Consider the following 56,649-nt stretch of genomic DNA (forward strand, 5'->3'; position numbering starts at 1 on the left):
CCCGGCGGGGAGAAGAAACCAGCCGCAACGTCTTCACAGGAACCACGCCCAATTCATGATCCCGGCTTTCGGCAAAATATGAGGTACGTACATCATTTTTCGGTTTACCTCGCCCTCAAAGCTGGATATTCAAAGGCGAGGGGAGGAACCATGAAGCCGACAGTTCACGACATCGCCGAGAGGGCGGGCGTCAGCCTCGCCACCATAGACCGGGTGCTGAACATGCGCCCCGGCGTGCATGCGGCCACCCGTGCGCGCGTGGAGGCGGCGATTGCAGAGCTTGGTTATGTGCGCGATATCGCCGCTGCCAATCTGGCCAAGGGCCGCAACTATTCGCTGGTCTTCATCCTGCCCGGCAACGACAATTCCTTCATGGCGACGCTGCGGGCCGAGGTACGGGCCGCAGCCAGCCGCGCCCATCTGGAACGCACGGCAATCCGCATCATCGAGGTGCCGCCCTTCAATGCTGCGGCGCTGACCGAAGCGCTGGAGGTTGCGCGGCGGGAAAAACCGTCGGGCGTCGCTTTCGTCGCCACTGATTCAGAAGATGTGGCCGAAGCGGCAGACCGGCTGGCGGATGACGGCATCGCCAGCGTCACGCTGGTTTCCGATCTGTCCGGCTCGCGGCGCGACCATTATGCCGGTGTGGACAATGTCGCGGCGGGCCGCACGGCGGCGAGCCTCATGGGGCGGTTCCTCTCCGGGCGTGGCGGCGATATCGCCGTTGTTGCCGGCTCCATGCTGGTGCGAGACCATCGTGAGCGTCTGGAAGGTTTTCGCACCGTCATCGAGTCGGAATTTCCGCAATTGCGGCTTCTGCCGGTACTGGAGGGCAAGGATGACCCTGCGGCCGTCGAGGCGCTGGTTGCCGCTGCGCTGGGCAACAACGCGCTATCAGGCATCTACAGTCTCGGCGCCGGCAATCGCGGCCTCATCCGGGCGCTCAGAGCTGCGGGTGGCGAGAGGCCGCTTTCTGTCATCGCCCATGAATTGACGGAAAACACCGCCAATGCACTGCGGGAAGGGGTGCTCGACGCTGTGCTCAACCAGGATGCCGGCCATGAGGTGCGCAGCGCCATCCGCGTGTTGAAGGCGCGCGCCGATGGCCAGTCCGTCATCGCGGCGCAGGAACGTATCCGTATCGACATATTCCTCAGGGACAATCTACCCTGAGAGCGCATTTCCAGGAAAAGTGTCCGCCGGCTTTCCGTCCGGAAACGCGGTGACTCTTAAAACCGCTGAAAGTGGCGCATGGAGCGCCGGAATGGAGAAATACATGTATCTCGGTCTCGATCTTGGAACATCCGGCATCAAAGCCCTGCTGATGGATGGCGATCAGAAGATCATCGGCTCGGCCAACGGCTCGCTGGATGTTTCGCGCCCGCATCACGGCTGGTCGGAACAGAACCCGGCCGACTGGATCGCCGCCGCCCAGACTGCGATCGCCGGGCTGAAGCAGAAGTTTCCGAAGGAGCTTGCCGCCGTCAAGGGCATCGGCCTTTCCGGGCAGATGCATGGCGCGACGCTGATCGATGCGGCCGGCAAGGTGCTGCGTCCCTGCATTCTGTGGAACGATACGCGTTCCTACGCCGAGGCGGCCGCACTCGATGCCGATCCGCGTTTCCGCAAGATCACCGGCAATATCGTTTTCCCCGGCTTCACCGCTCCGAAACTTGCCTGGGTGGCGAAAAACGAACCTGAAATCTTCGCGAAAGTGGCCAAGGTATTGTTGCCGAAGGATTATCTGCGGCTGTGGTTGACCGGCGAATATATCTCCGAAATGTCTGATTCCGCCGGAACCTCCTGGCTCGACACCGGCGCGCGCAAGTGGTCTGCCGAGCTTCTCTCCGCCACCGGGCTGGATGAAAAACACATGCCGTCGCTGGTGGAAGGCACCGATGAGGCGGGCGTTCTGCGGTCTGAACTCGCCTCCGAATGGGGCATTGCGGGCCGGGCCGTGGTTGCCGGTGGTGCTGGCGACAACGCGGCTTCCGCCTGCGGCATGGGCACTGTGAAGGAAGGCCACGCTTTCGTGTCGCTTGGCACCTCCGGCGTGCTGTTTGCCGCCAACGCTTCCTATCTGCCGAAGCCGGAAAGCGCCGTTCACGCCTTCTGCCATGCGCTGCCCAACACCTGGCACCAGATGGGCGTCATCCTGTCCGCCACCGATGCGCTCAACTGGTATTCGCGCCTCACCGGCAAGTCCGCCGCCGACCTGACGGGCGAACTGGGCGAGACGCTTCTGGCCCCGACCGGCGTGACCTTCGCGCCCTATCTTTCCGGTGAGCGCACGCCGCATAATGACGCCGCCATTCGCGGCTCCTTCATCGGCCTTTCCCATGAAAGCGACCGCAAGGCGCTGACCCAGGCGGTGCTGGAAGGGGTTACCTTCGCCATCCGCGACAATCTCGAAGCGCTGAAATCGGCCGGCACCACCATTTCCCGCGTCACCGCCATCGGCGGCGGCTCACGCTCGGCCTATTGGCTGGCCTCGATCGCCACATCGCTCGGTGTGCCCGTGGATATTCCGGCGGAGGGCGATTTCGGCGCTGCCTTTGGTGCCGCGCGTCTTGGTCTGATTGCGGCAACCGGGGCCAATCCGGTCGTGGTCTGCACCCAGCCGCAGACGGCGCGGACCATCGAGCCGGTGGCGGCGCTTGGCGGCGCCTATGAGGAGGCTTACCGGCGGTATCACTCGCTTTACCCGGCTATTCGGTCGCTCTCGCATTGAGACACGGAGTGTGCGGCTTCACCCCCTCTACCCTGCCGGGCATCTCCCCCACAAGGGGGGAGATCAGCAAGATGCTACCTCTCGCTCCATCCGCAGCCTCGCGTGAGTACGGGACGCGGCGGCAAGTCGATCTCCCCCCTTGTGGGGGAGATGTCCGGCAGGACAGAGGGGGGTAGGCCACGCGCAATGGCCTTGAAATTTTCGAACACCATCTAAACCAACCAAGGAGGATCCCCATGAGCACAGGTTTTTTCGGCGACATAACCAAGATAAAATATGAAGGCCCCGACAGCACCAATCCGCTGGCGTTTCGCCACTACAATCCCGATGAGATTGTCGCGGGCAAGCGCATGGAGGATCATCTTCGTTTCGCGGTGGCCTACTGGCATACCTTCACCTGGCCGGGCGGCGATCCCTTCGGCGGGCAGACGTTTCAGCGTCCCTGGTTCGAAGACACCATGCAGGCCGCCAAGCTGAAGGCCGATGTCGCTTTCGAATTTTTCTCGCTGCTCGGTTCGCCGTTTTATTGCTTCCACGACGCGGATGTGCGCCCGGAAGGCAAAAACTTCGCTGAAAACACGAAGAACCTTAACGAGATCGTTGATTATTTTGCCGAAAAGCAGGCTCAGACCGGCGTGAAGCTTCTCTGGGGAACGGCGAACCTCTTCTCCAACCGCCGTTTCATGTCGGGTGCCGCCACCAATCCGGACCCGGATGTTTTCGCTTTCTCGGCCGCCACGGTGAAAACCTGCCTCGACGCCACCAAGAAGCTTGGCGGCGCGAATTATGTTCTGTGGGGCGGCCGTGAGGGTTACGAAACCCTGCTCAACACCGATCTTTCCCGCGAGCTGGACCAGATGGGCCGTTTCCTCAATCTGGTGGTGGAATATAAATACAAGATCGGTTTCGAAGGCACGATCCTGATCGAGCCGAAGCCGCAGGAGCCGACCAAGCACCAGTATGACTATGACGTCGCCACCGTTTATGCCTTCCTGCAGAAGAACGGCCTCGAAAAGGAAGTGAAGCTCAATATCGAGCAGGGCCATGCCATCCTTGCCGGCCACTCCTTCGAGCATGAACTGGCCCTCGCCAATGCCTTCGGCATTTTCGGCTCCATCGACATGAACCGCAACGATTACCAGTCCGGCTGGGATACCGACCAGTTCCCCAACAATGTGCCGGAAATGGCGCTTGCCTATTACCACGTGCTGGCCGGTGGCGGCTTCAAGAATGGCGGCACCAATTTCGATGCCAAGCTGCGCCGCCAGTCGCTCGATCCGCAGGACCTGCTGATCGGCCATATCGGCGGCATGGATTGCTGCGCCCGCGGCCTGAAGGCGGCGGCGAAAATGGTCGAGGACGGCGCGCTGTCCAAGCCGCTTGCGGAACGTTACGCCGGGTGGGACGCCCCCGAGGCCCAGAAGATGCTGCGCGGCGAGCTGAAGCTCGAAGAGATCGCGGCACTGGTGGAGCGCGAGGATATCAATCCCGAGCCGAAATCCGGTCGTCAGGAATATCTGGAGAACGTGGTCAACCGTTACGTTTGACCGGGTCCTTGTTTCCAAAAAGAAGGCGGGGGAGCATCTCCCGCTTTCGTCGTTTCGGTTTGACGATCCCCGTCACGGCACACGCGACGTCATCCTCGGGCTCGACCCGAGGATCCATGGTGTGCCGAGTTGTGGATCCTCGGGTCAAGCCCGAGGATGACGTCGAGGCCGAGGGTCAAGTTGAGCCTCATCTCTGTCAGGCGCGGACAGTCTCGCTCAGCACATCCTTCCTCTCCAGTCACTTGCCGCAAAACATCTCCCCTTCCATCCCCACCCGCCCATTCCGTCGCATCATTCCCCTGCAACCGGAACGGAAGGGCGATACGCGCGGCGCCTTTTGCGGACCGGCGGCCGGCATCGACAAGCATGGTTCTGGCAGACCATGTTCCGGAAAGGCATCCCGCCGGGCCAGAGGCGGGCGGGGCTGAACCGGTAGGTGCCGTGAAAAGGCTGTAACCAAAGGGCCGGCGACGGTCCAAAGATGCGGCCCGGCAATTGCACGACTTTCACCACACTGACTTGCACCCGCATTTGCCGGGCCATTTCCCTTCTGCCGCCACGGCGGCGCCGTTGTGGCGCCCGTGCATCTAAAGCGCTTTGGATTGACGGCGACGCGCTGCTGAAACGTTGCAGATTTTGCTCATTCGCTTCTGTACCTATTTCCCCACATGGTCTAAACCGCTGCTGATCTTTTCCCGCTCGATGGATGATGAAAGGGCCTCTCCGATGACCGATCCCAAAGCGCTAGCAGCCCGTTTCCCCGGTGATTTCCTGTTCGGAGTCGCAACTGCCTCCTTTCAGATCGAAGGCTCGACCAGGGCAGACGGTCGCAAGCCCTCGATCTGGGATGCCTTCTGCAACATGCCGGGTCACGTCTTCGAGCGGCACAATGGCGATATAGCCTGCGATCACTATAATCGCTGGGAGCAGGATCTCGATCTCATCAAGGACATGGGCGTCGAGGCCTATCGTTTTTCCATCGCCTGGCCGCGCATCATTCCGGATGGCTTCGGCCCGATCAACGAGAAGGGGCTGGATTTTTACGACCGCCTCGTCGATGGCTGCAAGGCGCGCGGTATCAAGACCTATGCGACACTTTACCATTGGGACCTGCCGCTGACGCTGATGGGCGATGGCGGCTGGGCCTCGCGTTCCACCGCGCACGCCTTCCAGCGATACGCTAAGACCGTGATGGCCCGTCTGGGCGACCGGCTGGATGCGGTGGCGACCTTCAACGAGCCCTGGTGCGCGGTCTGGCTCAGCCATCTCTATGGCATTCACGCGCCGGGCGAGCGCAACATGGAGGCAGCCCTTGCCGCCATGCATCACATCAATCTCGCCCATGGTTTCGGTGTCGAGGCATCCCGCCATGTGGCGCCAAAGGTGCCGGTGGGGCTGGTGCTCAACGCCCATTCCGTCATTCCCGCCTCCGACAGCGAGGCCGATCTCAAGGCCGCTGAGCGGGCATTCCAGTTCCACAATGGCGCCTTCTTCGATCCGGTCTTCAAGGGTGAATATCCGGCCGAGATGATGGAAGCGCTGGGTGGCCGCATGCCGGTGGTGGAGGCGGAAGACCTTTCCATCATCAGCCAGAAGCTCGACTGGTGGGGCCTGAATTATTATACGCCGATGCGCGTCGCCGACGACGCTACCGAAGGTGCGGAATTCCCTGCCACCACACCGGCCCCCGCTATCAGCGACGTGAAGACCGATATCGGATGGGAGGTCTATGCCCCGGCGCTCAAGTCGCTGGTGGAAGACCTCTACAAGCGCTATGAGCTGCCGGATTGCTACATCACCGAAAACGGCGCCTGCTATAATATGGGTGTCGAAAATGGCGTGGTGGATGACCAGCCGCGGCTGGATTATTATGCCGAACACCTCGGCATCGTCGCCGATCTGGTGAAGGACGGCTACCCGATGCGCGGTTATTTCGCCTGGAGCCTGATGGACAATTTCGAATGGGCCGAGGGATATCGCATGCGCTTCGGCCTCGTGCATGTGGATTATGATACGCAGGTGCGGACGCTGAAGAACAGCGGCAAATGGTACAGCGCCTTGGCGTCCAGTTTCCCCAAGGGCAATCACGGTTTGGCGAAGGTATAAACCGACCAATGGCATGATCGCGTGAAAGCACCGATCTCTCGTTCGTCATCCTCGGACTTGATCCGAGGATCCATCAATACGAGCCGATCGTGGATCCTCGGGTCAAGCCCGAGGATGACGGAGAGGCATATTAGAATGTTCTTTCCCCTTATTATCAGTTTTCCAAACTTTTTTATCGGTTACCCCGCGGTGCCTGCTTGCGTCCGCCATCCCGCCTCCTATGTCAGACGGGCTACGAAGGCGTAGCACCCGTTCTGGCATCCAAGGGGCAGGGCGGGTTGGTCCTCCCAGGGAAAACGAACATGCTTATCGAAAAACTCAACTGGCGTTACGCCACCAAGAAAATGGACCCTTCCAAGACTGTTGCGGAAGACAAGGTCGAGCGCATCGTCGAGGCGGCGCGGCTTGCGCCCACGTCCAGCGGTCTGCAGCCGTTCGAAGTGATCGTCGTCACCGATCCGGAAGTGCGCGCAAAGATCCGCGAGATCGCCTGGAACCAGGCGCAGGTTACCGAGGGTTCGCATCTTCTGGTGTTTGCGGCGTGGGATAATTACACCGAAGAGCGCATCAACCACATGTTCGATCTGGTCAATGAGGAACGCGGTATCCGGAATGAGGGATGGGAATCCTATCGCCAGATGCTGCTCTCTTCCTATCCGCAGCGTGACGAACAGGTGAATTTCGAACATGCCGCCCGCCAGGCCTATATTGGTTTCGGCATGGCGGTGGCGCAGGCCGCTTTCGAGGGTGTCGATTCCACCCCGATGGAAGGTTTCGATCCGGCAAAGCTGGATGAAATCCTCGGTCTTCGTGAAAAGGGCCTGCGCTCCGTCACCATCCTGCCGCTCGGATATCGCCAGTCGGAAGGCGACTGGCTGGTGAACCTGAAGAAGGTCCGCCGCCCGATCGAGGAATTTGCGAGCCGCGTGTGATTTCCAAGGCACTCGCAAAGTCTTGACCGCCGCAAGGCCGCAATGACGGCTTTGCGGTAGATTTTTCCTCTGATTTCAGATAATTGAAAAATCATCCCTGTTAAAAGGTGGCGCCTGCGGGCAAGTATGCGCCATCGAAATGCCGATCCCCGGCATCTCTTGAGTGAAAGCCTGACGAAATGACCCGGACAGTCACCCGGAAAATCAGCTGTCATCGAATGTGCCATCCGGCCGCATGAAGAGAGCGGCTGTCTGCCGCAACAGGATTTTTTGAGACCCGATCCGTCACGCGTTTTCCCAGAGTTTTCAATGAGTTTTCAATCCAGCGCGGCATCGCCCGCGACCCCGCCGAAGGCGGTTTCAGAACTGGCGGTCAAGGACCCGATGGTCGCGTTCGAAGGCGTGACCAAGACATTTGGCGGCGCCGATGGCAAGCCGGGCTTCGCAGCCCTTGCCGGCATCGACTATGTTGTGCCGAAGGGCTCCATTACCGGCATCATCGGCCGTTCCGGTGCGGGTAAATCCACCCTTATCCGCCTTGCTAACGGCCTTGAAAAACCCTCCTCCGGCCGCGTCATCGTCGATGGCGTCGATGTTGCAGCCCTTGATGAGAAGAGCCTGCGGACGCTGCGCCGTTCCGTCGGCATGATCTTCCAGCATTTCAATCTCCTGTCGTCGCGCACCGCTTTCGACAATGTGGCGCTGCCGCTCGAAATCGCCGGTCTCGGCAAGAGGGAGATAGAAACCAGGGTTGCACCGCTGCTCGATCTCGTCGGCCTTTCCGACAAGGCCAAGCGTTATCCGGCGGAACTTTCCGGTGGTCAGAAGCAGCGTGTCGGCATCGCCCGCGCGCTTGCCACGCAACCCAAGCTGCTCCTGTCCGACGAGGCGACGTCGGCGCTCGACCCGGAGACGACCCAGTCCATCCTCGAGCTTCTGAAGCGCATCAATGCCGAACTGGGGCTCACCGTTCTGCTCATCACCCACGAGATGGAGGTGGTGAAGACTATCGCCTCGCAGGTGGCGGTCATCGACAGGGGCCTGATCGTCGAGCAAGGCCGTACCTTCGACATCTTCACCGCACCGAAACACGAGACGACCCGCAGCCTGCTGTCGTCCTCGGTCGGCGTGAAGCTGCCGCATTGGGTGACTTCGGGCTTAAAGCCGGAAGCTGCGGAAGGCGACCGCGTTCTCGTGCGGCTGGTGTTCTTCGGCGAAACGGCTTTCCAGCCGCTGACCGCCCGGCTTGTGGCCGAGATCGGCCCCGATGTGAACATCCTTGCCGGCACCATCGAGGAAATTTCCGGCGAACCCTTCGGTTCGCTGGTTGTCTCCTATCCGGCCACAGCGGAAATCACCGCCCGCGCCAGCCGCTTTTATACTGAGACCGGTCTTCACACGGAGGTGCTCGGTTATGTCGCCTGATATGATTTTCAACCTTCTATTGAAGGGCCTTCTGCAAACGCTGCACATGGTCGCGGTCGCCGGCATCGTCGGTTCGATCATCGGTGTGCCGATGGGCGTTTTCCTCGCCACCAGCGGCAAGGGCGAACTGTTCCCCGCGCCGATGACGAACCGCATTCTCGGCCTCGTCGTAAACGCGGCGCGCTCCACGCCCTTCATCATTCTGGTGGTGGCGATCATTCCTTTCACCCGTCTCGTGGCCGGCACTTCCATCGGCACCAGCGCCGCCATCGTGCCGCTCACGGTCGCCACCGTGCCCTTCATCGCAAGGCTGGTGGAGGCGGCGATCCGCGAGGTGGACAAGGGCCTGATCGAGGCCGCCCGCGCCATGGGCGCGACACCGTTGCAGATCGTCACGAAAGTCCTGCTGGCCGAAGCCAAGCCCGGCATCACGCTGGCGCTGACACTTACCCTCGTCAGCCTTATCGGTTATTCGGCGATGGTCGGCGCTGTCGGCGGCGGCGGGCTGGGAGACCTCGGCATTCGCTACGGTTACCAGCGTTTCATGCCTGACGTGATGCTGGCCGTGGTTCTGGTGCTCATCGTGCTGGTGCAGCTGGTGCAGAGCGCCGGTGACCGCCTTGCCCGCAGCTTCGACAAGCGGACCCGCAAAAACTGATAAAGCCGTTCAAGAACAACAATCCCAAGAATAACAAACCCAAGGAGACACCCATGAAGAAAATCATCCTCGCGGCTTCGCTCGCCGCTCTCTTCACCGCCGGTCAGGCGCTGGCCGAGACCATCAAGATCGGCGTAACCCCCGCCGAGCACGCGCAGATCATGGAGCAGGTCAAGAAGATCGCGGCGACCAAGGGTCTGGACATCGACATCGTCGAATTCTCCGACTATGTCGTGCCGAACCAGGCGCTGAACGATGGCGAACTTCAGGCCAACTCCTTCCAGCATCAGCCTTACCTCGATAACCAGATCGCCGACCGCAAGTTCGATCTCGTCAGCGTCGGCACCACCATCACCACCCCGATGGGCGTTTATTCGAAGAAGGTGAAGAACCTTGACGAGCTGAAGGACGGCGCGACCGTAGGCATTCCGAACGACCCGACCAATGGCGGCCGTGCGCTGCTGGTTCTCGCTTCCAAGGGCGTGCTCAAGGTCAAGGAAGAAGCCGGCCTGAAGGTGACGCCTGCCGACATCACCGAAAACCCGAAGAACATCCAGATCGTCGAGCTTGATGCTGCCCAGCTGCCGCGCTCGCTTGACGACACCGATGCTTCGGTTATCAACACCAACTATGCGACGGCTGCCGGCCTGAACCCGAAGAAGGACGCGATCGCCATCGAAAGCGAAAAGTCCCCTTACGCCAACATCATCGCCGTCCGCGCGCAGGACAAGGACAAGCCCTGGGTGAAGACGCTGGTGGAATCCTACCACAGCCCGGAAGTGAAGGCCTTCATTCTGGAGAAGTACAACGGCACGGTCATCCCGTCCTGGTAATATTGTCGGTTGCGGCAAAAATGACGACCTCTCCCGGTTACGGGGGAGGTTTTTTGTTTTTGGGCCCGTGTGCAACCACGTTTTCTGAAAACCCCCCATGATTTCGGGGAAGGATTTTTCAGGTTTTTACCCTGACTGTCGTTTTATACCCGTTGTTTTTTGGGGCTGCGTCACAATCCGGTTTAACGGCTTCTGAATGTTTCCTTCGCAAGATGATGCTTTCGAAGGGGATTTTATGCGGATTGCGCCGCGAAACATTGGGGAATACCTGCCGGTCGGGCGTAGAACGGCCGTGGGCGTCGTATTGTCCACATTCGCGCTCGTGCTTCTCATCGTCACCGCGCTCGTCCTGTCCGCCTTGAGCCAGGTCAGGGAAAAGGCGAATTTGCTCGACAACGCCCGTTCGCGCGAGACGACGGCCGGCGCGCTCGTCACCTTCCGTGAACAGCTCGGTGCGACCCTGAACGACTATGCCGCCTGGGACGACGCGGCGGAATATGTGTATGCCCCTGACCGCTTCGACTGGGTGGCCAGTAATTATGGCGACATGACGGTCAACAACGATCTTTTCGATACCGCCGTCGTTCTTGATGAAGACCGCAAGGTCCGTATGGCCTATCAGAACGGCAAGCCGGTTTCGTGGACGCCGGATGTCTATTTCGCAAGGGGCCTGAAGGAAATGATCGAGCGTGTGCAGTCCATGCGCGCCGATATCACCTCTCAGGTTACCGGTTTCGTGAAAACCAGCGATGGCATCGCCGCCGCGGGCGTGGCGCTGGTGCGGCTCAAATCCGGCGCATTGCCGCCGGTCGGGGCCGAGCGGCGCTATCTGATCTTCGCCCGCCATCTCAGGCAGGCGACCGTGGACAAGCTTGCCCGCAACTACGTCATTGACGGGCTGGAGCTGCAATATGGCGATGGGCCTGCCGAAAACCACGTGGACATCGTCAACCCGCTGGGCGATGTGCTTGCGCGGCTCACCTGGCGCTCGCATCTGCCGGGGGACGTCAGTTTTCACGATGCGCGGCCGGTCGTCTTCACCGCGCTCGGCATTGCCGGCACCTTCTTTCTTGTCCTTCTCATCATCGGCTCGGCCACACTTGACCGGCTGAAGGCCGACGAGGCGGCGGCAAGGGAAGAGGCTCTGCGTGATCGCCTGAGCGGGCTCAATAACCGCGCCGGCCTGTTTGCCAAGCTGAACCGCATGGTCGGCAAGGCCCGCCATGACAAGACGGATATCAAGCTGCTCTATCTCGATCTCGACGGTTTCAAGGAGATCAACGATTCCTACGGCCACGCCGCGGGCGACAGGCTGATCAAGGGTGTGGCGGCCGCGCTCAGGGTGCTGATGCCGGAAGGCGCCGTGCTGGCGCGGCTTGGCGGCGACGAATTCGCCATCGCCATTCAGGGCAATGACGTGTGGTCGGAAGGCCGCAAGCTCTGTCAGGCGCTGCTCGAACTTTTCACCGAGCCCTTCAGCATCGGGGAGCGGGTGGCGAGCATCGGTTGCAGTATCGGCACCTCCGTTTCCAGGTCTGGCGATATCAATGGCGAAGAACTGCTGCGCCGCGCCGACATGGCCATGTATCAGGCCAAGGAAAACGGCCGCGGCCGTTACGTGTCCTACGAGCTGAAAATGGATGCGCTGCGCGAGGAAAAGCTGCAGCTTGAGGCGGATCTGCGCCACGCCATTCTGAATGACGAAATAACGGTGGTCTACCAGCCGGTCGTCAGCGCCGCCACGCGCTGCATCACCGGGGTGGAGGCCCTTGCCCGCTGGCAGAGGCCGGGATACGGCTTCGTACCGCCGGATATCTTCATCGCTGCCGCCGAGACGAGCGGCCTTATCGACCGGCTCGGCCTTGTTGTCCTGCACAAGGCCTGCGAGACGGCTGCACAATGGCCCTCGATCAAGCTTTCGGTGAATATCTCACCCGTACAGTTCCGCAATCCTGCCTTCTCCCGTCACGTGGCGGATATTCTCGCGGCCACCCAGACGCCGACCGAGAGGTTGCGGCTGGAGATGACGGAAGGGTATTTCATCCAGCATCCGGAACGGGCAAGTGCCGCGATCGACAAGCTGAAACAGCTTGGCCTGCATATAGCGCTCGATGATTTCGGGGCCGGTTTCGCAAGTGTGGGATATCTGCGCCGCTTCGGTTTCGACCGGATGAAGATCGACCGGTCGCTGATCATGGCCCTTGATAAGGGCGGGCGTTCGCTGGAAATGCTGCAGGCGACGGTGGCGCTGGCGAAATCGCTCGATATTCCGGTCACGGCAGAAGGTGTCGAGACCGAAGAGCAGGCGGCCATCCTGCATCTGTGCGGCTGTGACGAATTGCAGGGTTACCTGTTCTCAAAACCTGTCGCTGCCGAGGTGATTACGGCCATGCTGGACGAGCAGACTGCACCGCTCTTCGCGCTTCGGGCCGGGGCCTGAGCGCCTCCGACGGTTATCAATCCCCAATACGGGTATCGACCACGGAAGACCGAGGAATGTGCCGGAAAATTGCCGGCCGTCGAAGGCAGGCGCGTTGCCGCGCCTGCCCTGTCGGTGATTAGCGGATGTCCTCAGGCAGAACGTCCGAAGGGATGTTCTGGTAGGAAACCGGGCGCATGAAGCGGCGGATCGACATGGTGCCGACCGAGGTTGCGCCGAAGTTGGTCGACGCCGGGTAGGGGCCGCCATGAACCATGGCCTCGGAGACTTCCACGCCGGTCGGGAAACCGTTGGCGAGAACGCGGCCGGCCTTGCGCTCCAGGATCGGCAGCAGCTTGCGGCCGAGTTCGGCGTCGCCGGCATCCAGATGCAGGGTGGCGGTCAGCTGGCCTTCGAAGCTCTTGGCCACTTCCAGCATTTCGTCTGCACTGTCGACCGTCACGATCAGGCCGAGCGGTCCGAAGACCTCTTCGGCGAGTGCGTGGTTCGCCACCCAGTCCTTGCCCGCAACGCGGAACAGGTAAGGCGTTGCGTTACGCAGATCGCAGGCGGTGGTCAGCACGTCGCGCACGCCATTGCCGGCGGCGATACGGTCGCGGCCGTCACGATAGGCAGAAGCGATACCGTCCGTCAGCATGACCTGCGGGCCGACTTCGGAAAGAGCGGCACGCGCGGTTTCCGCAACAGCATCCGCCTGCGAGGCGAGAATGACGGCAATGCCGGGATTGGTGCAGAACTGGCCCGCACCCATGGTGAGCGAGCCTGCCCAGCCCTTGGCAATGGCCTCGCCACGGGCAGCAACGGCTTCCGGCAGCAGGAACATCGGGTTGACGGAACCGAGTTCGCCAAAGAAGGGGATCGGCTCGGGGCGCTGGGCGCAGAGATCGAACAGCGCGCGGCCGCCGGCGAGCGAGCCGGTAAAACCGACCGCCTTGATGCGCGGATGCTGCACGAGCGCGGAGCCGACATCGCGGCGACCGCCCTGGATCAGCGAGAAGACGCCGGGATGCAGATTGTGCTTCTTGACGGCGGCGAGAACCGCTTCGGCGACGATTTCGCCGGTGCCGGGATGGGCGGAATGGCCCTTGACGACGACGGGGCAGCCGGCTGCCAGAGCGGCGGCGGTGTCACCACCGGCTGTCGAGAAGGCGAGCGGGAAGTTGGAGGCGCCGAAGACCGCAACGGGGCCGATCGGACGCTGCATCAGGCGGATATCCGGGCGCGGCAGCGGCTGGCGATCCGGCAGCGCTTCGTCGTGGCGGCGGTCGAGATAGTCGCCCTTGCGGATATGCGAGGCGAAAAGGCGCAGCTGGCCAACGGTGCGGCCGCGTTCCCCCTGCAGGCGTCCTGCGGGCAGGCCGGTTTCGGAGGAGCCGATTTCGGTGATGGCGTCGGCGCGGGCTTCGATCTCGTCGGCGATGGTGTCGAGGAACGCGGCGCGCTCTTCGCGGGTGGTGTAACCATAGCTCCAGAAGGCGTCTTCGGCTGCTTCACAGGCCGCATTCACCAGATCGACGGTGCCGACCGAAAAATCGAAAGCTTCGCCATGTGCAGGTTCGCTGCGGAATTTTGCTTCCGTGGCGACCCATTCTCCTGCAACCAGATGTTTGCCATGCGGCTTGAAACTCATTGTGCTCTTCCCTGAAAATCTGATCCTGTGTGGACAATCCACCCGACACCGTGACATTGCACCGAAAGGCGACAGCGCAAACGCCATCAGCCGCGATCCGCGCCCGGTTGCCCTCTGCCTTAGCCCGTGTGCGGCCTGAGCGAAAGCCGGTTTTTCAACTATCTGACCAAAAAGTGTGATTAATCGGGCGAGGCGTGAAAAAGACGCGCTTCCGTTTACATGCCGCACGCTCTATTGTGACGCCATGATGACAAATAGACTTCCGAAATACGTCGCCTGGTCGGTTTTTCTGCTGATCGTGATCGTTACAGTTTGCCCCATCGGCTTTCGTCCACACACGCTGACGACGGTGGGCATAGACCGCGCCGCCGCCTTCGCCTTCTGCTCGGCCGCCTTCGTGCTGGCCTATCCGCGTTATTGGCTCTTGGTCATCGTTGCCGGTGTTGTGGCAGCTTTCGGCATCGAGGCGCTGCAATTCCTGTCCCCCACGCGCCATCCGCATTTGACGGATGCCGTCGTGAAAGCCGCCGGCGCTATCACCGGCGGGCTTGTCGCTTTTTCTTATCTTCAGTTCAGGACGCGGTTGGCTGCAGCTTCTCTCATCCGTCAGTCCGGCTTAAGGTCGGAATGACGGAAACGGACGCGTAAAGGCCCAGGAAACTTCTTTACCTGCCATGCTACTTCCCCGCATGCCGCCACAAAAGGCCGACGATGCGGCTTTCCGTGCTGGCGGATTCGGAAAAGACCTCGTTGGCCAGTTGCAGGCCTTCTGCGCGCAGCGCCTGCTGCCGCTGGATAATGGCGTCGAGAAGCAGGGCCAGCCGTTCGCCATTGCCGAAACGGTCCGGCTCCCGGTCGGCGACGGCGGCAAGGACCGAAAGATCGTGCTCGTGACCGAGTATGTCGACCAACCGCTTGGTATCGGCCCTTTTGGCGCGCATGGCGGAGGGCCAGATGCGGCGCAGGAGACCGAGATGCATCCAGTAGGCTTGCCCGGCCTTGCGCAATTCGTGAAAATGTTCGACGTCGGCATGGTCGTGGCAGTCGGTGAGCGCCTGGCGCGCACGCTTCCGCTGCTTTGACCAGCCGGTTCTCACCAGCCGCGCTGTCTGTTTCAGGTCATCGGACAGCGACAGCGCCTCCAGCCTCTCGCGTGCCTCCTTGCAGCCGGCAATGGCTGCCGAAATGGCGTCGTTCAGACCTGCTTCGTGTTCAATGGCGTAATCGCGGCGTTCGCGCAGCATGGCCGCAATGGAGCGCAGCGCCTCGCCCTGAGCGTCGGAGAGCGCGAAAGGCTCGAGATAATCCGCCGTCTCCACCAGCGCCGTCGCATCGCGAGCGAAGGCAAGCGAGCGGGCAATGTCGCGGAAGCGGGCATTTTCACGATTGCTGAAATCGGGCGCGGCCTTCCTGATCAGGCGATAGAGCGCGCGCAGCCGCTTGAACCGCTTGCGGGCGTCGTGCACCGCTTCGTGCGGGCCGGACGGCTGGTCGCGAAGGATCGTTATCGCATCGTCAATCAGTTCCAGCCCGGCGCGACGAATTTCGTCGTCAAAGGGCTTTTTCGGATCAATTCTGAAAGGCATCCGACAATTCTCCATGCGGATTGTCCATGGCGAGTGACTGGTTGGAAAAGCGACGGTCGCCCGTGACCTCCCTGCCCAGCCAGGACGGCAGATCGGGATCGGCATTTTCGTCGTCCATCTCCACTTCCGCCACAACCAGTCCCTGATACCGGCCCTCGAAAACATCCACTTCCCAGGTGAAACCGTTGTGATCGACCGTATGACGCGTCTTTTCGATCACCACGCCCGGCGCGCTCGCCATCAGCTCTTCGGCGTCCTTGAGGGGTATGGAATATTCATATTCGTCGCGGACAAGCGCGCTTGCGCCGATCTTGATGGTCAAGGTCGCATCGCGCTGGTCGACGATCCTGACCCGGACCGAGCGGTTTTCCATCGAGGCGACATATGCCTGCCGGAAAGCCATGCTATGCGTGACCTCATTGCGCCATTCACCGCCTGCAACAAGAAACTTCCGTTCAATTTCCTTGGCCATGCTGTCTCCGCGAACTGGGGAGCCAGATTATCGCAAGAGGGCTCCATGAAGAAGCGAATTGATTGAAGTATCTGGATAAAAAATGGCCATGCCATGCCTCGACATGAAAGCCGGGGCAGGCTAATCGGTAAACGGGATTTAAATCGTTTCAATCGCGCAAGGGAGGCTCATCTTGGCCCAGGACTCCGAAAAACTTCTCTCCATCCTCAAACTCCAGCCGGTCGTGCCGGTGCTGATCGTGGATGACGCCGCTTCCGCCGTGCCGCTCGCACGCGCTTTGGTCGCAGGTGGCCTGAAGGCAATCGAGATCACCATGCGCACGCCGGCGGCGCTCGATGCCATCCGCGCGGTTGCAGCGGAAGTGGAAGGCGCCAATGTCGGCGCCGGCACCATTCTCAATGCCCGGGATTTCGAAGCGGCGGCGGAAGCCGGCTCCACCTTCATCGTCAGCCCCGGCATCAATAAAAGCGTGCTGGAAGCCGCGCGCGGTTCCAAAGTGCCGCTGCTTCCGGGTGCGGCCACCGCCAGTGAAGTCATGGCGCTGCGCGACGAGGGTTACAAGGTGCTGAAGTTCTTCCCGGCCGAACAGGCCGGCGGTGCACCTTATCTCAAGGCGCTGTCCTCGCCGCTCGCCGGCACCGTCTTCTGCCCGACCGGCAGCGTGTCGCTCAAGAACGCCAATGATTATCTCTCCCTGCCGAACGTCGTCTGCGTCGGCGGCTCCTGGGTCGCCCCGCGCGAACTGGTGGCGACGGGTGACTGGGCGGGCATCACCAAGCTTGCTGCCGAAGCAGCCGCACTGCGCGGCTGATTTGCATCCTGTCAAACCCGTTCACGAAGGCGTGAGCGGGTTTGACATTTGTTTTCGGCCCACGGCTTCCTATCTCCCCTGTAGATTTGACCTCTACAGGAGATTTTGATGTTCGACGCCAAGAAGCTTCTTGAACAATTCCTCGGCTCGCAGGTGCCGGGCCTTTCGGGAAGCGTCCGTGACAGAGCCGGGCAGGCCGCCGATATCGCAAAGAACAATCCGCTGAAGGCCGGCGCGCTCGCCGCCGCCATTCTGGGCACCAAGACCGGCCGCAAGCTCGCCGGCAATGTCGCCACCATCGGCGGCGTCGCCGCCATCGCCGGTCTCGGTTACCTCGCCTATAAGAATTACAAGTCCGGTCAGGCGCCTGAAGCCGCGCCGAAACCCGAGCCGGAGCTTCTCGCCCCGCCCGCCGATTCCGCCTTCCATCCGCAATCGCCGGCGCTTTCCAATGATTTTGCGCTGAAGCTTATCCAGGCGATGATCGCCGCCGCCAAGGCGGACGGTCATATCGATGAGAAGGAGCGCGCCAATATCATGGACAAGGTGCAGGTCTCGGGCCTTGATAGCGAAGCCGAGCGGTTCCTCGAAAAGGAACTGGCCGATCCGCTCGACATCGACGCGCTGGTGGCTGCTGCCCGCACGGAAGAGCAGAAGGTGGAGCTTTACACCGCCTCGCGGCTTGCCATCGAGGCCGATACGCGGGCGGAGCGGGGGTATCTCGACCTTCTGGCCGGGCGGCTTGGGCTGCCGGATGCGCTGGTCGATCATATCGAGGCGACGGTGGTGGCGGCGAAGGTTTGAGGTTAGCCTCGGCGGGCGCGGTTCACCCCCCTCTGCCCTGCCTGGCAGAGGGGGGTGAACCACACCCACCAACGCCACCGCATCCCACCCCACATGCACTGTTGTCATCCCGCCCCGCTTGCCCTAATCCTTCTCCCAGCAAATGGGGAAGAGAATGCGCGATCTGAGTGATTTCAAGGGATGTCCGCCGCCGCAGCCGGTGGTGTTGAAGGGCCGTTACGTGACGGCGGAGCCGTTCGATCGCGAAAGACATCTCGCAAGGCTCTGGGCCGCACTTGGCGGTGAGGGCGTGAATGCGCTGCTCAAATATTTCCCGCAAAGCGCCTTTCCCGATGCCGACGCTTTCGGCGACTGGCTCATCGGCGCGGGGCAGAAGCTTAACTGGGTCACGCTGGTCTTCGTTGAAAACGCCACCGGCGATATCGTCGGCATGGCGAGCTATATGCGGCCCGATCCCGCCAATGGCGTGGTCGAGGTCGGCTCCGTCGCCCATGGCGCGAAGATGAAGCGCTCGCCTCTTTCCACCGAGGCGCATTACCTGATGGCGAAATATGTTTTCGAGGATCTGGGGTATCGCCGTTACGAGTGGAAATGCCACAATGAAAACGAGCCCTCCAAGATCACGGCGAAGCGTTATGGCTTCACCTTCGAGGGCGTATTCCGCCAGCATATGGTCTCGAAGGGCCAGAACCGCGATACGGCGTGGTTTTCCATGATCGACGGTGAATGGCCGCTGATCGGCAAGGCCTTCGAAACCTGGCTTGCGCCGGAGAATTTTGCGGCCGACGGCGCGCAGAAGCGCAAGCTTGAGGATATCCGTGCGGAGTTTGCCGATGCCATTGCCTGAAAATCCGGCGCCTGAAAAGCCGAGCTCCGGCAAGAAGGATTGGTCGCCGGCCATCGCCGCCGCCCTCATCATTGTCGGTTTCGGGCTGGTCTTTTTCGTCATGCCGAAGATCATGCTGTGGCTGGGCGATTATTCGCCCTGGCTCGCCGCTGCCTTCGGCACGGTGGCAGTGCTGTGCTTCTTCCTGCTGTTCTGGCTGCGCGCCCGTTACCAGCGTCGCCGTGACGGTTAGAGCTTAAGCGACGCGCCGAGCAGCAACAGCCCCATGATGAGCACGAACAGCGCACCGGCGATCTCGATCGCATGGCTGATACCGGCTGCCCTGCGGCTGCCGGGGCCGGCGAAACGCACGGCGAGGCCTTTTGCCGAGACGGCCATGATGGCGAGCAGCGACACGGTTATCGCCGTGCCGAGCGACATGGCGAGGACTGAGAGCACGCCACCAAGATAAAGCCCGTTCAGAAGCGCAAAGCTCATGACGATGATCGCGCCAGAGCAGGGCCTGAGCCCCACGGCGATGATGGCGGACCATGCCTCGTGCAGGCTGAAGTTCTTGCCCTTCAGCAGCATGGGATCGGGCGCGTGGGATTTTCCGCAGGCGGCGCAGAGATCGCCGGTGCCGTCATGGTCATGATCTGCAAAGACCGGCTTGCCCTGGAACCGCAGCCCCGTGCCCATGCCGCTGGTTCGGGCCACCGATGCCTCGCCCGCCGTGGCGAAGACGGGAACGGGTTCCCGCCGGATACGCAGTGACCAGAGTTTTCGCACCAGCAGCCAGGCGCCGAACAGCGCCACCATGGCGAAGCTGGCGATCTCCATTGCCTGCGTCGCTTTCGTCATGGTGATGGAGGTGCCGCGCAGCACCAGCCAGGCCGCACCGACAAGGCCGATGGCGACCGCACCCTGAAGGAGCGCCGAGACGAAGGAAATGAGAATGCCGCGTTTCAGCTGCGTCTCATTGGCGATCATATAGGACGAAATGACCGCCTTGCCGTGGCCGGGGCCGGCGGCGTGGAAAACGCCATAAGCAAAGGAGAGGCCGATCAACGAGCTGAGCGCCCAGCCATCCTCGCGCATGGCCTTCAGCGCCCCGGTCAGTGCACGGTAGAATATCTGCTGGTGCACATTGATCCATTGCATCAGCGGCGCGAAGGGGCCGCCGACGGAAAAGGAAGGTTCGGCCGAGCCGATGCCGAGCGGCGACTGCGCATGGGCCGCACCGGCCACGGCAATAAGGCCGATGGCGACGACGAAGAGGCCGGCCCTGCGGCTCAGCATGAGACCTCCAGCCGGGTGGCGAAGAGCTTGGTCATGTCGGTGCCGGTCGGATCGTTGAAGAAGGCGTCGGTCAGCGAACTCTGGTTCTGCGAGATCACCTCGTCGGGATCGGGGCGCACCACGTGGTGCTTGCAGGCATTCAGATCCTTGCCTTCAGTGGCGATATCGCCGTCCTTGGCGAAATCGATCGCCGTATACATGGTCGGATCCCAGGCGCCGAAGCTGAGCTTGCCCTTGACGGCCAGAGGCTTGGCCGGCTTCACGGAGAAGAACATCAGGATCTGCTGGTCCTTGTAGTCCACGTGAATGGCCTCGGGCTTGGAAAATTCCACCGGTTTTCCATTGGCGGTGATGAAGGTGTAGTAGGAATATTCGGCGAGCGATTCCAGGACGGTATTGCCGATCTCGGCCAGTTCGTCCTTGTCGAGCTTCAGATCGCTGTTCTTGTCGTAATCCATCACCACGCTTGCCGAGAACATTTCGTCGAAACGCCAGATGTTGCGCACTTCCTGAACGGTGCCGTTCGGCCCCTCGACGATTTCCATGCGGGCTTCGGCAAAGATATGCGGATGGGCCGCCGCGGCGACGGGAACGCAGGCAAGGCCGGCCGCGAGGAGCAAAAAGCGTCTGTTCATTATCCGGTCTGTCCTGCCTTCGAATCTTTGAGGCCCGACTCTAGCAGAAATTGGGACCGAATTTCGACCTGATGCGGCTGATCCTTCGCGCGGGCCGACACTAAATCTCAGAAGGTGCCGCTGAAACGCGAAGTGATGCTGGAGCCGCTATAGGCAAGATCGGTATCGCGCTCGCCATGCAGCAGGCGGTTGAACTCCACCTCCAGCTTGCTGTTCTTGCCGGTATCGAAGGAAAGCGTCGCGACCAGCCGGCGCTCGCTGGTATCGTAATTATAATAGATCCAGTCCTTGTGGACCCGGTGCAGCGCAAGATCGAGCCCCACCTTCTCGGTGAGCCTGCTTTTCATGACGAATTGAAAGCGGCGATGGAATTCGGCAATCGGGTCATCCGGGTCGAAAAGCGCATAGTCCTGCGAAAAGCCCGCGCCGAAGGCGATGCGATCGGTGGCCTTCACCTCGGCCTCGGCCCGCAGATAGGGGCGGGTGCGCTTTACCTTGTCGCTGATTTCATCGCCGGAAATGGATGTGAAGCCCGCTTCGGCCAGAACCGCGAAACGGTCGGAGAACCTGTAACCATAAGCCAGAGAACCTCGCAGCGTGTTGGCCGGGAAACGTTCATATTTTTCCTGCTGCCCCTCAGGCACGGCGATACGGTCGTAAGCAAGCGTCAGCCCCGCCTCACCGCCGCCGAGTGATCGTGCATGTTCGGCCTTCAGCGATAAAAGCGCCTCGTTAGCTTCCAGTCGGGTGGGCATGAAATAGGCCGGGCGGAAGCGCGCCTTGCCTTTCATCAGGCTGGCGAGGCTTGCCGTCAGCGTGTTCTTGCCGCCAAGGGCGAGGATGCCGAGCTGGGAGGACGCCTCCAGCTTGTGATCCAGTTGCCGGTAACCAATGTCTTCTTCCGGCAGGTGCAGGAAAATATCACCGGCATCGCTGCGGGTGCCGCGCAGCTCAAGGGCCCATTCCAGCTTTTCGGAAAATCGTTTCGTCAGCCCCAGCGCCGCGATGGTGTTATGTTCATTGGCGAAACGATAACGGGGCAGGCGAACCTCTTCCTGCTCGAGCGAATAACGCAGCTCCGCCCCCTCCAGCGCGATCTTGCCGTTGAGGCCGAAGCCGGCGCGCAGCGAAATCGCGCTCAGCCGGTTGGTATCGGCGAAATAATTGCTGTCATAGGCAATGCCGGATTTATAGGTGACATTGTGCTCATCGGCCTTTTCCCCCGCCCGTGCGCCACAGGCGCAGGCAAGCCCGAGAACAAGCGCGATATATCCCCCCACCCGCATTCGCATCTCCGGTCTCTAATTAAGCAATATCTTATATTTGGATGGTTAACAAAGTTTCCAGCGCTGCTTTTACTGTCGCGATACAGGCGCCGACCGGCATTGTTTGAACAAGGGGCGGAAGCGCGAAGTCGCGATATGTAAAATTTGATTAAAATCACAAGTATTAGTGTTAATCGTTTATTGTAATATTAGCCTTTGCTTGAATTAGAATCCTCTAAATATACAGTTCGGTTACGCCAGAGGGCGTGATCAAACAAAAGAGGAGAGAGAAATGATTGCAAAGTTCGCTTGTGTAGCCGCTATTCTTACTGTCGCTTCCGTTGGTCAGGCCAATGCGGGCGGTCTTCTGGGAGGCATCCTGTCCGGCAACAGCAACAAGGGCGGCGCCCTTGTCGTCGTCTCGCCCAGCATCGATCTCGGTGTCAGCGGCATCCTGTCCAATAACGGGATTCTGAATGGCAACAAGACCGGCATCCTGAACGGTGTGCTGAACGGCAACAAGACGTCCGTCGATGTCATCGACAATAAGAATGACGGCGGCAAGAAGCGCCGGCACTAGACAATCCAGATCGAAAATCGACAGGGATTTTCGACGAAAACGATGCGCACAGGACATAAGCCGGGAACAAGCCTTGAGTTGCGTGTGTATGACGCATGCTGCTTCCGGCAAGAACAAACGGCGCATCGCACGACTGGAAGGGGGCCTCACGGCCCCCTTTTTTTGTCTCTGCTCCCTGGAAATGAAACTGCGAACGGGCTTGAATGGCGGGACGTTTTGGTGTGAAGGTGAGTTTCACGACCTCCAGGCTTCCAGTCGATTCTCCATGCTACAGAAACGCGCTTCGCCGGACGCATTTGATCGTCAGGCCTATTTGATCGCGCTACTGGTCTTTCTTGCCGGCAGCACGAATGCGGCTGTCGTGCCGTTTATCGGTTTTTATATCATCCAAGTGCTTGGCCATGCACCGGCGACGCTCGGTCTTTACAGCGTCACGGCAATGGTTGCCTCTATTGTTGCCAGCCGCATTTATGGCGAGCGTGTCGATGCCGGCGTGCGGGTGCGGCCTTTGCTGCTTCTCTCCGTCCTGGGTGCCTTTGTCGCGGCGGCGGCGGCGACCTTCGGGAACCTGGCGCTGCTGGTGGCGATAACGGCAACTGGCATGGGGCTTTCCAATGCCGCCAGCACCCTCGTTTTCAGCTACGGCCGTTATCACGGACGGGTAAAGTCACTCGATACGGCGTCCTATAACGCCTTTCTGCGAATGATGGTGTCGCTGGCCTGGATGCTGCTTCCCGCCGCCGCCTATCTGATCGTCGATCTGGCCGGCGCGAAAGCGGTGTTCATCAACGCCATGCTGATGGCCACCATCTGGGGCGGGCTTGCGCTTGCCATCGTGCCGCGCGGCCAGACATGCCCGATGGAGCGGCGCGAGGAGGGGCAGGCCGACACCGGACGCAACCTGCCGCTGCTTCTGGCGGCCACGGCGAGCTTCTGCATGTCCTTTGCCCATTCCCTGTGCGCTTCCGCCCTGCCGGTGTTTCTGGTGCGGGAAGTGGGCCTGCCAGACTACGCGCCTGGTCTGTCGCTCAGCGTCAAATGCGCGATGGAGGTTCTGCTGATCCTGCTTGCGCCGAGGATCATGCGCCGTGTCAGCGCCCGTATCCTTCTCTGCATCGCGGCGGTGATGGCGATCATTGCCTTCAACATCATTGCCTCGGTCGAAACCTTGCCTGCCATGATCGTTGGCGCCGCAATGGAGGGGGCCTATTACGGCCTTTTCGCTGGTACAAGCCTGACTTTCATTCAGGGTTTTGCGCGCGGCCGCACGGCGCGGGCGACGGCGCTTTACATGAATTCCATCTTCCTTGCCGCATTGTTTGCTGTGCCGCTGATGGGGTTTGTGGCGCAATATGCCAACTTCGGCGTATCGATCCGGCTTGCCTCGGTGGGTGCCGGTGCGGGGTTGCTGCTGCTGTTCCTCACGCGCCGTCAGGTGGGTGAGTAGAGGCTCACGAAGCCCGAACATCTCTCTTCCGTCATGCCGGCCTTGAGCCGGCATCCAGCCACGGCGCATCTGCGTCATGAAGGGACTCTTTCGCGGTCAGGGACCTGATCGCACTGGACCCCGGCCCAAGTCCGGGGTGACGGGTGCTTTACCCGTCATCCCTCAAGCCGAAATATCGATGATCCCGCAATCGCCCGCTTCCGAGGCGAAGGCGAGCAGCTTGCCGGTGGCGCTCCAGTCCATGCTGGTGATGGCGCCCTTGCCGGGGCGGCGCAGCAGGGCTTCCTTGCCGTCCGCGAGCCTCACACCGAGGATCATGCCGTCGATGAAGCCGATGGCGAGCACATCTTCCACAGGGTGGAAGGCGACATTGGTGACCATGATGTTGGCGCGGCTGCCCAGTTCTTCCGGAGCCTTGCCCATCGGGCCGTCCTTGCCGGCAAATGGCCAGACGATGGCGGCCGGTGCGCCGGAAGAGGCGAGCCATTTGCCTTTTGCCGACCAGGAAATCGATTTGACCTTGGCGGGATAACCCGTCATGCGCATGTGGCGGGCTTCCATGCCGCCCTTGGTGGCTTCCATCTTCCAGCCGTGCAGGGCGTTTTCCTGCATGGTGGTGACGAGGAACTTGCCATCGGGCGAGAAGGTGACGCCGGTATGCGCACCCTTCCATTCCAGATCGACGGGATCGCCTGATGTTGCCACCCAGTGCAGCGTCACACCGTTATAACGGGCCACCGCAATGCGCAGGCCCTTTGGCGCGAAGGCGATGGCCTCCACCGTGCGCTCTTCCTTGAATTCCTTGACCGTGCCGTCCGACAGCCGGACGAAACTGGATTTGCCGACGCCATAAGCGACAGCCTTCTGCGGCCCGCCGGCGACGACGCCCACCCATTTGCGTGGCACGTTGGCGATCTCGCCGATGCTGCCATCATGACCGATGCGCAGCACACGGCCGTCCTCGCCGCCGGAAAGCAGCGTGGCGCTATAGGGGTCGCGCACGCAGGTCAGAAGCCCGTCATGCGCCTCAGTCACCTTCTCGCCGCCATCCAGCCGGTGAATGGTGCCGGCGGCGGTGGCAAACAGGGGAATGTCGCCGAGAAAATGGGTCGAGACCACGTGGCCTTCGATATCAAGCGGGGCAACAGTCGGCATGGGGCATCGGTCTTTCGTATCTGTGTCGGATGGGGCGACGATGTCGACCCCGGCGGCAGGCATGGTTCTAAAGCATTTCCGGCAAAAGCGGAACCGCTTTTACGTTCGGACGATTCGTGAAATCAAGTAGATAGACCGTTTTGTCGTCGAGGAACCACCCTATACGGCAGTTGAAAATCATTGACACTCCGGCGCTCCGGGCTCACCCCCCTCTGTCCTGCCGGACATCTCCCCCTCAAGGGGGGAGATCGTTCCTTGGCGAGGTTTCGCACCTCTCGACGGTCGAGAATGAAGCGGCGAGAAAGCCTCTTGCCGATCTCCCCCCTTGAGGGGGAGATGTCCGGCAGGACAGAGGGGGGTGAGCCCGGAGCGCCGGAGTGTCAATGATTTTCAACTGCCGTGTACGGTGTCGAAGAACGCGCGTCGGGTGGATGACGGACGCAGCCGTACCCCGGCTCAGAGCCGGGGTGACGGAGGGATAAGGATCAGGCCGTAGCAAGGCAGGCGTTGAAGCTCTTTTCCAGCTTCTCACGATCCAGTTCGCGGCCGATGAAGACGAGGCGGCTTTCGCGTTTTTCGTCTTCCTTCCACGGGCGCTGGTGGTCGCCCTCGATGATCATGTGCACGCCCTGCACCACGTAACGTTCCGCATCGCCCTTGAAGGCGATGATGCCCTTGAGGCGCAGAATGTTCGGGCCGTCGGTCTGGGTGACCTTCTGGATCCACGGGAAGAACCGCTCGGGGTTCATTTCGCCGCCGCGCAGCGAGACCGACTGCACCGTCACGTCATGGATCGGTGAAACCGCGCCATGGTGGTGATGATCGTGGCCATGGTCATGATCGTGGTGATGATGCCCGTGATCGTGGTCATGGTCGTGATGATGGTGGCCGTGATCGTGATTGTGGTCGCAATCAGGGCCGCAGACATGATCCTCATGGCCGTGCTCGAGGAAATGCGGATCGTTTTCCAGCGCGCGCTCCAGATTGAAGGCGCCCTGATCGAGAACCCGGGCAAGATCGACGCCGGACCGGGTGGTCTTGTAGATGCGCGCGGAAGGATTGATGGCGCGCACGATATCCTCGATGCGGGCGACTTCCTCCGGCGAAACGAGATCGGTCTTGTTGACGACGACGACATCGGCAAAGGCGATCTGGTCTTCGGCCTCGCGGCTGTCCTTCAGGCGCAGCGGCAGATGCTTGGCGTCAACGAGGGCAACGACGGCGTCAAGCTCGGTCTTGGCGCGCACGTCGTCATCCATGAAGAAGGTCTGGGCGACGGGAACGGGATCGGCAAGGCCTGTCGTCTCGACGATGATGCCGTCGAAACGGCCGGGCCGGCGCATCAGGCCTTCCACGACGCGGATCAGGTCGCCGCGCACCGTGCAGCACACGCAGCCATTGTTCATCTCATAGATTTCTTCATCGGACTCGACGATCAGATCGTTGTCGATGCCGATCTCGCCGAATTCATTGACGATGACAGCGTATTTCTTGCCGTGGTTCTCGGAGAGAATGCGGTTGAGAAGCGTCGTTTTGCCGGCGCCGAGATATCCTGTCAGGACGGTGACTGGAATGGGCTTGGCTATAGCTGTTTCGGTCATGGAAAACCCCGCGTGGAGAGAGGCCGTCGGGCCTCAGGAAGATGTGTCGTCGTCCATATAGGCGCGACGTCCTGGCAGTTCAAAGAGATTTTGGCCGAATTCGGCCATGGCACTCAAATTTTGTTATGAAATAACGTTATGTCAAAAGCGTGGATATCTTCAAGCAGTTCGACAAGGCCTTTTACGGCGTGGGAAATCAGCCTTTCGCCCTTTTCCGCTGTCGCGGCGGCGGCGTTTCCGGCAACGCCGTCGGGGTTCAGATCGCTCATCAGCCAGCCGAAGGCATGTGGGCCATAGGCGCGCAGATGTTTGAAGCGGCTGGCGAAATCGCTCTGGCGGGAGGGAAAGTTTGCGGCCTTCTGCATCGCCACGCGTTCGGGGTGAAGCGCCAGCATGACCGATGTTTCGATATCGCCGCCATGGATGTCGACCGCCTTGTCCTCCGGCTTCACGATATCCGCCGGCACGCCGAAGCGGGTCCAGCTTGTCGCAACCGCCAGCATGCCGAAACGGGCGCGGGCCTCCGTGGCGACAATGGTCATCAGCGGTGAATTGCCGCCATGGGCGTTCAGCATCATGAATTTGCGCACGCCCTTTTTATATTCCGCCTCGGCGATGCCGAGCCAGCGCTCGATGGCCTCATCGTAACGCAGCGTTTTCGTACCCGGCACATTCATGTGTTCGATGGAATAGCCGACCGGTTCCACAGGCAGGAAGGAGACGGGCAGGTGAGCGGGCAGGGCGGCGGCGAGACGGGCGGCGATGCCTTCGGCAATCAGCGTATCGGTCTCGAACGGCAGGTGCGGCCCATGCTGTTCATGTGCGCCGAGCGGCAGCACGGAAATTGCAGCTGTTGCGCGAAGATGCGGGTCTGTTACGTTTTCGTCGTGATAATGCGTGTATGAGTTTGGCATCTGGCAGTCCGCGCGTGCATTCGGTAAGGATTTCCAGCAACATATATCGGTTCCGCCACAGGGTAAAAGGCACTCGCATATGAGCAAGGATAAAACTGGGCATAAGGACAAGGGCGCCAAGAAGGAAAAGAGTGGCAAGAAAATAAAGGACGCCAAAAAAAGGGATGAGAATTTCAACCCTGAGGAACTGGCGCAATCCATCACCCAGGCCGCCCGCTCCATGCGCACGGCGCTGAGCCACAGCCTTGCTGAAAGCGGGCTTTATGCGGGCCAAGACGGCGTTATCCTGGCGCTGGCGCAGGAAGGCAGCCTCACGCCAGGGCAGATCGCCCAGAAACTCGGTGTCAAGGCGCCCACCATGACGCGCACCATCGGCCGCATGGAGGCCCAGGGCTTCGTGGAACGCAGCGGTGACGACGAGGATGGCCGCGTGACGCTTGTGAAGCTGACGGAAGCCGGCCTGAAAAGCGTCGAACATATCAATGTCTCGATTGCCAATTGCGGCGCCCGCGCCATTGAGGGGCTTTCGGCCAAGGATGTGCGCACCGTGGTTAAACTTCTCAAGGCGATCGACACCAATCTTCAATAATTTGTTGAAATTTTTAAAAATAAAACTCTGTTTTGTGGGTATCTCTTAAACGGGTTGCGGATTTTGTTTAAATTGTTTAATTGCAATTTAAACAGATACGTCGTCAACGACATGCGTTTGGGAGGAATGCCGTGGCCCAAAAGGTCAAACTGTCCACGATTGCCGAAAGCCTCGGCCTTTCGACCGCCACCATTTCCCTAGCCTTGCGTGACAGTCCGCTGGTTGCCTCCGACACGCGCGACAAGATCAAGGAACAGGCGCGGGCGCTGGGTTACATCTACAACCGCCGGGCGGCCAGCCTGCGCACCTCTCGTTCCGGTATTGTCGGCGTGGTGTTCCACGATGTGATGAACCCCTTCTATGGCGAAATTCTCAAAGCCATCGAAAGCGAGCTGGACCGCAGCCGGCAGACCTTCATTCTTTCCAACCATTACGATTCGGTGGAAAAGCAGCGCACCTTCATCGAAACGCTGCTGCAGCTCGGCTCGGACGGCATCATCATGTCGCCGGCCATCGGCACGCCGATCGAGGATATGACGCTGGCCGAGGAAAACGGCATGCCCGCCATTCTGGTGGCCCGTTCCCTGGATGGCGTCGACATGCCGACCTATCGCGGCGACGACAGCTATGGCATTTCGCTCGCCACCAACCACCTTATCAGCCTCGGCCACCGCACCATCGCCATGGTTGGCGGCACTGACCAGACCTCGACCGGCCGCGACCGTTACCAGGGTTATGTCAACGCGCTGCGCAAGGCGGGCATCGAGGTTGATCCGAACCTGCGCATTCCCGGCCCGCGCTCCAAACAGGGCGGTTTCGAGGCGGCTGTGCATTTCCTCTCCCTGCCGCAGAAGCCGACGGCCGCCGTCTGCTGGAACGATCTCGTCGCCATCGGTCTCATGAACGGCATTTCCCGCGCCGGTCTGGTGCCGGGTGTCGATATTTCCGTCACCGGCTATGACGATCTGGAAGAGGCGGCGATTGCCACGCCGGCGCTGACCACCGTTTCCAACGGTCAGGCCGAGGTGGGGCGCTTGGCGGCCCGCGCATTGCTGGACAGGCTGGCGGGCAGCCACGAGCCTGACGGCATTCACCTCATCAAGCCGGAAATGCGCATCCGGCAATCGACCGGGCCGGTGCGGCCGCGGGTGTAGTATATCGCCCGGGAGCATGGATGCGGCAGGCTGTATGTTTCTGGTTGTTCGCGATGTTCCCTTCTTCCGTCATTCCGGCCTTGAGCCGGAATCCAGCCACCGCGTGTCGACGCGGTGAAAAGACTCTCTAAGCCCAAGGACTTGGGCTGGCTGGATGCCGGATCAAGTCCGGCATGACGGAAATGGGGCGCAAAAAATCGGCATGAAACTTCCGTCTGGCCCCATAGCATCCCCTTATTGCCCTTTTCACGGCCGTCTTTGTTTGAAAGGATCGCCGCCCAGAGGAGCGGGATGGCGAAAGGTTCGCCTGAAACCTGCTCCGGCTATTGGAATGTTATCAGGAGGAATATCCGCTCATGTCTGACAAAAAGGCCGTCGTTCTCGTTCCCGGCAAGATAAACCCGCGTGTTCTCGAACGCCTCGAAGGCAAGGTCGAGATCGTGACTGTGCCTGCCGGTGCCGAGCCGGTTCTGCCTGAGGGTGCAGCCGAGCGCGTCAATGCCATCGCCGTTTCCGGCGTCGTCAACGCTAAATGGATCGATGCGCTGCCGAAGCTCGAGATCATCGCCAATTTCGGCGTGGGTTATGACGGCGTCGACGCCAAACATGCCGCCACGCGCAACATCGTGGTGACCAATACGCCCGATGTGCTGAACGACGAAGTGGCCGATACGACGATTGCGCTTTTGATCAACACCGTGCGCCGTCTTTATCAGGCCGAGACCTGGCTGCGTGACGGAAAATGGGTTGGCGAAGGCCCGTTCGCGCTCTCGCCGTTTTCGCTGCGCGGCCGCAAGGTCGGCCTTTTCGGCATGGGCCGAATCGGCCAGGAAATCGCCAAGCGGCTAGAGCCCTTCAAAGTGGAAATCGGATACCACACCCGCAGCAAGCGGGACGGTCTCTCCTATACCTATTACGGCTCGCTGAAGGAGATGGCGGAAGCCGTCGATATCCTGATCTGCATCGTGCCCGGCACGCCGGAAACGCATAAGGCGATCAATACTGAAATTCTGACGGCGCTTGGGGCTCAGGGCGTGTTCATCAATGTCGGGCGCGGTTCCAGCGTCGATGAGGATGCGCTTCTGCAGGCGCTTAAGAGCGGTGCTGTGGGTGCTGCCGGTCTCGATGTGTTTTATGCCGAGCCGAAGGTGCCGGAAGCCTTCCTGTCGCTGCCGAATGTCTCCCTGCTGCCGCATGTCGCCTCTGCCTCGATCCCGACGCGCAACGCCATGGCCGATCTGGTGGCTGACAATATTCTCGGCTGGTTCAAGGACGGCAAGGTGCTGACGCCGGTGCCGGAAACGCCGGTCAAGGGGTGAGGTCGGAACCTCCACGCACCGTCACCCCGGACTTGATCCGGGGTCCAGCATGATCAAGTCTCTGATCATAAAAGACTCCTGTCACGGCGCAGACGCGCCGTGGCTGGATGCCGGATCAAGTCCGGCATGACGGAGGAGACGTTTTCGCCCTTTGTGGGCGTTCTATTCCGCAATCTCCGCGCTTCCCACCCAGCGCCCTTCGGCAAACGACCGGGCCATGGCGTGGATGCTGCGCTCGATCTTCAGCCCTTCCTCGAAATCGATGATATGGGCCTTTTTCCCCTCGATTGCCGCGATCAGTTCCCGGCATTCGATCACCTTCAGATCGTTGAAGCCGAGACCGTGGCCGGGGGCGGGGATGAAGCGGTCATAGGGCTTGTGGTGCGGCGCCGTGAGGATGGTTCGGAAACCCTGTTCCTCCGGGCGTCCATCCGTGGTGTAAAGCTGGAACTCGTTCATCCGCTCCTGATCGAACAGGATCGAGCCGGTGGAGCCGTAAATCTGGATGGCAATGCGGCCCTTACGGCCCCAGGCGGAACGGTTGGCGATGAGCACGGCGGAAATGCCGCCTTCTAGCTTCAGAAGCACGCTGGCGAGATCATGCGTCTCGACGGCGCGGTCGCCGCCGCCGGCAAGCGGGCGGGTCTCATAAGGCTTCACCATGTCGGTGATGGCGCTTTCGGCATGACCGAAAAGGGCGAAGAGCAGAGACAGCGGGTGCACGGCGAAATCATCCAGCGCGCCATAACCGGAGGAGGCTTCGCTCTTCCAGTAGAAGGGCTGGGTGGCATCCGCCATGAAGTCCTCGTCCATTTCAGCGCGGACATGATAGACGTTGCCAATCGCGCCTTCGTCGATCAGGCGGCGGATATGGCGGATGACGGGGTTCTGGATGTAATTATACCCCATCGCCGCTGCCTTGCCGGAACGGCGGGCCGCATCGCGCATCTTCACCGCGTCGGCAAAGGCGGGCGCCATCGGCTTTTCACACCAGACATGTTTGCCGGCCTCAAGGGCGGCAATCGCCATTTCCGGGTGGAAGGCGTTGGGCGTGGTGACCGAGATGACGTCGATCTCGGGATCGGAAAGCAGGTCGCGCCAGCTGCCTGTCGAGCGGGCAAAGCCGAACTCGGCGGCTTTCTTCGCGGCAAGCTCGTGATTGACTTCCGCGAGCGTCACGAGGCGGGGACGCTCCACATCGCCGAAGACGCTGGTGACATTGTTCCACGCCAGAGCGTGGCATTTGCCCATGTAACCGGTGCCGATAAGGCCCACGCCAAGAGCGGACATGGTATTCTCCTCCCGAAATTATTGGAATAAAATCAATTCGTTAATTGCGTTTGTTGTGTGCGAAGATAATCTCAAGACGTGTCTTCGCGCACTCCCTCATTCCTGTGCCTGTCACAGGAATCCAGCCGACGCGGCTCTCGCGCGACGGAAAGACTCCTTTCAGCCCAAGGACTTGGGCTGGCTGGATCCCTGTGACAGGCACAGGGATGAGGAGGCGGCGGTGTTTGCCTGAAATGCCTTACGGATTATCCCGCTTAAAAATCCAGTCATGATCCGGGTGGTTCTTGAAACGCCATTTGCGCATCGGCCCGGCCATCACGTTCAGATAATACATCTCATAACCATAGGGCGCGCCGCAGGGGTGGTGGCCCTTGGGCACCAGCACGACATCGCCGTCCGACACCGCCATGGTTTCGTCCAGCGAACCATCTTCGGTGAAGACGCGCTGGAAACCGAAACCCTGCGCCGGGTTGAGGCGATGATAATAGGTCTCCTCCAGATAGGTCATATCAGGGTAGTTATCCTCATCATGCCGGTGCGGCGGATAGGACGACCAGTTGCCCGACGGCGTGAAGACTTCCGTTACCAGCAGGCTGTCGGCCACATCGCGTTCTTCCATGGCGATGGGGAAGATGTAACGCGTATTGGCGCCCTTGCCACGCTCCGTCAGCTGCACGCCATTGGGACCGATCTGCTGCGCCTCGCGGCTGCCTTTTTCGCCGGGTGCGGTGCAGACGCCGACGGTGCAATCGGTCGTGGCGGTCAGCGACCATTCGGAGCCTGCGGGCACGTAGACACAATGCGGCGGCTTACGCTCGAACACATTCATGCGGTCGCCGAGTTCACCGAAATCCTTCCCGCCTGCGGAAATCGTCGCCTTGCCTTCGACCAGCACGAGGATGACTTCGGTATCGCCGGTGTTTTCCGCCGCCGTCTCGCCCGGCTTCAGGCGGTAAAGGCCGAAACCTACATAACCCCAATCCGCGCTTTGGGGCGTGATATCGTGCACCTTGCCGCTGGTCGCGACCGGCTTGCGCAGAAGTGAGGTCATGGTGGTGTTCCTTTTTGGTCAGTCGTTCGTTGGTTCTTGCCGTCTCGTCACCCCGGCCTTGAGCCGGGGTCCAGCCGACGCGCGTCCGCGCGGCGGGGACAACTCTTTTCAGCCCAAGGACTTGGGCTGGCTGGATACCGGCTCAAGGCCGGTATGACGGGCGGGGTGTGCCGCCCGCTGTCGGTCCAGCTCAAGCAGCCTGAGCCTTGTCCAGCCCTGCTTCGCGCGCAAAAGCCTTCAGCGATTTCAGCCCGAGGCTCTGATATTCGAACGGGTTGCGGACATCCGGGTCCTGTTCGGCCTCGATCACCAGCCAGCCGCTGTAACCATGCTCGGCCGCCACCTTCAGCACCGGCGGGAAGTTCACGCCGCCTTCGCTGTCGCCGGGAACGGTGAACACGCCGCGGCGCACGCCTTCGAGGAAGGAGAGCCGCTCACCCCGAACCTGATCGGCAATGGCAGGGCGCACGTTCTTGGCATGGATATGGCCGACGCGACCCATATATTTCTGCGCAACGCGCACGGGATCGCCGCCGCCGAACAGGCAATGGCCGGTATCGAGCAACAGATGCGTCTTCGGACCGGTGTGCTTCATCAGGAGGTCGATTTCCTCTTCGCTCTCGACCACCGTTCCCATGTGGTGGTGATAAACGAGGGTGATACCCTGTTCTGCGGCAAAGACGGCCAGCGCCTCGACGCCCGCGCCGAATTTCGCCCAGTCCCCGGCCGCAAGGCGCGGACGGTCGACCAGCGCCTTGTTGTCATCGCCATGGATGGCATTGGAGGTCTCGCAGACGATGATAACCTTCGAGCCCATGACTTTCAGCAGGTCAAGCGCCGGCTGCATCGCCTTCTTTTCGGATTCGATGTCGTCGGTCAGAAGGTTCAGCGAATGCCAGCCGGAGACGAAGGAGAGGCCGCGCGGCGAAAGCACGCCCTTCAGGCCTTCCGGCTCCGTCGGGAACTTGTGGCCCTTCTCGATGCCGTCGAAACCGATCTTGGCGGTTTCATCGAGGCATTGTTCGAGGCTGATATGCGCGCCCAGCGTGCGGTCGTCGTCGTTGGACCAGGCAATCGGGTTGGTTCCGTAACGGATCATCTTACTGTCTTTCCTTGAGATGGTTTTCATAACGGGCGCGCGCATCGGCGACTTCAGCGCGATCAGAGGTTTCAGGCACCGCGACATCCCACCAGTGACCGCCGGCCTGCGGGGTCGGGTAAGGGTCGGTATCGATAACGATGACGGTGGTGCGGCTGGAGGCGCGGGCTGCGGCAAGCGCCTCTTCCAGCTCGCTTATGGTGGAAACCTTGCGCGCATCCGCCCCCATCGAGCCGGCATGGGCCACGAAATCGATGGCGATCGGGTTGACGTTGGTGTGGGCGTAGAGGTTGTTGAACTCCGCGCCGCCGGTTTCCATCTGCAGCCGGTTGATGCAGCCGTAACCCCTGTTGTCGGTGATGACGAGCGTGATCTTCACGCCCATGGCAACCGAGGTCGCAAGCTCGGAATTCATCATCATGTAGGAGCCGTCGCCGACCATGACGATCACGTCCCGGTCCGGTTCCGCCATCTTGATGCCGAGGCCGCCGGCCACTTCATAACCCATGCAGGAGAAGCCGTATTCCATGTGATAGGAGAGCGGCAGCTTGGATTTCCACAGCTGGTGAAGCTCGCCCGGCATGGTGCCGGCCGCGCACATGACGACGGTATTGTCACGCGACTGGCGCTGCACCGCGCCGATGACCTGCATGTCGGTGGGCAGGCTGTTGGCATTGTCCTCGCCCGGCGCTGCCGTATCGGCATCGGCCTTTTTAAACCATGCAGCCTTGAGACCGGCATCCGGCGCCGCAAAACGGTGGCTGCCAAGCGCTGCGGAGAGTTTCTCAAGTCCGATCTTCGCATCCGCCGTCAGGCTGATCGCATCGTGCTTGGCGCTGTCATAGGGCTGCACGTTGAGCGCCAGGATCTTGCGGTTGGGGTTCTTGAACAGGGCCCAGGAGCCGGTGGTGAAATCCTGAAAACGGGTGCCGACACCGAAGACCAGATCGGCCTTTTCGCTGATGATATTGGCGCTTTCCGCACCGGTGACGCCGACAGGACCGAAATTGAGATCGTGATCCCACGCCAGAGCCGATTTGCCGGCCTGCGTTTCGACGACCGGAATGGAGTGGGTTTCGGCAAAGCGCTTCAGGGTTTCGGTTGCGCCGGCAAAATGTACGCCGCCACCGGCAACGATGATGGGGTTCTTCGCCGCCTTGAGCGCAGCGACGGCTTCATCGAATTCCACCACGTCCGGTTCCGGGCGGCGCTGACGCCAGACCCGCTTTTCGAAGAAGCTCTCGGGGTAATCATAGGCTTCCGCCTGCACATCCTGGCAGAAGGCGAGCGTGACCGGGCCGCAATCGGCCGGGTCCGTCATGGTGCGCATGGCGCGGGGAAGCGCTGTCAGCAACTGTTCCGGCCGCATGATGCGGTCGAAATAACGGCTGACCGGGCGGAAGCAGTCATTCACCGTCATCGTGCCGTCGCCGAAATCTTCCAGCTGCTGCAGCACCGGGTCCGGGCCGCGATTGGCGAAGACGTCGCCGGGGATCAACAGTACCGGCAGGCGGTTGACATGCGCAAGGGCAGCCGCCGTTACCATATTGGCGGCACCCGGGCCGATGGAGGAGGTGACCGCCATGGCGCGGCGGCGACGCAGCTGCTTCGAATAGGCAATAGCCGCATGGGCCATGGACTGCTCGTTCTGGCCGCGATAGGTCGGAAGTTCGTCGCGGATACCATAAAGCGCTTCGCCGATGCCGGCGACATTGCCATGGCCGAAAATGGCCCACATGCCGGCGATATAGGTTTCGCCGTGTTCATTCATCTGCGCTGCCAGGTAACGAACCATGGCCTGCGCAGCCGTCATTCTGATTGTCTTCACGCTGCCTCTCCCTTTTTGGCGCGCGCCTCATCCCAAATGCGGCACAGGCTGGTATAGCGCTGCGCCATATCCTTTACCGCTTCCTCATCGGTCATCTTGCCACCGAGCCAGCTGCGGGCGGCATCCGCGAAAATCGTGCGGCCAACGGCGAAACCTTTGACCAGATCGAAACCGGCGGCAAGGCGGAAGCTCTCCTCCAGCTCGCTTTGCGGTGCGTCGAGACCGAGAACGACGATGCCCCGCACGTAAGGATCGTTGCGATGCACCGCGTCGCAGGCGTTTTTCCACGCAGCACGGGTCTTCATCGGCTCCAGCTTCCACCAGTCGGGATAGACCCCGATCTCGTAAAAGCGTTCGATGATGCGGGCGGCGGTTAAATCGTCGGTCGGGCCGACCTTGGAGGGAATGACCTCCAGCAGCATTTCCAGCCGGTTGCGGCGTGTCGCCTGGAACAGACGCATGACCGTCTCTTCCTGCGCGGCGCGCATCTCATCCGTATCGTCGGGATGATAGAAACACAGAACCTTGACGACATTTTCAAGCGGCCATTCGGAAAGACCGCCGAAATCCTTGCCGAGATCGGGTTCCAGCGTCAGCGGGCGCGAACCCGGCCATTCCACCGGGCGACCGATCCACAGGCCCGAGCCGCTGGCGGCAAACAGGGCGTCACGGCCAAGGCGGCCGTCGCAGAGAATGCCGTAACCCGGCCTGTCGCCGGCAACATGCTGCGCAGCCTGAAGGCAGAGTTTCTTGAAAGCGCCGATCTGCTCGTGCTTGACGCCAAGCTCGTCGGCGATGGCTTCCAGCTGCATGCGGTGGTCGAAGGCGAAGACGCGCATCGTGTCCCAGTCGCCCTTGCGGTTGGTTGACCAGTGCACCTGCTCCAGCGCCTCGTCCTTGCGCAGCGCCTTGTTGCGAATGCCGGCCTTGAAGAAATATTGCAACTCTTCCCAGCTTGGATAAGCGGGCGTGCAGCCATGGCGGGAGACGGCGAAAGCGCCACAGGCATTGGCGTATTTCAGCGTCGTCGGCCAGTCTTCACCGCGCAGCCAGCCGCGGAACAGCCCGGCCATGAAGCCATCGCCCGCACCCAGAACATTGAAGACCTCGATCGGGAAACCTTCGCCCGTCTCGCCATCATCGAGGCTGGAAGGAATTTCACCGGCGAAAACCGAAGCACCCATCGGGCCGCGCTTGCACACCAGCGTCGCATTCGAAACCTTGCGTACGGCGTTCAGCGCGGTCAGCGTATCGGTGGAGCCGCCGGCAATGTGGAACTCTTCCTCGGTACCGACGATCAGGTCGAAGAGATGCAGGGTGGATTGCAGCTTGGCGGTGACCTTCTGCGATTCGACGAAACGGCTCTCGCCATCGCCATGGCCGGCCACACCCCAGAGATTGGGGCGGTAATCGATATCGAGCGCGGTCTTTGCGCCATTTTCGCGGGCGAGTTTCAGCGCCTTCAGCACGGCCGCTTCCGTCTTCGGATGCGACAGATGCGTGCCGGTGGCGCAGACGCAGCCTGCCTCGGCAATGAAGGCGGGATCGATATCGTCTTCGCTGAGCGCCATGTCGGCGCAGTTTTCGCGGTAGAAGATCAGCGGGAACTGGTTCTGGTCGCGAATGCCGAGCAGTACCAGCGCGGTCAGCCGCTCCGGATCGGTCTTTACGCCGCGCACATCAACGCCTTCGCGCACCAGCTGTTCGCGGATGAAGCGGCCCATATGCTCATCGCCGACACGGGTGATGACGGCGCTGTTGAGCCCGAGGCGGGCAGCGCCGGCTGCGATATTGGTGGGAGAGCCGCCGATATATTTGGCAAAGGAGGCCATGTCCTCCAGACGGCCGCCGACCTGCGAACCGTACAGATCGACAGACGAGCGCCCGATCGTGATGAGATCAAGTTTTTTCAAAAGGTTCCTCCTTAGCACCGCACCTCGGTACGGTCTGCCTCACATGTCTGGAGCGGCATTCAGGCGACGATCGCCCGCGTCTTTCGCCGTCCCGCTCCGATGAGCCTCCTCCGCTCATTTTCGTTCGTCACGAGACGGACGATTATGGAATGCCCGTTTCATGGATTTGGATCATAAATTCTATTTTTTCCGTTTTCAATAAAAATATTCAGGCTGTTTTGCGAGTTCCCACAGCCACGGCCAGCGTAATGGCCAGACAGAGCGTGGCGGAAAGCGAGCGGAACGCGCCGAAATCGATCTCGGTGACGGTCAGCAGCGTCGCGCCGGATTTGCGCAGCGGATTGACGGCGGAATCGGAAAGGGCCACGACCGGAATACCATTGGCGCGGGCGTTTTCCGCCAGCTCCAGCGTTTCGGCGGAATAGGGAGAAAAGGTGATCGCGATCAGCGCATCGTCACGGGAAATGGCGCTGATATTGCCGAGCCCTCCGACCGCACTGTGCAGAACCGCCGGCACCTTCATCTTCTCGAAGGCGTAAGCGAGATAGCTGGCAATGGGGAAGGAGCGCCGCAGACCGATGATATGCACGGTGCGCGCCTTCGCCAGCGCCGAAACCGCCTCGTCAAGCTGGCGGGTATCGACCGATTTCAGCAGCATTTCCAGCGAGGAACGGCCGGCTTCCACGAATTCCGCAAGCAGGCCGGATGCACTTTCATCGCCCTTTTCCCGCAGATGGTCGAGCCGCGTGGCATAATCCGGCCAGCCGCCGACATAAGAATCACGGAACAGCCGCTGCATTTCCGAAAAGCCGGAAAAGCCCATGATCTGGCAAAAACGCATGAAGGCCGAGGGCTGCACGCCAGCCCCTTCCGCCATTTCAGCGACGGTGGAAACGGCGATGCGATCCTGATTGGAGGCGACATAATCGGCGCATTGCCGCAATCGTTTCGGCAAACCCTCCGCGACCTGGAGCAGCCGCTCCTCAAAAGCCTTTACGGATTCTGGCGCCTCGATTGCCGTCATTGTCGTTCCTTTGTGCAGACTGAAATCGTGTGCACTTTAACTCCAGTGGAATTTTTATTCCATTGGGTTTTTTGAGGAAGGGCAAATGAGACGGCGGGGGCTTTGTGTGATCGGTCAACGTCCATTCCGGCCTTGAGCCGGAATCCAGTCGGCGCGCGTCTGCACGGCGCAAAGAGTCTTTTCACCCCAAGGATTTGGGGTGGCTGGATACCGGCTCAAGGCCGGTATGACGGAGATTATATATATGACCGCGCAACGGCGATGCTTTGGCTCAGTGCAGCCCGCCAACCCCGAGATGCGTATCGACAATATCCGGGTTCTCCGCAAGTTCGCTGGAGGGCCCTTCCAAGACGATGCGGCCGCGTTCCATGATGATGGCGTGGTCGGCGAAGTCGATGGCCATCTGGATGCGCTGTTCGACGAGAAGAATGGTCATTTCACCGGATTGGGCGAGTTTGGAAAAGGCAGCCATCAGCTCCTCGCAGATGACGGGGGCGAGGCCTTCGAGCGGTTCGTCGAGAAGCAGCACGCGTGGCTGGCCGAGAATCGTGCGGGCGGTGGAGAGCATTTGCTGTTCGCCGCCGGAGAGTTGCGAGCCGAGATTGCGGCGGCGCTCTTTGAGGCGCGGAAACAGCGTGTAGGCTTCCTCGATGGCCGATTTCGGCCGGGTCTTGAGGCCGACGAAGAGGTTTTCCTCAACGGTGAGTGTCGGGAAAACATCTCGCGTCTGCGGCACGTAGCCGAGGCCGGCTTTGGCGCGGGCGGCGCTCGGCAAAGCGGCGATGTCCTGGCCGCCGATGCGGATATCGCCGGCAAAGCGTTTCGTCTGGCCGGCCAGCGTAGCGAAGAGGCTGGTCTTGCCGACGCCGTTGCGGCCGAGGACGGCAAAACGCGAGCCCGACGGCACGGAAAGCGACAGGCCCTCGATGACGCGGGTGGGGCCATAACCGGCGGTGAGGTTGACGATTTCAAGCGGCGCTGCGGGCATCGGCGTAACTTCCCAGATAAGCTTGGCGGACTTCCGCATTGCTGGTGACGTCTTCAGGCGAACCGTCGAAGATGACGGCGCCTGCGGCGAGCACCACCACACGTTTGGCAAAACGGAAGACCAGATCCATGTCGTGCTCGATCATCAGGATCGCGAGGTCGGCCGGCAGCCGGTCGAGCGCCTGTTCGATGCGCGCGGTTTCCGTGGAAGGCACGCCGGCGGCCGGTTCGTCCAGCAGCAGGATTTTCGGGCGAAGCGCCATGGCAAGCGCGATCTCGATCAGCCGCTGCTGGCCATAGGCGATTTCGCGCACCTTTGTTTCGGCAAGTGCGAGAAGACCAAGCGTACCGAGAATGTCGCGGGCTTCGCTCATGACCGCAGGCATGGCGCGGTAACGGCCGAAAATCCGGCCCGTCTTGCCTTCGCGCTGGAGAATGGCAAGCGCCACATGTTCCTCCGGCGTCATGTCCTGAAACAGCCTTGTGACCTGGAAGGAGCGGACGAGGCCGCGCTTCACCCGCTGGCTGGCGCTGAGGCCGGTCACGTCCTCGCCGGCGATGCGCACCGTGCCGGCCGAGGGCTTGATATTGCCGGTGACGAGATTGACGAAGGTGGTCTTGCCGGCGCCATTGGGGCCGATCAGCACCGTGCGATCTCCCGGCGACAGCGACAGCGAGACATTGTTGGTGACGACGAGGCCGCCGAAATTCTTCTTGAGGCCGGAGACTTCGAAAATGGCGCTCATTTGCGACCTCCACGGATGCGCGCAATGATCTGCTCACCCGCGCCATAAAGCCCGCGCGGCGCAAACAGCACGACGGCAATCAGCAGCAGGCCGACAATGGTGAGCCAGTGGAACGGATTGGCGGCGGAAACGACATCTTCGAACCACATGAAGGTGACGGTGCCGATCAGCGCGCCGTAAAGCGAACCCGCGCCGCCGAGCACCAGCATGACCAGCGCTTCGGCCGAAAGCGTGAAGCTGAGGCTGTCGAGGCCGACGACCTGGGTGGAGATGGCATTCAGCGCACCGCCAATGCCGGCGACGATGCCCGATATGACGAACATCTTCAAAATCGTGCCGTTGACAGCGCCGCCCATGGCCTGAATGCGGATGCTGTCCTGCTTGACGCCGCGGCACAACATGCCGAAGGGCGAGTTGGCCACGACCCTGAGGGCGAGGAAGACGACGAGCAGCAGACAGACGCCGTAAATATAGGCGGTGCGGCCGAAAAGATCGAATTCGAAGGTGCCGAACAGCGCGTCCGGGGAGACGCCGGCAAGACCGTCGCTGCCGCCCGTCAAGCCGGACGCCTTGTTGGCAGCCTCATGGAACAGGTGGATGACGGCGATGGAAAGAACGAGCTGCGGCAAGCCGTGGGCGCGCAACAGCACCGTACCGGAGACCAGCCCGGCAACGCCGCCCGCAGCCGCGCCGATCACGGTCATCAGCAGCGGATCGGTAATCTCGAAATGGGCGGCGGCAATGCCGGCGGCATAGGCGCCCGCGCCGAAGAGCGCGGCATGGCCAAGCGTGGCGACGCCGCAATAACCGGTGACGAGATCGATCGACAGCACGAGCAGCGCAATGGCGATGATGCGGGTCAGAAGCGCCAGATTATCCGGAAACAGGTAATAACCGGCAATGGCGGCGATAATGATGAGGAGCGGCCCCGCAAGCGTGCGCAGCGGTGAGCGCGCCTTCGGGATCTCTGCCGTTTCAGTCACGTCGTTCATGAGCACCGCCATCTCATTTCGCCCTTCCGAGAAGGCCGCGCGGGAACAGCGTGATGATCACGATGACCGCCAGGTAAAAGAAGAATTCGCCATATTCGGGCGCGAGGTAACGCCCGGTCGTGTCGATGGCGCCGAGCAGCAGACAGGCGATCAGCGCGCCGGGAATGGAGCCCGCGCCGCCGACCGAGACCACCACGAGGAAGGTCACCATGTAGCGCAGCGCATAATAGGGTTCGACCGGCAGCAATTCCGCGCCGATGACGCCGCCCATGGCGGCAAGGCCGACGGCGATGGCGAAGCTGACGGCATAGATGACTTCGGTGCGCACGCCGAGTGCGGCCGCCATGGCGGCATTATCGACAGCAGCGCGCAGCTTGATGCCGAAGGCGGTCTTTTCGAAGGTGAACCACAGCGCGCCGGCAACAGCCAGACCGCAGGCAATGGCGAAGATTCGATGCGTGGCGATGGTGCGGAAGCCGAGATCGGTGGGGCCGGCCAGCTGCTGCGGCAGCGGAATGGTCTTCAGCGTCGGGCCGAAGACGAAATTGGCGATGCCGATGATGCAGAAGGTGATGCCGATGGTCATCAGCACCTGCGTCAGCTCCGGCGCGCCATAGATGCGGCGATAGAGGAAACGCTCAAGCGGAATGGCAATGACGATGGTGCCGACGATGGCGACGAGGATCGCCACGGCATAACCGAGACCGAGGCCATGGGCGGCATAGGAGGCGAGGTAACCGCCGATCATGGCGAAGGCGCCATGCGCCAGATTGACCACCCGCATCAGCCCCATCGTCACCGAAAGGCCGATGGAGATGATGAACAGGACCATGCCATAGGCAAGCGCATCGACAAGGATGCTGAAGACCGTCTGCATGCTGAAAAGCTCCTCCCGGTGCTGCAATGCCCATCCGGGCCGGAGACGGGCCGCTATTGGCGGCCCGACAACGTCTTTTAAAAGCTGCCGTTACTTCGCGGCGGCGAGGCCCGGATCGCCCTGTTTTTCGAAGGTCTGGACTTCCTTGTTGTAATAATTGCCGTCATCGCCCTTGGCCACTTCGCGCAGATAGATGTTCTGCGTGATGTGGCGGCTTTCCGGATCGATGCTGACAGGGCCGCGCGGGCTTGTCCAGGAAAGACCCTTCACCGCGTCCACTGCCTTTTCGGCATCCTGTTTGCCGCCGGTGGCCTCGATCATCTTGCTGATGACATACATGCCGTCAAAGGCGCCGACGGAAGGGAAGGAGAGTTCTTTCGGATTGCCGATCGCCTTGGCGGCGGCTTCCACGAAGGTCTTGTTCTCAGGGGAATCATGCGAGACGGCGTAGTGGAAGGTCGTCTGCATGCCGAGTGCGGCTTCGCCAAGCGCCGGCAGGTCGGATTCCTGCGTCAGATCGCCCGGTGCGAAGAGCTTGACGCCTGCGGATTTCAGGCCGTTATCGTTGAAGGCCTTGACGAAACCGAGCGTGGTCGGGCCAGACGGCAGGAAGGCGAAGACGCCTTGCGCGCCCGAATCCTTCACGCGCTGCATGATCGGACTGAAATCATTGGTGGAAAGCGGCATGCGGATGCTTTCGACAACCTCGCCGCCGGCGGCGGTAAAGGCCGCCTTGAAGGCGTTCTCGGCATCGACGCCCGGGCCATAATCGCTGACCAGCGAAATGACCTTCTTCACGCCGCCATCAAAGGCCACTTTGGCGATGGGGGTGGAGGTCTGCCAGGTGGTGAACGAGGTGCGCACCACATAGGGGCTCTTGGTCACGATGGCTGAAGTTGCGGCATTCATGATGACCATTGGTACGTTGCCCTGCTTCAGCAGAGGCGTGACGGCCATCGCATCCGGGGTGAAATAGAAGCCGGCGAGATATTGCACGCCTTCCTTGACCACCAGCTCCTGCGCCAGCGCCTTGGACTGCGCCGGATCGGCCTGCGGCACATCGCGATAGACGACCTCGACCGTGTCATCGCCGACCTTGTTTCCATGCAGGGCGAACCAGGCATCGATGCCGGCCTTGAAGTTCTTGCCCTGCAGCGCGAAGGGGCCGGAGAACGGACCGACCACGCCGACCTTGATGGTCTCGGCATAAGCGGCAGTACTGAAGCAGATGGCCGCGATGGCGGCGGTGATCCGTAATTTCATGAATTCCTCCCAATTGATCCGTGGCTCCCATCCACCGATCCAGGCTGCCAGATTGATGAGTGCGGTGGCCAAAGTAAAATGAAATAAGGGGGGTGATAAATAACCTGACGGTTATCAATACCCGTCCCGCAGGGTTTGTCTCATGCGAGATCGCACAATAGTGATCATCCCGTGATTCTCAATGTATAGCGCCGCCGCAACCATCACGACCGGTGTTTTCGCGGCACGTGGTATCGAAATGCTTCCTCATGAAAACCAGCTTTTGTGCATGTTTCGAAAATGACGGTCATACCCGCGCAAGCCTCGTGCCTTAACCAGTTCTAAGGGGATTGTTTGTAGCCTCGCCAAGCATATTGTGAACTTTATTTGGTGTCTGATGGGCGAATATCAAAATAGAGTTGTTGAGTTGATGCGAGATCGCGTTGGCGAAAGTATACTCAACAACAAGATCGAGCGCCGCGAAGCATTTCTTCGCAAGGCGCTGGCGCTGTATCACGTCATGGGCGGAGACGCGCAAGGCATGCACGCTGCGGTGGAGGATGTGATCAACCTGCAAAAGCCGAGTGTGGATGTCGCTATTGGCGACGTGATGCATGAGCTGGCAGCAATCGGTCACGTTGCCGATCTCGATATTATTCAGGCCGGGTACAACAAGCTTGATGCCGCCAATATGCATATTCTGAGCAAGGGCAAGAGGCTTTTGCAGAAGCAGCGGGACCAAAAACTCGCCGGCACGGCGGGAAAATAGGCCGCCCATCGAGGGCGGCCTGCAATATCAGGCGACTTCCCCGACGAGAATCTCCTGCCAGGCATCATAGGCGGAGAGAACCGTTTCCATCTGCGCGGTGTGGCCGGTGATGAAGTCGTTGCCGTAGATCGTCTCGTCGGGATATTCGGTGATCAGCGTCATCGGCACGGTGTGGCGGTCGTCGACGGAGGACAGGCACGGGAAACCGTTGATGATGCGGAAACCGGTTTCGCCGGCGTGGATTTCATAAAGAGCGATCTGTCGGTTGTTGTAATCGAGCAGGCCGGGAATTGCGCCGAGATGGCGGGTCACCCGGTCGAGCAGGGCTTCGGCCTGCCTTTCCCAGTCCGCATGGTGGCGGATGATGAGGAAGAACCCCTTCGGCAGCGTCCACATGGCAAAATTGCGCGGTACATAGCCGGAAAGCGGCCTGGTCCATTCATGGGATGGATAACCGTGCAGGTTCACATGCAGGCTGGCGCCGCTCATTTCCTGCGCCTTGAAACGGATCGCCTTCTCGTTGAGGTGGACGCCCGAATTCTCCCGCGTGCGATATTCGAGATCGTCGCCGAGCGCCGTGTAACGCGCCGCGTGATGCATGTGGCGCGGATTGTCGGCTCTCAGCCGTTGATGCAGGGCGTAACCGTCAGGATTTTCCAGCGGCGAAATGGTGAAATGTGCGCCCTTGCGGTCTGCGAGTTTGCGGGCAGCGCGGATGGCGCCGACGATGCCTGTGGTCTCGTTGGGATGCTGGCCGCCGCTGATCATCACCGCGGCATCGCTGCCGGTAACATAACGGGCGGCAAGAATGCGGCCGGAACGGGAGCGGGCCTCGAAGGCCTCACCGCCGATTTCTTCAAGCAGATTCGCGAGCTGGCCTGCCGCAACCGGTTCGCTGGCCGTATCGATCTGCTGTTCACGGCCATCGAGAAAGGCGGTGGTGAGCGTGCGGGCCTCGATGCGGACGGAGACTTCGCCTTCGCTTTTCACGATTTCCGGCACGATCTGGCCGGGCTTCAGGCCCCGGTCACCCAGCGGCCGGCCGGACTTCTTCTGGAAGAACTCCAAGAGCGAGAAATAGAAATCCTCATGCAGGGCTTCGCGCAGGCTGACGACCTCATCGCCGAGGGCGAGCGGCAGATCCTCGGCCGGATGCGCGACGCGGATGTTCAGTTCCTCGAAATAGGGCTCTTCATCGCCCCAGCCGTGGTTAGCGACGGCATGAATCGCGGCTTCGAAAAGCCGTTCGTAATCCGTCTCCAGCCGCTCGCCTAAAGCGTCGCCGGCAAGCCGGAACCAGCCGGTGGGCGAGACGTTGGTTTCGCCGACGATATCCATGTGCACTCGGTTTGGCGCCAGAATCTTCAGAGCTTCCTTCTTGCCGTTGCGGCTCAGGGTAACATCATAATGGAAGGCGTCGTCTTTTCGGGCGACGAAGTCGATCTTCGCATCGCCCACCAGCGCGGCCAGCGGATAGGCCTCCAGCCGGAAACGGTTGGCGGGGGCGTTCGCGTGTACGGGGTAACGCACCTCGATGGTGTCGACGCCATCCAGATTGATCTCTTCCAGAAAGGTGAAGAGAAGCGGCTTGTAGGCACTGCGGATGCGGGCGCTGACGCCTTTTTTCTTCAGCCGGTTTTCGGCTTCGCGACGGCTTTTGGCGTCATCGAAGCTCCATGCCTCGAAGGACTGGCCGGGCTCGGCATTGGCGAGAAGCGCATCCAGCGTGCGTTCGAAAGTCTGGTCGAAAATCTGGCTCATCGCTGTTACCTCGAGGTTCTGCCGGTGGGGTCGAGGCTGTCGCGCAGCCAGTCGCCGAGAAGGTTGAGGCCAAGCACGGTCAGGAGAATGGCAAGGCCGGGGAAGACGCTGACCCACCATGCCGTCTGCAGATAGGTACGTCCATCCGCCAGCATGCCGCCCCAGCTCGGAATGGTCGGGTCGACGCCGAGGCCGAGGAAGGTCAGGCTGCTTTCAAGCAGGATGTTGTTGGCGACATTGAGCGTCATCAGCACGATGACCGGGCCGATGAGGTTCGGCAGCAGGTGCTGGAGGATGATGCGCCAGTCCTTCACGCCGATGGCGCGGGCGGAAAGGATGAACTCCCGCTCTCGCAGCGTCAGCACCGAGCCGCGCACGAGACGGGCATATTGCACCCATTGCGAGACGATCAGGAGGATGATGGTGTTGGTGAGGCTGCCGCCGACAATGGCGATGAAGGTGATGGCGAGCAGAATGAAGGGCATGGCGAGCTGGATATCCGCAAAGCGCATGACCAGCATATCCCAGAAGCCGCGATAATAACCGGCCACCAGGCCGACCGCGACGCCGAAGATGACCGCGCCGATGACCGAGGTGAAACCGACCAGCAGCGAAATCTTGCCGCCGGCGACGACACGGGCGAGCACGTCGCGACCCAGCGGATCGGTGCCGAGCGGATGGGCGGCATTGGCGAAGGGCTTGGCAAGGCGTGCCATCAGGTCGATCTTGTCCGCGCCGCCGGGAAACAGCACATCGGAAAAGACGACGGCAAGGCAGATGACCACGGTGAGGAACGCGCCGAGGACGAATTCGAGATTGGTGAAGCGCGCGAGACGCGAGGTTTTGGCAGCCATCGTCACTTACTCCGTGCGGATGCGCGGATCGACAAGCCCATAGGCGATATCGACCAGAAGGTTGATGCCGACGATCATCAGCGACAGCACGGTGATGACGGCCTGAAGCACGGGATAGTCACGCGCGCCGACCGCATCGAAGGCCAGCGTGCCGAGGCCCGGCCAGTTGAAGACACGTTCGATGACGACGATGCCGCCGAGCAGCCCACCGAATTGCAGGCCGAAATAGGTGATGAGCGGAATGGCGCAGTTGCGCAGCGCGTGTTTGTAGAGAACCTTGTTTTCGCTGAGACCCTTGGCGCGCGCCACCATGATGTATTGCGAGCGCAGCGTATCGAGCATGGCGGTGCGCACAAGGCGCACATTGGTTGCCGTCAGGATGACGCCCATCGTCACGGCGGGCATGATGTAACTGGCAAAACCACCCATGCCGCTTGGCGGCAGCCAGCCGAGCGTGATGGAGAATAAGAGCACCAGCATCGTGGCCAGCCAGAAATTCGGGAAGGACAGGCCGACAAGCGAAAAGATGCGGATCACCTGATCGGCCGTCTTGCCGCGCGAGGTCGCCGCCATGATGCCGAGCGGGATGGAGAGCGCAATCGACACCGCCATGGAGATGAAGGCAAGCAAAAGTGTGGCGGGCAGGGCATCGGCGATGAGCCGCGAAACCGGCGTGCTGCCGGTGAAGCTGCGGCCGAAATCGAGCGTCACGAGGCCCTTCAGGAAGCTGAAATATTGCACGAAGAACGGCCGGTCAGTGCCGAGCGCCGCGCGAATGCGCGCCAGATCGTCTTCCGTCATGCTGCCGCCGCCCTGGAACATGGTGACAGCCGGATCGCCGGTGAGGCGGATCGCGAAGGAAACGAGAAGGGTGATGGCGATGACGACAAAAATCGCCTGCAGCAATCGCTTGATGAGGAAACCGGCCACGTTTTTTACCTTGCGAGGAAACGGGGGAAGAGAAATCCGCCTTGCCCGCGAGAGACGGACAAGGCGGCGTGTTCACAGGATTAACCCGCTTATTCGACGGTGACGTCGGTCAGCTTCAGGCGGTTATCCGGCGGTGCGACGAAACCCTTGACCCGCTTGTTGATGCCGTAAATGGCATTGGTGTTGTAAAGCGGAATTTCCAGCGCGCGTTCGGCGGTATAGCTGCCGATTTCCTTGAGAATCTTTTCGCGCGCGGCACGGTCGGTCAGCGGACGCTGGGATTCCAGCAGCTTGTCCAGCTTTTCGTCCTTGTCGTAAGGGTTCCACTTTTCACCCGAGTGATACATGGAATAGGCCGTGTTGTCGTAATCGAAGGTCCAGCCGCCCCATTTCTGCTGGAACATCGCGCCGGTCTTGCCCTGCGGGATGATGTCGTTCAGCAGCACGTTGGTTTCATAGGGCTTGATGGTGGCGGTGATGCCGACCATGGAGAGGTAGCTGGAAATGACCTGCGCCACCTCGTTCATCGTCGCATCATTGCCGCGGATATCGATCTGCAGCGCCGCACCCGGTTTGACACCGGCTTCCGCGAGCAGCTTCTTGGCACCTTCCGGATCGTAAGGCAGCGGCTTCAGCTCCGGATCGTAACCGAAGGACAGCGCGCTCTGGAAGCTTGCAATCTCGGATGCCTGACCGGCGAGGATCGACTTGACGATGGTGCCGCGGTCGACGGCCATGATGATCGCCTTGCGCACCTTCGGATCGGCGGTAATGCCGTCACGGGTGTTGAAACGCAGCGCATCGACCGTCGGGCCGGGCACGCTGACGATCTCAAGCTTGGAATCGCCTTGGATAACCGGGATCATGCCGATCGGGATGGTGGGCGGAATGACGAGATCGACGCGGCCGGCCTGCAATTCGGCAACGGCGGTCGCCGGCTCGGCGATGAAGCGATATTCAAGCTCGGAAAGCTTCGGTGCGCCGCCCCAGTAATCCGGGTTGGCTTCGAGCTTGATATTGGTCTTCGGTGCGTAGGAAACGAATTTGAACGCGCCGGTGCCAACGGGGTTGAGATTGAAATTATCCTCGCCCTTTTCCTGAATATATTTCGGCGGAACGATCATGCCGCCATAACCGGCAAGCTTGGTCAGCAGCACCGGATCCGGCGCCTTCAGCTTCATGTCGACCGTGTAATCGTCGATGACATCGACGCTTTCGATGGCGACATAGTTGGAACGCTGCGGGCCCTTGGCACCCTGTTCGCCGAGAAGGCGCTCGAAGGTGAACTTGACGGCGGCGGCGTTGAAGGGCTCGCCATTGTGGAACTTGACGTTCTGGCGCAGCTTGAAGCGGATGCGCTTGCCTTCATCCAGCTCTTCCCAGGATTCGGCAAGGCCGGGCACAACCTTCAGGTCCGGGCCGCGATAGGTGAGGCCATCGAAGATGTTGGTGGCGACGGCAGCCCACTGCACGAGGAAAGTGTCGATCGGATCCCAGCTGCCCGGGTCCTGCGGGCTGGAAATGGTCATCTTGCCGGCGGCAAGAGCCGGTGCGGCGGTAAAGGCCGTGGCGGCCATGGCAAGTGCGACGAACGTTGTCGTCATCCCCTTCTTGATCATTGTCATCTACCTGTTCCTCTTCAGATGGTTGTGGGTCTGGTTGTTATTCAGGCGCTCTTCGCGATGAAGTGGCCCGGATTGATTTCCTCATGGGCGAGAATGGCCGGCTCATCACCGACACGGCGCACGGGATTGGGAATTTCGCCCTCGATCATGGCGGTGTGGCGCTCAATGGTCGGATCGGCAACCGGCACGGCCGAAAGCAGGCGGCGGGTATAATCATGCGTCGGCGTTTCGAAGACCTGTCGGCGGCTGCCCATTTCCATGATCTGGCCGAGATAAAGCACGGCGACGCGGTGGCTCATCTTTTCCACCACCGCCATGTCATGGCTGATGAAGAGATAGGCGAGGCCGCGCTCGGCCTGCAGGTCCATGAACAGATTGATGATCTGCGCCTGAATGGAGACATCGAGCGCCGACAGTGCCTCGTCCGCGATGATGAGTTTCGGATCGGAGGCGAGCGCACGGGCAATGCAGACGCGCTGGCGCTGGCCGCCCGAAAACTCGTGCGGATACCGCGCGGCATGTTCGGAGCTGAGGCCCACACGCTCCAGCAATTCATCCACGCGCCGCTTTACGGCCTTCTGATCATTGATCAAACCGTGGGTGTTGATCGGCTCGGCAATCGAAAAACCGACCGTCTTGCGCGGATCGAGCGAGGCGAAGGGATCCTGAAAGATATATTGCACTTCCTGGCGCATGCGGAAGCGCTCCGCCGCCGACATCTGCGAATAGCTGCGGCCATTGAAGGCGATTTCGCCTGATACGGCGGTTTGCAGTTGCTGGATGGTACGGCCGATGGTGGATTTGCCGGAGCCGGATTCGCCCACCAGCGCCAGCGTTTCGCCAGCGTGAATATCGAAGCTCACCTTCTGCACGGCGTTGCAACGGTGCGTCGCCTTGCCGAACAGGTTCTTGCGGATATCGAAGCGGACGAACAGGTCCTTGACCGACAGCAGCGGCTTGGCGTCGTATTTCGCGGTGTTTTGCACGCGTTCCTCGCCGATCACGACCGGCTGGCCGTCCTGCAATACGGTGAGCGGCAGGCGTTTGGGAAACTCTTCGCCTTCCATGCTGCCGAGGCGCGGAACGGCGGAAAGCAGGGCGCGCGTATAGGGGTGCTGCGGATTGGCGAAGATATCCTTGACCGGACCTTCCTCCACCTTCTTGCCCTTCCACATGACGACCACGTCATCGGCCATTTCCGCCACCACGCCCATATCATGGGTGATGAAGACCATGCCCATGCCGAGTTTCTTCTGCAGGTCGCGCATGATATTGAGGATCTGCGCCTGAATGGTGACATCCAGCGCCGTCGTCGGTTCGTCGGCGATCAAAAGCTTTGGCCGACAGGCGAGCGCCATGGCGATCATCACGCGCTGGCGCATGCCGCCGGAAAGCTGGTGCGGATACCGTTTCAGAAGCTCGGCCGCGTCGGGCAGCCGCACCATTTCGAGCAGTTTCTGCGCTTCCGCAATTGCCGCCTGCTTGCCTGTCTTCTCGTGCAGCACCAGCACTTCGCATATCTGGTCGCCGATGGTGAAGACGGGGTTGAGCGATGTCATCGGCTCCTGGAAGATCATGGCGATCTCCTTGCCGCGGATCGCGCGCATCTCCTTCTGCGAGGCTTTCAGCAGGTCCCTGCCTTCGAACAGTATGCGGCCGGCGGGGTACTTGGCGCCCATCATGTCAGCAAGACGCATCGTGGAAAGCGAGGTGACGGATTTTCCCGACCCGGATTCACCGACGATCGCCACCGTCCTGCCTGCCTCCACGGCAAAGGAAATATCGTCCACGACGCGGCTGTCGCCGAACTCAACGCTCAGGTTTTCAACCGAGAGGAGGGCGTTGCGGTTTGCGGCAGTCATATCAGCGTCTCCGGCTTGGCATGCGCGGAATTTCCGGCGATGCCATCTGAAATTGGGAAGTGCGAAGGGCGGGGGATAAGGGGGCGGTCTGCGGCGTTGCGCCAGAGAACGGGAATGTCGCAGAGAGGCGCATGACGTCTTACGCCGTCTTGAGGGCGCAATGCGCATCGGTTGCTGTCGGCGGATGCAGATATCGCGATCCTGTGCAGGCTTTTAAAGCAACCCCGTCGGTGCCGGCAAAATGCCTGGCATCGGTTTCGGAATCGATGATGCGCATGAAACTGTATTCCCCACCCTTGTTTTACAAAAAAGCTAACAAAACCGGACAATCATGTCCATAGTGTTGAACAATTTTTGTGTAATGCTCTACAAATACGCAGCTGCATTTATTTTGGGCGTGGGTGCCGGAGATCGATAACGGCTCCGATATATTCGACGCCATCCTCGGGCTTGACCCGAGGATGGCGGAGGAAGGATAAGCGGGCAAATTTTGCCGCGATGTCGAAATGGGAGGCGATTGTATCGCTCCCCGTGTTACAGGGTGAATAAAGAATACCCAAAAAGGATACCGAATATGACGAATAGGACAGGTGCGGTCAGGCTATCCGGCTTCCTGCGTTGTGCATCAATGGAGGATGTCGAACTGGTCGTGCGTCATCTGCCTGAGCATATCCGCCTGACGAGAGCGGAGCCGGGCTGTCTTTCCTTCGAGGTATCTCAGACCGACGATCCGCTGATCTGGCGGGTGGAAGAGCTTTTTATCGATCGCGACGCCTTTGATTTTCACCAGCAGCGGACACGCGCGTCTCAGTGGTTCGTTGCGACCTCCGCCATTCCACGGGACTATGAGATAACGACAGTGGCGTGAATGAGGGCCAGCCGTGGAGGCATGCCTGCGGCTGCTGCCCGATTGGATTTCGGCGATGCCGATGAGCAGGCATCCATGCCTATTCCCGCGGCATGCCGACCGGAGGCGCAAGGCGCCTTTGCGCGGCGATGCGGAAGGGCGCATTCATGGCGCCATAACCGCCATAGGCCCCGCGCCTCTCGATGATTTCGAAGAAGAAACCCTCGCCAAAGGTGCGGCTGTATATCTGGAAATATTCGCCGTTGTCGTCGCGGTCGTAGAGGATGCTTGCCGCCCGCAGCGCATCGGAAAATTCCGGCTCCAGCCCGAAGCGCGCCTCCAGGTCGTCGTAATAATTGCGTGAGATCGGCAGTGCCTGAAACCCTCGTGCCCGCAACGCTCCTGCGGTGGCGAAGATATCGCTGGTAGCAAAGGCGATATGCTGGATGCTGGTGCCAAAACCTTCGGCCAAAAATTTGCCGGCGAAAGTCTTGCGATTGTCCGCGCCGTTCATGGTCAGGCGGAAATGCGGTGAAGGCACGCTTTCAATCGCCTGGCTGCGCACCAGCCCGCCGGGATCGACCACATCGACCATCGGCGTGCGGCGGGAAAAAAACAGCGACGTGTAAAACAGAAGCCATGTCAGCATTTCATCGTAATGCGTTGTTTGCGCAAGATGATCGATACGGGTGAGATGGGCGTCGCCTTTCCCGGTCTGACCTTCTGCCGGCACAAATTCATTGTCCCAGATGGAAGCCAGTTCCGGAGAACCATCGAGGAAATAGATGACGCCATTGCCCACGCCCTGAATGGCGGGGACGGCGACCTCGCCCGATCGGCGCGGCTCGGCAAAGGTCGGTGCACCGAGCGCTTCCGCACGTGCAAGCGCTGCCTGCGCGTCCGCGACCTTGAGGCCGAAAGCATAGGCATTGGTGCCGTGGATGGAATAGGACGCGCCGGCGAAACTGTCACCGGTGCCCCCGGTATTGATGACGATACGGATATCGCCCTGCGTATGGAGATCAACGTCACGGTTGCGATGCCTTGCGGTTTTTTCAAAGCCGAGCGTGGCGAGTAGCGCTTCCAGATTTGCCTTTTCTTCGGGTGCAGTGGTGAATTCGACGAATTCCACGCCTTGCGTCTCGACCCGTTCGGGCATGGCGGGCACATCGATGCGGATATCCGGCTCGAGGCGGCGCACCTGATCCATGAGGTTGACGAGCGAACGGTGGCCATCTTCGGCAAGCAGGCGGGCCGAGCCGCCGCGGAACTGGTCGTTGAAGATTTCGAGCGACAGCGGGCCGTTATAACCGGTTGCAGCCACGGCGCGCATGAAATCCACGACAGGCAGATCGCCTTCGCCCGGCATGTTGCGGAAATGGCGGCTCCAGTAGAGCAGGTCCATGTCGATCAGCGGCGCATCGGCCAGCTGCACGATGAAGATCTTGTCGCCGGGAATGGAGCGGATCGAATTCGGATCGATCTTGCGAGACAGGGTGTGGAAACTGTCGAGAATGATGCCGACATTGGCGTGGTCGGCGCGGCGCACCACTTCCCAGGCATCGCGGTGATCGCTGATATGGCGGCCCCAGGCCAGCGCCTCGTAACCGACGCGCACGCCATGTTTTGCGGCCAGTTCCCCCAGTTGCTGGAAATCGGCAGCGGCGCGGTCGATGCCGCCGAGCGAGACCGGCGAGACATTGGAGCAGATCAGCATCAGATCGGTGCCGAGTTCGCCCATGATGTCAAATTTCCGCTCGGCACGCTCGAAGGCGCGGGCGCGGTGCGGTTCCGGCATGCCTTCAAAATCGCGGAATGGCTGGAACAGGGTAATGTCCAGCCCGTGATCGGCCACCAACGCCTTTACCTCGCGCGGGGAGGCGTCATAGGTCAGGAAATCGTTTTCGAAAATTTCCACGCCGGTAAAACCGGCCTTGGCAATGGCGGCCAGTTTTTCGGGAAATTCGCCGCTGATCGATACTGTTGCAATGGATGTGCGCATTGGCATGCTGTGTCTGCCTGTGTCATAGCTCGCCATATTGCCTTCCTTTTCAGCCTTATGTACTGATTGGTTAATAATCAGGGCGTGGCGACAGGCCAGCCGCCCCACCGATGGAATGGATCATGACCAAAAGCGCGACTTCGAACGGAACCCGAGACAGCCGGCAGGCGAAGCGCGATCCGGAAGGGGTTCGCCGCGACATTCTTTCGGTGGCCATGGAAGAGTTTTCGCAGAACGGCCTTTCCGGCGCCCGTATCGATGAAATCGCTGCCCGCACGCGCACGTCCAAGCGCATGATCTATTATTATTTCAGCGACAAGGAGAGCCTTTACCAGCGCGTGCTTGAGGAAGCCTATGCCAAGGTGCGCGGCGGCGAGAGCGATCTGGAGCTCGACGACCTTGAGCCGGCTGCGGCGCTCGACAAGCTCTGTCGGTTCACCTTTGACCACCACCGTCGCAATCCGGCCTTCATCCGCATGGTGATGATCGAAAACATCCATCACGGCCGGCATATGCAATCGTCGGAGACGATCCGCCAGCTCAACAGGCCGGCCATCGACGCGCTGGAAAGCGTGCTGTTGCGCGGGCAGAAGCGCGGCATCTTCCGTAACGGCATCGATGCGCTGGAGCTGCACTGGCAGATCAGCGCGCTGTCTTTTTTCAACGTCTCGAACGTCGCGACCTTCTCGTTCATCTTCGGTGATAATCTGTTCACCGATGAGGGGCAGGACACACTGTCGCGGCATGTCAGCGACATGGTACTGCGTTATGTGCTGACGCCCGGCCATATCACGACGATCGGGAAAGACGGTTGATCAGGTGGCGTAAAGCCACCTCATAACCTTCGACGCCGAGACCGGCGATCACGCCTTCGGCGCGGGTCGAGACATAGGAATGGTGGCGGAAAACCTCGCGTTTGTGGATGTTGGAAATGTGAACCTCGATGACGGGCGCTTCGAAGGCGTTCAGCGCATCGAGGATCGCCACTGATGTGTGGGTAAAAGCGCCGGGATTGATGGCTATGCCTGATGATTTGCCCCGCGCTTCGTGAATCCAGTCGATCAACTCATATTCGCGGTTGCTCTGGGCAAAGAACAGTTCGTGGCCGGCGGCTTCGGTTATCCCACGGCAATTGGCTTCGATATCGGCCAGGGTCTCATAGCCATAGATTTCCGGTTGGCGCTGGCCGAGCAGGTTGAGGTTCGGGCCATTGAGGATGGTGAAAAGGCTCATGCCACACCCTCCGCCATGCAAAGTTCGGTGAAATGCGCCGTCATGCGCTGCGCATCCGGTTCGCGACCGCAGAAGAGGCGGAATGCGCCAACGGCCTGAAACACGGTCATGCCGCCGCCGGGCAGGGTGCGACAGCCCTTTTTTGCCGCCGTCGCCAGAAGTTCGGTGACGAGCGGCATATAGACGATATCGGCTACCCAGTGCCGCTGTTCGATGAGATCGGCTGAAACCGGCATGCCGGGATGGGCGGGCATGCCCATCGGGGTGGCGTGGATGAGACCGTCGGCGAAGGGCAGAGAGGCGGACGGGTCCTCAACGGCAAAGGCGCGACCTGCGCCAAAACGGGCATTGAGCTCGAGAGCCAGTCGCTTGGCCCTTTCGAACTCGCGGTCGAATATGTCGAGGCGAGCGATATCGAGCTTCAGCGCGGCATGCGCCACCGCAACACCCGCCCCACCCGCGCCGACGAGCAGCGCGCGATCCCGCTTCGCATCCGGCAAGCCACGCACGAAGCTTTCGTAAAAACCGTACCAGTCGGTATTATGGCCGATGCGGTGACCGTCCTCGAAGACGACAGTGTTGACCGCGCCCAGCATGCGGGCATCCTCCGACAATTCATGCAGGTGCGGAATAACCGCCTGCTTGAATGGGTGGGTGATGTTGGTGCCGGCAAAACCGCGCGCTTCCAGCTCGTCGAGCAGGGCGGGAAGGGCGCTTGCGGAGAGCTTGCGGGCAGTGACATCCACCAGCTCATAGGAATAATCGAGGCCATGGGCAGCCCCTTCGCGCATATGCAGCGCGGGCGATTTGGAAAGCTGGATATCGGCGCCAATCAGGCCGACCTTGAAGGCGGTTTTATCTGTCATGATCCGGTGTCGTTCGTCGGTTCGGGGCGGGCTCCGCCTGCCTTCGGGTTGCTGGCGGGGTACTAAACCCCTCCTTCGTCATCCTCGTCCTC

Annotated in this window: 51 protein-coding genes; 22 read left to right on the forward strand and 29 right to left on the reverse strand. The window is 60.8% G+C overall.

Annotation, left to right across the window (positions count from 1 at the left end; translation table 11 throughout):
- Positions 1–150: 150 nt before the first annotated feature.
- The 9 genes from AGR13A_RS23085 to AGR13A_RS23130 all read left to right on the forward strand — a co-directional run bounded on the left by AGR13A_RS23085 (position 151) and on the right by AGR13A_RS23130 (position 12,672).
- Positions 151–1,173: a LacI family DNA-binding transcriptional regulator gene (locus AGR13A_RS23085; protein WP_003499115.1), complete on the forward strand. Its 1,023-nt coding sequence runs from the start codon at positions 151–153 to the stop codon at positions 1,171–1,173.
- Positions 1,174–1,276: 103 nt separating this feature from the next.
- The gene (xylB, locus tag AGR13A_RS23090) at positions 1,277–2,731 is read left to right on the forward strand and encodes a xylulokinase (RefSeq protein WP_080839815.1); all 1,455 of its coding nucleotides are present in this window, start codon (positions 1,277–1,279) and stop codon (positions 2,729–2,731) included.
- A 236-nt stretch (positions 2,732–2,967) separates the two neighbouring features.
- The gene (xylA, locus tag AGR13A_RS23095) at positions 2,968–4,278 is read left to right on the forward strand and encodes a xylose isomerase (RefSeq protein ID WP_080839817.1); all 1,311 of its coding nucleotides are present in this window, start codon (positions 2,968–2,970) and stop codon (positions 4,276–4,278) included.
- 726 nt (positions 4,279–5,004) lie between these two features.
- Positions 5,005–6,384 carry a GH1 family beta-glucosidase gene (locus tag AGR13A_RS23105; protein ID WP_080839821.1) on the forward strand — a complete coding sequence of 460 codons (1,380 nt, stop codon included), beginning with the start codon at positions 5,005–5,007 and terminating at the stop codon, positions 6,382–6,384.
- A 302-nt stretch (positions 6,385–6,686) separates the two neighbouring features.
- Positions 6,687–7,316, forward strand: a complete 630-nt coding sequence (locus tag AGR13A_RS23110) for an NAD(P)H-dependent oxidoreductase (protein ID WP_035226069.1) — start codon at positions 6,687–6,689, stop codon at positions 7,314–7,316.
- Positions 7,317–7,625: 309 nt separating this feature from the next.
- Positions 7,626–8,741, forward strand: coding sequence for a methionine ABC transporter ATP-binding protein (locus tag AGR13A_RS23115; RefSeq protein WP_208612416.1), 1,116 nt, complete (start codon positions 7,626–7,628; stop codon positions 8,739–8,741).
- Positions 8,731–9,399, forward strand: coding sequence for a methionine ABC transporter permease (locus tag AGR13A_RS23120; RefSeq protein WP_035226075.1), 669 nt, complete (start codon positions 8,731–8,733; stop codon positions 9,397–9,399). The genes AGR13A_RS23115 and AGR13A_RS23120 overlap by 11 nt, the downstream gene beginning before the upstream one ends.
- 53 nt (positions 9,400–9,452) lie before the next feature.
- Positions 9,453–10,232 (forward strand): MetQ/NlpA family ABC transporter substrate-binding protein, encoded by a 780-nt coding sequence (locus AGR13A_RS23125; RefSeq protein ID WP_003499132.1) that lies wholly within the window; start codon positions 9,453–9,455, stop codon positions 10,230–10,232.
- A gap of 196 nt (positions 10,233–10,428) precedes the next feature.
- Positions 10,429–12,672, forward strand: a complete 2,244-nt coding sequence (locus AGR13A_RS23130; RefSeq protein ID WP_035226078.1) for a putative bifunctional diguanylate cyclase/phosphodiesterase — start codon at positions 10,429–10,431, stop codon at positions 12,670–12,672.
- Between the two features lie 118 nt (positions 12,673–12,790).
- On the opposite strand, the gene AGR13A_RS23135 is transcribed toward AGR13A_RS23130, so the two are convergent.
- Entirely contained in the window at positions 12,791–14,302 is a 1,512-nt protein-coding gene (locus tag AGR13A_RS23135; RefSeq protein ID WP_080839823.1) for an aldehyde dehydrogenase (NADP(+)), read from the reverse strand.
- Positions 14,303–14,546: 244 nt separating this feature from the next.
- Here AGR13A_RS23135 and AGR13A_RS23140 point away from each other — a divergent pair, with 244 nt between their 5' ends.
- A complete protein-coding gene (locus AGR13A_RS23140) occupies positions 14,547–14,933 on the forward strand; it encodes an antibiotic resistance protein VanZ (protein WP_167377619.1) in 387 nt (128 codons plus the stop codon).
- A 46-nt stretch (positions 14,934–14,979) separates the two neighbouring features.
- Here the strand turns inward: AGR13A_RS23140 and AGR13A_RS23145 are convergent, their stop codons facing one another.
- Together AGR13A_RS23145 and AGR13A_RS23150 are read right to left on the reverse strand one after the other, a co-directional pair.
- Entirely contained in the window at positions 14,980–15,888 is a 909-nt protein-coding gene (locus tag AGR13A_RS23145; protein WP_080839827.1) for a CHAD domain-containing protein, read from the reverse strand.
- On the reverse strand, positions 15,872–16,360 hold the full coding sequence (locus tag AGR13A_RS23150) for a CYTH domain-containing protein (RefSeq protein ID WP_035226088.1): 489 nt from the start codon (positions 16,358–16,360) through the stop codon (positions 15,872–15,874). The genes AGR13A_RS23145 and AGR13A_RS23150 overlap by 17 nt, the downstream gene beginning before the upstream one ends.
- A gap of 172 nt (positions 16,361–16,532) precedes the next feature.
- Between AGR13A_RS23150 and AGR13A_RS23155 the strand changes: the two genes are divergently transcribed.
- The 4 genes from AGR13A_RS23155 to AGR13A_RS23170 all read left to right on the forward strand — a co-directional run bounded on the left by AGR13A_RS23155 (position 16,533) and on the right by AGR13A_RS23170 (position 19,054).
- Positions 16,533–17,171: a 2-dehydro-3-deoxy-phosphogluconate aldolase gene (locus AGR13A_RS23155; protein ID WP_035226090.1), complete on the forward strand. Its 639-nt coding sequence runs from the start codon at positions 16,533–16,535 to the stop codon at positions 17,169–17,171.
- 108 nt (positions 17,172–17,279) lie between these two features.
- The gene (locus AGR13A_RS23160; RefSeq protein WP_004445183.1) at positions 17,280–17,975 is read left to right on the forward strand and encodes a tellurite resistance TerB family protein; all 696 of its coding nucleotides are present in this window, start codon (positions 17,280–17,282) and stop codon (positions 17,973–17,975) included.
- Between the two features lie 154 nt (positions 17,976–18,129).
- Positions 18,130–18,822 carry a GNAT family N-acetyltransferase gene (locus AGR13A_RS23165; protein ID WP_080839829.1) on the forward strand — a complete coding sequence of 231 codons (693 nt, stop codon included), beginning with the start codon at positions 18,130–18,132 and terminating at the stop codon, positions 18,820–18,822.
- Positions 18,809–19,054: a hypothetical protein gene (locus tag AGR13A_RS23170; RefSeq protein ID WP_035226093.1), complete on the forward strand. Its 246-nt coding sequence runs from the start codon at positions 18,809–18,811 to the stop codon at positions 19,052–19,054. Before AGR13A_RS23165 ends, AGR13A_RS23170 begins: the two co-directional genes overlap by 14 nt.
- Here AGR13A_RS23170 and AGR13A_RS23175 read toward each other — a convergent pair.
- The 3 genes from AGR13A_RS23175 to AGR13A_RS23185 form a co-directional block, all read right to left on the reverse strand.
- Positions 19,051–20,100, reverse strand: coding sequence for a nickel/cobalt transporter (locus AGR13A_RS23175; RefSeq protein WP_080839832.1), 1,050 nt, complete (start codon positions 20,098–20,100; stop codon positions 19,051–19,053). The two genes, AGR13A_RS23170 and AGR13A_RS23175, sit on opposite strands and share 4 nt — an antisense overlap.
- A complete protein-coding gene (locus AGR13A_RS23180) occupies positions 20,094–20,735 on the reverse strand; it encodes a DUF1007 family protein (protein WP_167377620.1) in 642 nt (213 codons plus the stop codon). Before AGR13A_RS23180 ends, AGR13A_RS23175 begins: the two co-directional genes overlap by 7 nt.
- Positions 20,736–20,842: 107 nt before the next feature.
- Positions 20,843–22,021, reverse strand: a complete 1,179-nt coding sequence (locus tag AGR13A_RS23185) for a hypothetical protein (protein ID WP_080839836.1) — start codon at positions 22,019–22,021, stop codon at positions 20,843–20,845.
- Positions 22,022–22,292: 271 nt separating this feature from the next.
- On the opposite strand from AGR13A_RS23185, the gene AGR13A_RS23190 reads away from it, so the two are divergent.
- Positions 22,293–22,580, forward strand: coding sequence for a hypothetical protein (locus AGR13A_RS23190; RefSeq protein WP_004433441.1), 288 nt, complete (start codon positions 22,293–22,295; stop codon positions 22,578–22,580).
- A 265-nt stretch (positions 22,581–22,845) separates the two neighbouring features.
- Entirely contained in the window at positions 22,846–24,027 is a 1,182-nt protein-coding gene (locus AGR13A_RS23195; protein WP_080839838.1) for an MFS transporter, read from the forward strand.
- 162 nt (positions 24,028–24,189) lie between these two features.
- Here the strand turns inward: AGR13A_RS23195 and AGR13A_RS23200 are convergent, their stop codons facing one another.
- From AGR13A_RS23200 to AGR13A_RS23215, 3 genes are all read right to left on the reverse strand, one after another.
- Complete coding sequence (locus AGR13A_RS23200) at positions 24,190–25,182, reverse strand: WD40 repeat domain-containing protein (RefSeq protein WP_035226313.1); 993 nt, start codon at positions 25,180–25,182, stop codon at positions 24,190–24,192.
- A gap of 485 nt (positions 25,183–25,667) precedes the next feature.
- Positions 25,668–26,783, reverse strand: coding sequence for a CobW family GTP-binding protein (locus AGR13A_RS23210; RefSeq protein WP_035263252.1), 1,116 nt, complete (start codon positions 26,781–26,783; stop codon positions 25,668–25,670).
- Between the two features lie 113 nt (positions 26,784–26,896).
- Positions 26,897–27,697 carry a creatininase family protein gene (locus AGR13A_RS23215; protein ID WP_080839840.1) on the reverse strand — a complete coding sequence of 267 codons (801 nt, stop codon included), beginning with the start codon at positions 27,695–27,697 and terminating at the stop codon, positions 26,897–26,899.
- Between the two features lie 79 nt (positions 27,698–27,776).
- Between AGR13A_RS23215 and AGR13A_RS23220 the strand changes: the two genes are divergently transcribed.
- From AGR13A_RS23220 to AGR13A_RS23230, 3 genes are all read left to right on the forward strand, one after another.
- A complete protein-coding gene (locus AGR13A_RS23220; protein ID WP_035226111.1) occupies positions 27,777–28,286 on the forward strand; it encodes a MarR family winged helix-turn-helix transcriptional regulator in 510 nt (169 codons plus the stop codon).
- A 131-nt stretch (positions 28,287–28,417) separates the two neighbouring features.
- The gene (locus AGR13A_RS23225; RefSeq protein WP_003499171.1) at positions 28,418–29,440 is read left to right on the forward strand and encodes a LacI family DNA-binding transcriptional regulator; all 1,023 of its coding nucleotides are present in this window, start codon (positions 28,418–28,420) and stop codon (positions 29,438–29,440) included.
- A gap of 356 nt (positions 29,441–29,796) precedes the next feature.
- Positions 29,797–30,759, forward strand: a complete 963-nt coding sequence (locus AGR13A_RS23230) for a 2-hydroxyacid dehydrogenase (RefSeq protein WP_035226316.1) — start codon at positions 29,797–29,799, stop codon at positions 30,757–30,759.
- Between the two features lie 162 nt (positions 30,760–30,921).
- Here AGR13A_RS23230 and AGR13A_RS23235 read toward each other — a convergent pair whose 3' ends face one another.
- From AGR13A_RS23235 to AGR13A_RS23285, 11 genes are all read right to left on the reverse strand, one after another.
- On the reverse strand, positions 30,922–32,049 hold the full coding sequence (locus tag AGR13A_RS23235; protein WP_035226118.1) for a Gfo/Idh/MocA family protein: 1,128 nt from the start codon (positions 32,047–32,049) through the stop codon (positions 30,922–30,924).
- A 238-nt stretch (positions 32,050–32,287) separates the two neighbouring features.
- Positions 32,288–33,100: a 5-deoxy-glucuronate isomerase gene (iolB, locus tag AGR13A_RS23240; protein ID WP_003519834.1), complete on the reverse strand. Its 813-nt coding sequence runs from the start codon at positions 33,098–33,100 to the stop codon at positions 32,288–32,290.
- Positions 33,101–33,290: 190 nt separating this feature from the next.
- On the reverse strand, positions 33,291–34,199 hold the full coding sequence (gene iolE / locus AGR13A_RS23245; protein ID WP_035226120.1) for a myo-inosose-2 dehydratase: 909 nt from the start codon (positions 34,197–34,199) through the stop codon (positions 33,291–33,293).
- Between the two features lies 1 nt (position 34,200).
- Positions 34,201–36,027: a 3D-(3,5/4)-trihydroxycyclohexane-1,2-dione acylhydrolase (decyclizing) gene (iolD, locus tag AGR13A_RS23250; RefSeq protein WP_035226121.1), complete on the reverse strand. Its 1,827-nt coding sequence runs from the start codon at positions 36,025–36,027 to the stop codon at positions 34,201–34,203.
- Positions 36,024–37,940: a bifunctional 5-dehydro-2-deoxygluconokinase/5-dehydro-2-deoxyphosphogluconate aldolase gene (locus tag AGR13A_RS23255; protein WP_035226123.1), complete on the reverse strand. Its 1,917-nt coding sequence runs from the start codon at positions 37,938–37,940 to the stop codon at positions 36,024–36,026. The genes iolD and AGR13A_RS23255 overlap by 4 nt, the downstream gene beginning before the upstream one ends.
- 208 nt (positions 37,941–38,148) lie before the next feature.
- Positions 38,149–38,964, reverse strand: coding sequence for a MurR/RpiR family transcriptional regulator (locus AGR13A_RS23260; protein ID WP_003519830.1), 816 nt, complete (start codon positions 38,962–38,964; stop codon positions 38,149–38,151).
- Positions 38,965–39,235: 271 nt separating this feature from the next.
- Positions 39,236–39,952, reverse strand: coding sequence for an ABC transporter ATP-binding protein (locus AGR13A_RS23265; RefSeq protein ID WP_080839842.1), 717 nt, complete (start codon positions 39,950–39,952; stop codon positions 39,236–39,238).
- On the reverse strand, positions 39,933–40,697 hold the full coding sequence (locus tag AGR13A_RS23270) for an ABC transporter ATP-binding protein (protein ID WP_020809643.1): 765 nt from the start codon (positions 40,695–40,697) through the stop codon (positions 39,933–39,935). The genes AGR13A_RS23265 and AGR13A_RS23270 overlap by 20 nt, the downstream gene beginning before the upstream one ends.
- Positions 40,694–41,701, reverse strand: a complete 1,008-nt coding sequence (locus AGR13A_RS23275) for a branched-chain amino acid ABC transporter permease (protein ID WP_080839844.1) — start codon at positions 41,699–41,701, stop codon at positions 40,694–40,696. The genes AGR13A_RS23270 and AGR13A_RS23275 overlap by 4 nt, the downstream gene beginning before the upstream one ends.
- A gap of 1 nt (position 41,702) precedes the next feature.
- Positions 41,703–42,566 (reverse strand): branched-chain amino acid ABC transporter permease, encoded by an 864-nt coding sequence (locus AGR13A_RS23280; protein WP_003519826.1) that lies wholly within the window; start codon positions 42,564–42,566, stop codon positions 41,703–41,705.
- Between the two features lie 90 nt (positions 42,567–42,656).
- Positions 42,657–43,829 carry an ABC transporter substrate-binding protein gene (locus AGR13A_RS23285; protein WP_003519825.1) on the reverse strand — a complete coding sequence of 391 codons (1,173 nt, stop codon included), beginning with the start codon at positions 43,827–43,829 and terminating at the stop codon, positions 42,657–42,659.
- Positions 43,830–44,205: 376 nt separating this feature from the next.
- On the opposite strand from AGR13A_RS23285, the gene AGR13A_RS23290 reads away from it, so the two are divergent.
- Positions 44,206–44,577, forward strand: a complete 372-nt coding sequence (locus tag AGR13A_RS23290) for a hypothetical protein (RefSeq protein ID WP_080839846.1) — start codon at positions 44,206–44,208, stop codon at positions 44,575–44,577.
- A gap of 27 nt (positions 44,578–44,604) precedes the next feature.
- Here AGR13A_RS23290 and AGR13A_RS23295 read toward each other — a convergent pair whose 3' ends face one another.
- From AGR13A_RS23295 to AGR13A_RS25050, 6 genes are all read right to left on the reverse strand, one after another.
- Positions 44,605–46,338: a M14 family metallopeptidase gene (locus AGR13A_RS23295; RefSeq protein ID WP_080839848.1), complete on the reverse strand. Its 1,734-nt coding sequence runs from the start codon at positions 46,336–46,338 to the stop codon at positions 44,605–44,607.
- A gap of 5 nt (positions 46,339–46,343) precedes the next feature.
- The gene (locus AGR13A_RS23300; RefSeq protein ID WP_059758452.1) at positions 46,344–47,192 is read right to left on the reverse strand and encodes an ABC transporter permease; all 849 of its coding nucleotides are present in this window, start codon (positions 47,190–47,192) and stop codon (positions 46,344–46,346) included.
- Between the two features lie 6 nt (positions 47,193–47,198).
- Positions 47,199–48,122: an ABC transporter permease gene (locus tag AGR13A_RS23305; RefSeq protein WP_167377621.1), complete on the reverse strand. Its 924-nt coding sequence runs from the start codon at positions 48,120–48,122 to the stop codon at positions 47,199–47,201.
- Between the two features lie 89 nt (positions 48,123–48,211).
- Entirely contained in the window at positions 48,212–49,747 is a 1,536-nt protein-coding gene (locus tag AGR13A_RS23310; protein WP_080839850.1) for an ABC transporter substrate-binding protein, read from the reverse strand.
- A 41-nt stretch (positions 49,748–49,788) separates the two neighbouring features.
- On the reverse strand, positions 49,789–51,609 hold the full coding sequence (locus AGR13A_RS23315; RefSeq protein ID WP_080839852.1) for an ABC transporter ATP-binding protein: 1,821 nt from the start codon (positions 51,607–51,609) through the stop codon (positions 49,789–49,791).
- A gap of 139 nt (positions 51,610–51,748) precedes the next feature.
- Positions 51,749–51,886 carry a hypothetical protein gene (locus tag AGR13A_RS25050; protein WP_167377622.1) on the reverse strand — a complete coding sequence of 46 codons (138 nt, stop codon included), beginning with the start codon at positions 51,884–51,886 and terminating at the stop codon, positions 51,749–51,751.
- A 297-nt stretch (positions 51,887–52,183) separates the two neighbouring features.
- Here AGR13A_RS25050 and AGR13A_RS23320 point away from each other — a divergent pair, with 297 nt between their 5' ends.
- Positions 52,184–52,477 carry a putative quinol monooxygenase gene (locus tag AGR13A_RS23320; protein WP_080839854.1) on the forward strand — a complete coding sequence of 98 codons (294 nt, stop codon included), beginning with the start codon at positions 52,184–52,186 and terminating at the stop codon, positions 52,475–52,477.
- A 79-nt stretch (positions 52,478–52,556) separates the two neighbouring features.
- On the opposite strand, the gene AGR13A_RS23325 is transcribed toward AGR13A_RS23320, so the two are convergent.
- On the reverse strand, positions 52,557–54,458 hold the full coding sequence (locus AGR13A_RS23325; protein ID WP_080840444.1) for a bifunctional sugar phosphate isomerase/epimerase/4-hydroxyphenylpyruvate dioxygenase family protein: 1,902 nt from the start codon (positions 54,456–54,458) through the stop codon (positions 52,557–52,559).
- Between the two features lie 122 nt (positions 54,459–54,580).
- On the opposite strand from AGR13A_RS23325, the gene AGR13A_RS23330 reads away from it, so the two are divergent.
- Positions 54,581–55,273 (forward strand): TetR/AcrR family transcriptional regulator, encoded by a 693-nt coding sequence (locus AGR13A_RS23330; protein WP_080840446.1) that lies wholly within the window; start codon positions 54,581–54,583, stop codon positions 55,271–55,273.
- Here the strand turns inward: AGR13A_RS23330 and aroQ are convergent.
- Together aroQ and AGR13A_RS23340 are read right to left on the reverse strand one after the other, a co-directional pair.
- Positions 55,248–55,691 carry a type II 3-dehydroquinate dehydratase gene (gene aroQ, locus AGR13A_RS23335; protein WP_080839857.1) on the reverse strand — a complete coding sequence of 148 codons (444 nt, stop codon included), beginning with the start codon at positions 55,689–55,691 and terminating at the stop codon, positions 55,248–55,250. The genes AGR13A_RS23330 and aroQ overlap by 26 nt on opposite strands.
- Positions 55,688–56,557 (reverse strand): shikimate dehydrogenase, encoded by an 870-nt coding sequence (locus tag AGR13A_RS23340; RefSeq protein WP_080839859.1) that lies wholly within the window; start codon positions 56,555–56,557, stop codon positions 55,688–55,690. The genes aroQ and AGR13A_RS23340 overlap by 4 nt, the downstream gene beginning before the upstream one ends.
- Positions 56,558–56,649: the final 92 nt, after the last annotated feature.

Origin of the sequence: Agrobacterium genomosp. 13 str. CFBP 6927 (assembly GCA_900012615.1) — a bacterium.
Lineage (GTDB): Bacteria > Pseudomonadota > Alphaproteobacteria > Rhizobiales > Rhizobiaceae > Agrobacterium.

Bases quoted from the DNA above. Each gene is read 5' to 3' on its own strand.
- AGR13A_RS23085 (WP_003499115.1), top strand. From the start codon at position 151: ATGAAGCCGACAGTTCACGACATCGCCGAGAGGGCGGGCGTCAGCCTC.
- xylB (WP_080839815.1), top strand. From the start codon at position 1,277: ATGTATCTCGGTCTCGATCTTGGAACATCCGGCATCAAAGCCCTGCTG.
- xylA (WP_080839817.1), top strand. From the start codon at position 2,968: ATGAGCACAGGTTTTTTCGGCGACATAACCAAGATAAAATATGAAGGC.
- AGR13A_RS23105 (WP_080839821.1), top strand. From the start codon at position 5,005: ATGACCGATCCCAAAGCGCTAGCAGCCCGTTTCCCCGGTGATTTCCTG.
- AGR13A_RS23110 (WP_035226069.1), top strand. From the start codon at position 6,687: ATGCTTATCGAAAAACTCAACTGGCGTTACGCCACCAAGAAAATGGAC.
- AGR13A_RS23115 (WP_208612416.1), top strand. From the start codon at position 7,626: ATGAGTTTTCAATCCAGCGCGGCATCGCCCGCGACCCCGCCGAAGGCG.
- AGR13A_RS23120 (WP_035226075.1), top strand. From the start codon at position 8,731: ATGTCGCCTGATATGATTTTCAACCTTCTATTGAAGGGCCTTCTGCAA.
- AGR13A_RS23125 (WP_003499132.1), top strand. From the start codon at position 9,453: ATGAAGAAAATCATCCTCGCGGCTTCGCTCGCCGCTCTCTTCACCGCC.
- AGR13A_RS23130 (WP_035226078.1), top strand. From the start codon at position 10,429: ATGTTTCCTTCGCAAGATGATGCTTTCGAAGGGGATTTTATGCGGATT.
- AGR13A_RS23135 (WP_080839823.1), bottom strand. From the start codon at position 14,302: ATGAGTTTCAAGCCGCATGGCAAACATCTGGTTGCAGGAGAATGGGTC.
- AGR13A_RS23140 (WP_167377619.1), top strand. From the start codon at position 14,547: ATGATGACAAATAGACTTCCGAAATACGTCGCCTGGTCGGTTTTTCTG.
- AGR13A_RS23145 (WP_080839827.1), bottom strand. From the start codon at position 15,888: ATGCCTTTCAGAATTGATCCGAAAAAGCCCTTTGACGACGAAATTCGT.
- AGR13A_RS23150 (WP_035226088.1), bottom strand. From the start codon at position 16,360: ATGGCCAAGGAAATTGAACGGAAGTTTCTTGTTGCAGGCGGTGAATGG.
- AGR13A_RS23160 (WP_004445183.1), top strand. From the start codon at position 17,280: ATGTTCGACGCCAAGAAGCTTCTTGAACAATTCCTCGGCTCGCAGGTG.
- AGR13A_RS23165 (WP_080839829.1), top strand. From the start codon at position 18,130: ATGCGCGATCTGAGTGATTTCAAGGGATGTCCGCCGCCGCAGCCGGTG.
- AGR13A_RS23170 (WP_035226093.1), top strand. From the start codon at position 18,809: ATGCCATTGCCTGAAAATCCGGCGCCTGAAAAGCCGAGCTCCGGCAAG.
- AGR13A_RS23175 (WP_080839832.1), bottom strand. From the start codon at position 20,100: ATGCTGAGCCGCAGGGCCGGCCTCTTCGTCGTCGCCATCGGCCTTATT.
- AGR13A_RS23180 (WP_167377620.1), bottom strand. From the start codon at position 20,735: ATGAACAGACGCTTTTTGCTCCTCGCGGCCGGCCTTGCCTGCGTTCCC.
- AGR13A_RS23185 (WP_080839836.1), bottom strand. From the start codon at position 22,021: ATGCGGGTGGGGGGATATATCGCGCTTGTTCTCGGGCTTGCCTGCGCC.
- AGR13A_RS23190 (WP_004433441.1), top strand. From the start codon at position 22,293: ATGATTGCAAAGTTCGCTTGTGTAGCCGCTATTCTTACTGTCGCTTCC.
- AGR13A_RS23195 (WP_080839838.1), top strand. From the start codon at position 22,846: ATGCTACAGAAACGCGCTTCGCCGGACGCATTTGATCGTCAGGCCTAT.
- AGR13A_RS23200 (WP_035226313.1), bottom strand. From the start codon at position 25,182: ATGCCGACTGTTGCCCCGCTTGATATCGAAGGCCACGTGGTCTCGACC.
- AGR13A_RS23210 (WP_035263252.1), bottom strand. From the start codon at position 26,783: ATGACCGAAACAGCTATAGCCAAGCCCATTCCAGTCACCGTCCTGACA.
- AGR13A_RS23215 (WP_080839840.1), bottom strand. From the start codon at position 27,697: ATGCCAAACTCATACACGCATTATCACGACGAAAACGTAACAGACCCG.
- AGR13A_RS23220 (WP_035226111.1), top strand. From the start codon at position 27,777: ATGAGCAAGGATAAAACTGGGCATAAGGACAAGGGCGCCAAGAAGGAA.
- AGR13A_RS23230 (WP_035226316.1), top strand. From the start codon at position 29,797: ATGTCTGACAAAAAGGCCGTCGTTCTCGTTCCCGGCAAGATAAACCCG.
- AGR13A_RS23235 (WP_035226118.1), bottom strand. From the start codon at position 32,049: ATGTCCGCTCTTGGCGTGGGCCTTATCGGCACCGGTTACATGGGCAAA.
- iolB (WP_003519834.1), bottom strand. From the start codon at position 33,100: ATGACCTCACTTCTGCGCAAGCCGGTCGCGACCAGCGGCAAGGTGCAC.
- iolE (WP_035226120.1), bottom strand. From the start codon at position 34,199: ATGATCCGTTACGGAACCAACCCGATTGCCTGGTCCAACGACGACGAC.
- AGR13A_RS23260 (WP_003519830.1), bottom strand. From the start codon at position 38,964: ATGACGGCAATCGAGGCGCCAGAATCCGTAAAGGCTTTTGAGGAGCGG.
- AGR13A_RS23265 (WP_080839842.1), bottom strand. From the start codon at position 39,952: ATGCCCGCAGCGCCGCTTGAAATCGTCAACCTCACCGCCGGTTATGGC.
- AGR13A_RS23270 (WP_020809643.1), bottom strand. From the start codon at position 40,697: ATGAGCGCCATTTTCGAAGTCTCCGGCCTCAAGAAGAATTTCGGCGGC.
- AGR13A_RS23275 (WP_080839844.1), bottom strand. From the start codon at position 41,701: ATGGCGGTGCTCATGAACGACGTGACTGAAACGGCAGAGATCCCGAAG.
- AGR13A_RS23280 (WP_003519826.1), bottom strand. From the start codon at position 42,566: ATGCAGACGGTCTTCAGCATCCTTGTCGATGCGCTTGCCTATGGCATG.
- AGR13A_RS23285 (WP_003519825.1), bottom strand. From the start codon at position 43,829: ATGAAATTACGGATCACCGCCGCCATCGCGGCCATCTGCTTCAGTACT.
- AGR13A_RS23290 (WP_080839846.1), top strand. From the start codon at position 44,206: ATGGGCGAATATCAAAATAGAGTTGTTGAGTTGATGCGAGATCGCGTT.
- AGR13A_RS23295 (WP_080839848.1), bottom strand. From the start codon at position 46,338: ATGAGCCAGATTTTCGACCAGACTTTCGAACGCACGCTGGATGCGCTT.
- AGR13A_RS23300 (WP_059758452.1), bottom strand. From the start codon at position 47,192: ATGGCTGCCAAAACCTCGCGTCTCGCGCGCTTCACCAATCTCGAATTC.
- AGR13A_RS23310 (WP_080839850.1), bottom strand. From the start codon at position 49,747: ATGACAATGATCAAGAAGGGGATGACGACAACGTTCGTCGCACTTGCC.
- AGR13A_RS23315 (WP_080839852.1), bottom strand. From the start codon at position 51,609: ATGACTGCCGCAAACCGCAACGCCCTCCTCTCGGTTGAAAACCTGAGC.
- AGR13A_RS25050 (WP_167377622.1), bottom strand. From the start codon at position 51,886: ATGCGCATCATCGATTCCGAAACCGATGCCAGGCATTTTGCCGGCACC.
- AGR13A_RS23320 (WP_080839854.1), top strand. From the start codon at position 52,184: ATGACGAATAGGACAGGTGCGGTCAGGCTATCCGGCTTCCTGCGTTGT.
- AGR13A_RS23325 (WP_080840444.1), bottom strand. From the start codon at position 54,458: ATGCGCACATCCATTGCAACAGTATCGATCAGCGGCGAATTTCCCGAA.
- AGR13A_RS23330 (WP_080840446.1), top strand. From the start codon at position 54,581: ATGACCAAAAGCGCGACTTCGAACGGAACCCGAGACAGCCGGCAGGCG.
- aroQ (WP_080839857.1), bottom strand. From the start codon at position 55,691: ATGAGCCTTTTCACCATCCTCAATGGCCCGAACCTCAACCTGCTCGGC.
- AGR13A_RS23340 (WP_080839859.1), bottom strand. From the start codon at position 56,557: ATGACAGATAAAACCGCCTTCAAGGTCGGCCTGATTGGCGCCGATATC.